Annotated in this window: 49 protein-coding genes, 3 tRNA genes and 2 pseudogenes (1 of these 54 running past the window's edge); 17 read left to right on the forward strand and 37 right to left on the reverse strand. The window is 56.8% G+C overall.

From position 1 onward, the window contains the following. The 10 genes and pseudogenes from ACM6IK_RS01770 to salA all read right to left on the reverse strand — a co-directional run. Positions 1 to 246, reverse strand: a pseudogene (locus ACM6IK_RS01770) (group II intron reverse transcriptase/maturase); the annotation flags it as partial. A 98-nt stretch (positions 247 to 344) separates the two neighbouring features. Beyond that, on the reverse strand, positions 345 to 1913 hold the full coding sequence (tnpC, locus tag ACM6IK_RS01775; RefSeq protein WP_414872891.1) for an IS66 family transposase: 1569 nt from the start codon (positions 1911 to 1913) through the stop codon (positions 345 to 347). Positions 1914 to 1974: 61 nt separating this feature from the next. Next, entirely contained in the window at positions 1975 to 2310 is a 336-nt protein-coding gene (tnpB, locus tag ACM6IK_RS01780; RefSeq protein ID WP_243352525.1) for an IS66 family insertion sequence element accessory protein TnpB, read from the reverse strand. Then, positions 2307 to 2624, reverse strand: coding sequence for an IS66-like element accessory protein TnpA (gene tnpA, locus ACM6IK_RS01785; RefSeq protein WP_213627872.1), 318 nt, complete (start codon positions 2622 to 2624; stop codon positions 2307 to 2309). Before tnpA ends, tnpB begins: the two co-directional genes overlap by 4 nt. A 307-nt stretch (positions 2625 to 2931) precedes the next feature. Then, positions 2932 to 3486, reverse strand: coding sequence for a cytochrome b (locus ACM6IK_RS01790; RefSeq protein ID WP_414872892.1), 555 nt, complete (start codon positions 3484 to 3486; stop codon positions 2932 to 2934). 166 nt (positions 3487 to 3652) lie between these two features. Next, positions 3653 to 4576, reverse strand: coding sequence for a transporter (locus ACM6IK_RS01795; RefSeq protein ID WP_414872893.1), 924 nt, complete (start codon positions 4574 to 4576; stop codon positions 3653 to 3655). Between the two features lie 121 nt (positions 4577 to 4697). Further along, complete coding sequence (locus tag ACM6IK_RS01800) at positions 4698 to 6149, reverse strand: aldehyde dehydrogenase (RefSeq protein WP_414872894.1); 1452 nt, start codon at positions 6147 to 6149, stop codon at positions 4698 to 4700. 28 nt (positions 6150 to 6177) lie between these two features. Then, a complete protein-coding gene (locus ACM6IK_RS01805) occupies positions 6178 to 7326 on the reverse strand; it encodes an NAD(P)-dependent alcohol dehydrogenase (RefSeq protein ID WP_414872895.1) in 1149 nt (382 codons plus the stop codon). 42 nt (positions 7327 to 7368) lie between these two features. Beyond that, positions 7369 to 8307 carry a catechol 1,2-dioxygenase gene (gene catA / locus ACM6IK_RS01810; RefSeq protein WP_115947939.1) on the reverse strand — a complete coding sequence of 313 codons (939 nt, stop codon included), beginning with the start codon at positions 8305 to 8307 and terminating at the stop codon, positions 7369 to 7371. Between the two features lie 72 nt (positions 8308 to 8379). Beyond that, positions 8380 to 9663 (reverse strand): salicylate 1-monooxygenase, encoded by a 1284-nt coding sequence (salA, locus tag ACM6IK_RS01815; protein ID WP_115947938.1) that lies wholly within the window; start codon positions 9661 to 9663, stop codon positions 8380 to 8382. 147 nt (positions 9664 to 9810) lie between these two features. Here salA and ACM6IK_RS01820 point away from each other — a divergent pair, with 147 nt between their 5' ends. Then, positions 9811 to 10710 carry a LysR family transcriptional regulator gene (locus ACM6IK_RS01820; protein ID WP_414872896.1) on the forward strand — a complete coding sequence of 300 codons (900 nt, stop codon included), beginning with the start codon at positions 9811 to 9813 and terminating at the stop codon, positions 10708 to 10710. A 53-nt stretch (positions 10711 to 10763) separates the two neighbouring features. Here ACM6IK_RS01820 and ACM6IK_RS01825 read toward each other — a convergent pair whose 3' ends face one another. The 14 genes from ACM6IK_RS01825 to ACM6IK_RS01890 all read right to left on the reverse strand — a co-directional run bounded on the left by ACM6IK_RS01825 (position 10764) and on the right by ACM6IK_RS01890 (position 26483). Continuing rightward, positions 10764 to 11093: a LysR substrate-binding domain-containing protein gene (locus tag ACM6IK_RS01825; RefSeq protein ID WP_414873007.1), complete on the reverse strand. Its 330-nt coding sequence runs from the start codon at positions 11091 to 11093 to the stop codon at positions 10764 to 10766. Positions 11094 to 11182: 89 nt separating this feature from the next. Further along, complete coding sequence (locus ACM6IK_RS01830; protein WP_414872897.1) at positions 11183 to 12559, reverse strand: L-serine ammonia-lyase; 1377 nt, start codon at positions 12557 to 12559, stop codon at positions 11183 to 11185. Positions 12560 to 12590: 31 nt separating this feature from the next. Then, positions 12591 to 13847, reverse strand: coding sequence for a serine hydroxymethyltransferase (gene glyA / locus ACM6IK_RS01835; protein ID WP_414872898.1), 1257 nt, complete (start codon positions 13845 to 13847; stop codon positions 12591 to 12593). A 117-nt stretch (positions 13848 to 13964) separates the two neighbouring features. Next, positions 13965 to 14366, reverse strand: a complete 402-nt coding sequence (locus ACM6IK_RS01840) for a GlcG/HbpS family heme-binding protein (protein ID WP_414872899.1) — start codon at positions 14364 to 14366, stop codon at positions 13965 to 13967. 92 nt (positions 14367 to 14458) lie between these two features. Continuing rightward, positions 14459 to 15220, reverse strand: a complete 762-nt coding sequence (folK, locus tag ACM6IK_RS01845; RefSeq protein WP_414872900.1) for a 2-amino-4-hydroxy-6-hydroxymethyldihydropteridine diphosphokinase — start codon at positions 15218 to 15220, stop codon at positions 14459 to 14461. Between the two features lie 37 nt (positions 15221 to 15257). Continuing rightward, positions 15258 to 16250: an ABC transporter substrate-binding protein gene (locus ACM6IK_RS01850; RefSeq protein ID WP_414872901.1), complete on the reverse strand. Its 993-nt coding sequence runs from the start codon at positions 16248 to 16250 to the stop codon at positions 15258 to 15260. 88 nt (positions 16251 to 16338) lie between these two features. Next, a complete protein-coding gene (locus ACM6IK_RS01855; protein ID WP_058420301.1) occupies positions 16339 to 17187 on the reverse strand; it encodes an ABC transporter permease in 849 nt (282 codons plus the stop codon). A gap of 3 nt (positions 17188 to 17190) precedes the next feature. Further along, on the reverse strand, positions 17191 to 18471 hold the full coding sequence (locus ACM6IK_RS01860) for an ABC transporter permease (RefSeq protein WP_414872902.1): 1281 nt from the start codon (positions 18469 to 18471) through the stop codon (positions 17191 to 17193). Between the two features lie 31 nt (positions 18472 to 18502). Continuing rightward, positions 18503 to 19597 carry an ABC transporter ATP-binding protein gene (locus ACM6IK_RS01865; RefSeq protein ID WP_414872903.1) on the reverse strand — a complete coding sequence of 365 codons (1095 nt, stop codon included), beginning with the start codon at positions 19595 to 19597 and terminating at the stop codon, positions 18503 to 18505. Between the two features lie 405 nt (positions 19598 to 20002). Further along, positions 20003 to 22453, reverse strand: a complete 2451-nt coding sequence (locus ACM6IK_RS01870; protein ID WP_414872904.1) for a GcvT family protein — start codon at positions 22451 to 22453, stop codon at positions 20003 to 20005. 59 nt (positions 22454 to 22512) lie between these two features. After that, positions 22513 to 23370, reverse strand: coding sequence for a formyltetrahydrofolate deformylase (purU, locus tag ACM6IK_RS01875; RefSeq protein ID WP_046035443.1), 858 nt, complete (start codon positions 23368 to 23370; stop codon positions 22513 to 22515). A gap of 10 nt (positions 23371 to 23380) precedes the next feature. Further along, entirely contained in the window at positions 23381 to 24319 is a 939-nt protein-coding gene (locus ACM6IK_RS01880; protein ID WP_414872905.1) for an electron transfer flavoprotein subunit alpha/FixB family protein, read from the reverse strand. After that, positions 24319 to 25068: an electron transfer flavoprotein subunit beta/FixA family protein gene (locus ACM6IK_RS01885; RefSeq protein ID WP_414872906.1), complete on the reverse strand. Its 750-nt coding sequence runs from the start codon at positions 25066 to 25068 to the stop codon at positions 24319 to 24321. The genes ACM6IK_RS01880 and ACM6IK_RS01885 overlap by 1 nt, the downstream gene beginning before the upstream one ends. Before the next feature lie 191 nt (positions 25069 to 25259). After that, positions 25260 to 26483 (reverse strand): LysR family transcriptional regulator, encoded by a 1224-nt coding sequence (locus ACM6IK_RS01890; protein ID WP_414872907.1) that lies wholly within the window; start codon positions 26481 to 26483, stop codon positions 25260 to 25262. Positions 26484 to 26636: 153 nt separating this feature from the next. Here ACM6IK_RS01890 and galB point away from each other — a divergent pair, with 153 nt between their 5' ends. The 8 genes from galB to ACM6IK_RS01930 all read left to right on the forward strand — a co-directional run bounded on the left by galB (position 26637) and on the right by ACM6IK_RS01930 (position 34675). Then, entirely contained in the window at positions 26637 to 27371 is a 735-nt protein-coding gene (gene galB, locus ACM6IK_RS01895; protein WP_414872908.1) for a 4-oxalmesaconate hydratase, read from the forward strand. Beyond that, complete coding sequence (locus tag ACM6IK_RS01900) at positions 27368 to 28084, forward strand: 4-carboxy-4-hydroxy-2-oxoadipate aldolase/oxaloacetate decarboxylase (RefSeq protein ID WP_414872909.1); 717 nt, start codon at positions 27368 to 27370, stop codon at positions 28082 to 28084. Before galB ends, ACM6IK_RS01900 begins: the two co-directional genes overlap by 4 nt. Positions 28085 to 28089: 5 nt before the next feature. Beyond that, a complete protein-coding gene (locus tag ACM6IK_RS01905; RefSeq protein WP_414873008.1) occupies positions 28090 to 29181 on the forward strand; it encodes a 4-oxalomesaconate tautomerase in 1092 nt (363 codons plus the stop codon). Then, the gene (locus ACM6IK_RS01910) at positions 29178 to 30104 is read left to right on the forward strand and encodes a DUF1932 domain-containing protein (protein WP_414872910.1); all 927 of its coding nucleotides are present in this window, start codon (positions 29178 to 29180) and stop codon (positions 30102 to 30104) included. Before ACM6IK_RS01905 ends, ACM6IK_RS01910 begins: the two co-directional genes overlap by 4 nt. Before the next feature lie 27 nt (positions 30105 to 30131). Further along, positions 30132 to 31016 carry a LysR family transcriptional regulator gene (locus ACM6IK_RS01915; protein WP_414872911.1) on the forward strand — a complete coding sequence of 295 codons (885 nt, stop codon included), beginning with the start codon at positions 30132 to 30134 and terminating at the stop codon, positions 31014 to 31016. 114 nt (positions 31017 to 31130) lie between these two features. Further along, complete coding sequence (locus ACM6IK_RS01920; RefSeq protein ID WP_223569638.1) at positions 31131 to 31994, forward strand: amidohydrolase family protein; 864 nt, start codon at positions 31131 to 31133, stop codon at positions 31992 to 31994. A gap of 53 nt (positions 31995 to 32047) precedes the next feature. Continuing rightward, positions 32048 to 33361, forward strand: a complete 1314-nt coding sequence (locus ACM6IK_RS01925; RefSeq protein ID WP_123722742.1) for a dicarboxylate/amino acid:cation symporter — start codon at positions 32048 to 32050, stop codon at positions 33359 to 33361. Between the two features lie 84 nt (positions 33362 to 33445). Continuing rightward, positions 33446 to 34675: an OprD family porin gene (locus tag ACM6IK_RS01930; RefSeq protein ID WP_414872912.1), complete on the forward strand. Its 1230-nt coding sequence runs from the start codon at positions 33446 to 33448 to the stop codon at positions 34673 to 34675. A gap of 159 nt (positions 34676 to 34834) precedes the next feature. On the opposite strand, the gene ACM6IK_RS01935 is transcribed toward ACM6IK_RS01930, so the two are convergent. From ACM6IK_RS01935 to ACM6IK_RS01945, 3 genes are all read right to left on the reverse strand, one after another. Continuing rightward, positions 34835 to 35890, reverse strand: coding sequence for an ABC transporter substrate-binding protein (locus tag ACM6IK_RS01935; protein ID WP_414872913.1), 1056 nt, complete (start codon positions 35888 to 35890; stop codon positions 34835 to 34837). 121 nt (positions 35891 to 36011) lie between these two features. Next, positions 36012 to 37664 carry an electron transfer flavoprotein-ubiquinone oxidoreductase gene (locus ACM6IK_RS01940; RefSeq protein WP_414872914.1) on the reverse strand — a complete coding sequence of 551 codons (1653 nt, stop codon included), beginning with the start codon at positions 37662 to 37664 and terminating at the stop codon, positions 36012 to 36014. Between the two features lie 140 nt (positions 37665 to 37804). Further along, complete coding sequence (locus ACM6IK_RS01945) at positions 37805 to 38725, reverse strand: LysR family transcriptional regulator (RefSeq protein WP_108215550.1); 921 nt, start codon at positions 38723 to 38725, stop codon at positions 37805 to 37807. A 160-nt stretch (positions 38726 to 38885) separates the two neighbouring features. On the opposite strand from ACM6IK_RS01945, the gene ACM6IK_RS01950 reads away from it, so the two are divergent. Further along, positions 38886 to 40232, forward strand: a complete 1347-nt coding sequence (locus ACM6IK_RS01950) for an aspartate aminotransferase family protein (protein WP_414872915.1) — start codon at positions 38886 to 38888, stop codon at positions 40230 to 40232. A gap of 86 nt (positions 40233 to 40318) precedes the next feature. After that, positions 40319 to 41815, forward strand: a complete 1497-nt coding sequence (locus tag ACM6IK_RS01955) for a CoA-acylating methylmalonate-semialdehyde dehydrogenase (protein WP_414873009.1) — start codon at positions 40319 to 40321, stop codon at positions 41813 to 41815. Positions 41816 to 41869: 54 nt separating this feature from the next. On the opposite strand, the gene ACM6IK_RS01960 is transcribed toward ACM6IK_RS01955, so the two are convergent. Next, positions 41870 to 42745: a LysR family transcriptional regulator gene (locus ACM6IK_RS01960; protein ID WP_108215547.1), complete on the reverse strand. Its 876-nt coding sequence runs from the start codon at positions 42743 to 42745 to the stop codon at positions 41870 to 41872. Between the two features lie 148 nt (positions 42746 to 42893). On the opposite strand from ACM6IK_RS01960, the gene ACM6IK_RS01965 reads away from it, so the two are divergent. Both ACM6IK_RS01965 and folD read left to right on the forward strand, forming a co-directional pair. Further along, positions 42894 to 45323, forward strand: coding sequence for an FAD-dependent oxidoreductase (locus ACM6IK_RS01965; protein WP_414872916.1), 2430 nt, complete (start codon positions 42894 to 42896; stop codon positions 45321 to 45323). 59 nt (positions 45324 to 45382) lie between these two features. Further along, complete coding sequence (gene folD / locus ACM6IK_RS01970) at positions 45383 to 46300, forward strand: bifunctional methylenetetrahydrofolate dehydrogenase/methenyltetrahydrofolate cyclohydrolase FolD (RefSeq protein ID WP_115947913.1); 918 nt, start codon at positions 45383 to 45385, stop codon at positions 46298 to 46300. Positions 46301 to 47280: 980 nt separating this feature from the next. Here the strand turns inward: folD and ACM6IK_RS01975 are convergent. The 8 genes and pseudogenes from ACM6IK_RS01975 to ACM6IK_RS02010 all read right to left on the reverse strand — a co-directional run. Beyond that, positions 47281 to 48603, reverse strand: a complete 1323-nt coding sequence (locus ACM6IK_RS01975) for a tyrosine-type recombinase/integrase (RefSeq protein ID WP_414872917.1) — start codon at positions 48601 to 48603, stop codon at positions 47281 to 47283. A 172-nt stretch (positions 48604 to 48775) separates the two neighbouring features. Next, positions 48776 to 48862 (reverse strand) — tRNA-Leu (locus ACM6IK_RS01980). 195 nt (positions 48863 to 49057) lie between these two features. Continuing rightward, positions 49058 to 49131: transfer RNA gene (locus tag ACM6IK_RS01985), tRNA-Cys, on the reverse strand. A 47-nt stretch (positions 49132 to 49178) separates the two neighbouring features. Continuing rightward, positions 49179 to 49254, reverse strand: a tRNA-Gly gene (locus ACM6IK_RS01990). A 63-nt stretch (positions 49255 to 49317) separates the two neighbouring features. After that, on the reverse strand, positions 49318 to 49878 hold the full coding sequence (gene pgsA, locus ACM6IK_RS01995; protein WP_414872918.1) for a CDP-diacylglycerol--glycerol-3-phosphate 3-phosphatidyltransferase: 561 nt from the start codon (positions 49876 to 49878) through the stop codon (positions 49318 to 49320). A gap of 32 nt (positions 49879 to 49910) precedes the next feature. Continuing rightward, positions 49911 to 51734 carry an excinuclease ABC subunit UvrC gene (uvrC, locus tag ACM6IK_RS02000; RefSeq protein WP_218430784.1) on the reverse strand — a complete coding sequence of 608 codons (1824 nt, stop codon included), beginning with the start codon at positions 51732 to 51734 and terminating at the stop codon, positions 49911 to 49913. A gap of 2 nt (positions 51735 to 51736) precedes the next feature. Continuing rightward, entirely contained in the window at positions 51737 to 52378 is a 642-nt protein-coding gene (gene uvrY, locus ACM6IK_RS02005; RefSeq protein WP_008015884.1) for a UvrY/SirA/GacA family response regulator transcription factor, read from the reverse strand. A gap of 97 nt (positions 52379 to 52475) precedes the next feature. Continuing rightward, positions 52476 to 52678 (reverse strand): annotated as a pseudogene (locus ACM6IK_RS02010) (GNAT family N-acetyltransferase); the annotation flags it as partial. Between the two features lie 607 nt (positions 52679 to 53285). Between ACM6IK_RS02010 and ACM6IK_RS02015 the strand changes: the two are divergent. Continuing rightward, entirely contained in the window at positions 53286 to 54365 is a 1080-nt protein-coding gene (locus ACM6IK_RS02015) for a 3-deoxy-7-phosphoheptulonate synthase (RefSeq protein WP_414872919.1), read from the forward strand. 57 nt (positions 54366 to 54422) lie between these two features. Here ACM6IK_RS02015 and ACM6IK_RS02020 read toward each other — a convergent pair whose 3' ends face one another. Next, positions 54423 to 55487, reverse strand: a complete 1065-nt coding sequence (locus tag ACM6IK_RS02020) for a hypothetical protein (RefSeq protein WP_414872920.1) — start codon at positions 55485 to 55487, stop codon at positions 54423 to 54425. A 338-nt stretch (positions 55488 to 55825) separates the two neighbouring features. On the opposite strand from ACM6IK_RS02020, the gene ACM6IK_RS02025 reads away from it, so the two are divergent. The 3 genes from ACM6IK_RS02025 to ACM6IK_RS02035 all read left to right on the forward strand — a co-directional run. Beyond that, positions 55826 to 56707, forward strand: a complete 882-nt coding sequence (locus ACM6IK_RS02025) for an esterase/lipase family protein (protein ID WP_414872921.1) — start codon at positions 55826 to 55828, stop codon at positions 56705 to 56707. 107 nt (positions 56708 to 56814) lie between these two features. Then, positions 56815 to 57096 carry a peptidylprolyl isomerase gene (locus ACM6IK_RS02030; protein WP_414872922.1) on the forward strand — a complete coding sequence of 94 codons (282 nt, stop codon included), beginning with the start codon at positions 56815 to 56817 and terminating at the stop codon, positions 57094 to 57096. 135 nt (positions 57097 to 57231) lie between these two features. Further along, a protein-coding gene (locus ACM6IK_RS02035; protein ID WP_414872923.1) for an extracellular solute-binding protein crosses the window boundary here: on the forward strand, positions 57232 to 57671 show its start. It continues 1429 nt past the right edge of the window; the window shows 440 of its 1869 coding nt (coding positions 1-440); its start codon is at positions 57232 to 57234; the stop codon falls past the right edge of the window.

A 57671-nucleotide genomic window follows, 5' to 3' on the forward strand; every position in this document is an offset into this window, starting at 1 on the left:
GGTTATGCGGCTAAGCCGGTTTATCGTATCCAGTATTGAGACCAGTCCAAGCTGATCCCAGAGTTTCTTCGGCAGTGCCTGATTCATATGTGGCGCTCCCGAGTTCCACCTTGGGCCCCGGCCATTGGACGCTGATGTACAGGCCCGCGCTTCGTTGAGTCCCAGACGCATCAGGTTGCGCGCCCTCGTAGAGGGCTGCTTCCATTGACGCCAGATAACGCAGCGAAGTTTGTGACGTACCCATCCAACGACGATCATCTTCCGCCTTAATCGTTAATACTTATGTGCGAAAGTGACCGACTGCTGCATTCAACGTATGCGTCCGGGCATCACGCCTTGCGTGATTAGACCGGCTGCCACTTATGCGGCAGCAACTGATCGATCTCACTCGCCCGCTGCGTCGGCAAACGCATGAGGATATCCTTCAAATAGGCATACGGATCATGGCCATTCAGCCGCGCAGACTGGATCAGACTCATGATCGCCGCCGCTCGTTTGCCGCTACGCAGCGATCCAGCGAAGAGCCAGTTTTTGCGTCCCGGCGCCCACGGACGGATCTGGTTCTCTGCCCAGTTATTGTCAATAGGTACCGCCCCATCACTGAGGTAGCGCGACAGCGCTGCCCAGCGTTTCAGGCTGTAATCCAGTGCTCTGCAAATAGCCGAACCTTCAGGCACGAGATCGCGCTGGGCGATCATCCAGGTATGCAGTCTATCCATCACCGGGACGGCTTTTTCTTGCCGTATTCGGCGCCGTAAATCCGGCTCCAGATCGCGGACTTCGCTCTCGATTTCGTACAGCAACTGGATGTAGCGCAGGGCCTGCTCGGCGAGCATGCTCTTGTTGGTGGCGTGCAATTCGAAGAACTTGCGCCGGGCATGGGCCATGCAGCCGATCTCGGTCACACCGAGTTCGAAACTGGCCTTGTAGCCGCCAAAGTCATCACACACCAGTTTGCCCTTCCAGTCTTGCAGGAAGTTGCGAGCATGTTCTCCGGCGCGGCTGGGGCTGAAGTCATAAACCACCGCTGCCACGTCCGAAAACTGGCTGGTGGCGTAGGCCCAAACATAGGAACGGTGCGTTTTCTTCGAGCCTGGCGCAAGCATCTGCACCGGTGTTTCATCAGCGTGGACGACCTGCTGCCCAAGCACCACATCGCGCAGCGCGTCAACCAAGGGCTGCAACTGCACGCCGGTAATGCCAACCCATTGAGCCAAAGTGGAACGTGGAATCGCCAGGCCCGCTCGACCGAAAATCGACTCTTGGCGGTAAAGCGGCAGGTGGTCGGCAAACTTGGCGATCATGACGTGGGCCAGCAGCCCGGCGGTCGGGATACCCTTGTCGATGACCTGTGCCGGAACGGGTGCCTGGATCAGCGTTTCGCACTCATCGCATACCCACTTGCCACGGACATGGCGTTCGACGGTGAACACGCCGGGCGTGTAGTCCAGCTTCTCGCTGACGTCCTCACCGATGCGCTTGAGGGCGCAGCCGCATGGGCAGTGGGTGTTGTCCGGTTCGTGATGGATCAGCGTGCGTGGAAACTCTGCCGGCAACGCGGTGCGCTTGGGCTTTTGCTTTTTCTCGGTCGCCGCTGGCGCGGTTTGCAAGGCTTGAAGCTCGGCCTCAATCGCCGCGATATCGGTATCGATCAGGTCATCGAGCAAGCTGGCCTGCTCAGGATTCATCTGCTCGCTGCGCTTGGCAAACTTCAAGCGCTTGAGCTGGGCGATTTCGTGGCTCAGCTTCTCGATAACCGTCTGGTCGCGGTTGATCTTCTTGCCCATGGTCTCGACCGTCTTGCCCATCGTCTCGACCTGCTGGTCGAGTGTCTCGACACGCTGTATCAACTGCGCCGCCAAAGCGCGCAGTTGTTCAGGGGTAAGGTGATCGAGATTGGGGAGCGAAGTCATGGTGCCGATTTTGCCAGACCAGACTATTCGCGGCGATAGACCGATAGGCTAATGGCAGCCGCTAAAGCAGTGTGATCGCGCCGCCGGAGCCCGCGCGTTGCCATGGCAGGCCCAGCACCAACGCCTGAAGTTGCTCGGTATCCAGTTCCATTTCAGAGCCATGACGAATGCCAGGCCAGTGAAATTTGCCTTGATTCAAGCGGCGAGCAGCCAGCCAGATACCGAAGCCGTCATGCACCAACACTTTCATCCGTGTGGCTCGGCGATTGGCGAACAGATAAGCACAGTGCGGCTTCGCCGCACCGAACACCGCGATCACTCTGGCCAATGCGGTTTCGGTGCCCGCTCGCATGTCCATCGGTTCAGTGGCGAGCCAGATGGAGTCGATGCGGATCATTGAGCGAGCCCACGGATGAATCGGGCGCATCCTTCGGGATCGGAAGTTGGCCACTTTACCGTGAGCGTTTGTTGGCCAAGTGGTAACTCGATGATCGCCAACGCTTCGGTTTTTCGCTGTGGTTCGACTTTCAAAGGAATGAAAGCTGGCAGCGCGATTGTCTGTTGATCACGATAAAGCGGTAGCCAACGGCGCACGACATTAGCATTGATACCGTGACTCATCGCAATAGCCGCCACGGAAACACCAGGCTGCTGGCACTCGTGGACGACCTGGGCTTTGAAGGATTTTGAATAGGACTTACGTTCACGCATGGCGATCCTGACATTAAGGGTAATTGCGTCCGCTTAAAATTACGCGGACACAATCACCCTTATTGGCCAAGGTCGGAAGGTGTGTTCGCCGGCCCCTTACCTTTTAGCCACTAATACAAATAGATGGAAATCATCAATGGCCACCAGCTCTGCGATCAAGAAGATCACAAGGGAACCCACATGACATCGCTTACCAAGGTAAAGGCCCCCAAGGGTTCACTTAACATTCCCAAAAGCACCTGCGCTAACCGACGGCAAATGTAAGCAGTGTCAGCAGCACTATTTCCGGCGAGTTCAAGTTCCCCACTCAATTCTTGGTATTGGGGAGCATGCCGGCCAAGATGCCATCCTTGTCGAGGAAGTGGTGCTTAAGAGCGACCAAAAAATGGCCGCCGACGAGCACGCCGCAGCACCATGCTGTCCAGGTGTGGATGTATTTAGCCAGGTCGTAAAGATCAGGATTAGGGTCGACCAGCGGAGGCAAAAGAAAAAGTCCAAGCACGAGAATGGGCTTATCTGCAATCGAACTCCAATACCAGCCAGAAAGGGGCAAGGCAATCAGAGCAACTGCGTAAAGCAAAATGTGACCGATCATTGCCCCCCGCTTCATCAGCGGACTCATGCTCTCGGGCAAGGCTGGTGGCTGGTTCATCAACCGCCAGGCAACTCTCACAACAAGGAGAAAAAGCAGGGTGCTAGCCGTAGCCTTGTGCAGAAAGGTCAGCTCATGATGTGGATTGAGTTCGTCACGCCAATGGGTGGCCAGAATGCCCACCCCCCAACTGCCGAGCCATATCAGGGCCATGCCCCAGTGCAACCACTTGGCAGCGCCGGTGTAGCCGTCGGTTTTTGATACCGTCATCGATTTATCCCTGCTTTCAAAGTACCTGATGCGTTTCGCCAGAGGCACGCGCAACGCGATCCTATAGGGCTTTCCAGCAGGGATAAACGCCGTAAAAATCGCCGCTGTGTAGAAAAAACCTCTACTGTTCAGCCCATAGCATCAGGGGCCTGCGCGCGATATCTGGCTAAAGGGGAATGGTCAGCTTGACCCAGTAAGCCTCCCCTTCCGGACGATTGCGTACCTCGCTCTCTTTCTGCCACTTTGCGGTCACGAACCAGCCGGAATCGCTGGCGTACTTGATCGAAGGGCCGATGGCAAACGCGCGCCCCTTGTTGTCCTCAACACGGTCACCATCTTGATGATCGTCAGTGGTCTGGCGGTAGACGTAACCGCCTACCCCAACTACCCAGCCATTGCCGAAGCCCCAACCCAGGGAGTAGTCGGCATGCAACTCCTGACCAGAGCGATAGTCAGTAGCGGCATTGCGCAGATTGAAGTCATACATCATCTTGATGTCGGCGTTCACCCCCGCAGGATCGACATACGAAAACGCCGCGATGGGTTCAAACGCCCAGTAGTTGCGGCCAATATTGGCCAGGTCACCGCGATCGTAACGCCCGGTTGGGGCGAAGACGTCAACTGCATAAATCGCGTGAAATTTTTCGCTGTAGTGATACCCCAGAGCCGGACCAAAGATGATGTCCCCAAGCCCCGTTTTGTTTTGATGCTGGCCGTTGACCTCCACCCTTAGATCAACCAATGGAACGTTGACGTGAAACGCCAACGCCCCGCCGAGTATTGTTTGCTCGGTCACCCAGATCAGCCTGGGGGCAATCACATCGGCGCTCAGGTGAAAGTCATCGACCGCCCGCTTGCCCTGATTGTCGAGAAGACGGTCGGCGCGATAGCTTTGCGCAAAGACTTGCACATAAAAGCCAGGCGGTGGCATGGCGCCGGTCATGAAGTTTTCCGCCCCCATGGGGTACGACGACCCGCCGCCCTCAGTGGCTTGGGCGGCGGGCAGAAAAAACGCCAGCGCGCAGCCAGCGGTCAAGCCGGGAATATTTCGCAGGACATTTACAGCGGCAAAGGTTTTTTTATTATTCATTGTGGCAACCATTGATGCGTTGAGAATTCGCAGGCAGCGCCGGGCGCGACACCCAGAGTGCCGTGATAAAACCAGTAATGTCGGTAACCGGCTCCGCAGAGCCGGTCTTGGTGTCCTGGCGTCAGAACGGGTAAGGCTGGTCGGAAGGCTCGACCGTGACCCACTTCACCTCGGTGAACTCATCGATAACGGCGCTGCCATCGAACCGGCCGTAGCCACTGTTTTTCATCCCGCCGTAAGGGGCCTGAGGCTCGTTTTGCACGGTGGCTCCGTTGATATGCACGCAACCGGCATCCAGGCGGTTGGCCAAGTCCAAGGCAAGGCTGACATTGCGACTGAAGATCGCCGAGGACAGGCCGAACGCCGTGTCGTTAGCCACTTCCAGCGCTTGCTCAGCGCCTTTGACCCGCACCACCGTGGTGACCGGACCGAAGGTTTCCTCATCGTAGATTTCCATCGCCGATGACACCCGGTCCACCAGCGTCGGCGCCATTTGCGCCTGCTCTGCCAGCCCGCCGGCCACAATAGTCGCGCCCTTGCCAATGGCATCGTCGAGCAACTGGTTGATGCGTTGCACCGAACCCTGGGAAATCATCGGGCCGACCACGCTGGCCGGGTTGGTCAGCGGGTTACCCTGCTCTAGGCCGCGGATACGCTCTGCGAACTTCGCAACGAATTCGTCCGCCACGGCGTCATCGACCACAAACCGCTCGGTCGACATGCAGATTTGCCCCTGGTACAGAAAAGCCCCGAACACTGCTGCATTGACCGCGCCATCCAGGTCAGCATCTTCGAGCACGATAAACGGTGCCTTACCGCCCAGTTCCAGCAGACAGCGCTTAAGGTACTTCGCACTGGTCTGGGCAATCATCCGGCCGACTTTGGTCGAGCCGGTGAAGTTCACCCGGCGTACGGTGTCGTGGGCAATCAGCGCTTCCGTCACGGCACCGGCATCTTCGGGGGCAGAGATGATGAAGTTCACCACGCCAGGCGGAAAGCCAGCCTCGTAAAAGGCCTGCGCGAGCAATTCGTGGGTACGCGGGCTGTTCTCCGAGCCTTTGAAAATCACGGTGTTGCCACACGCCAAGGGGTAGGCAATGGCCCGGGTGCCGAGGATCACCGGGCCATTCCACGGCGCGATGCTCAATACCGTACCAGCGGGCTGGCGCAGGGTGACCGATAAGGTGTCGGGCTTGTCGGTGGCCAGGGTCTCGCCCTTGATCTGTGTGGTGAGCGCCGCGGCTTCACGCAGCAGGTTGGCCGAAGCCCCCACATTGAACTGCGACCACAGCTGCGACGCGCCGATTTCTTCGGCCATGACACTGCACAACAGCTCCATTTTGCCTTCCAGTGCATCGGCGGCGGCCAGCAGCAGGCGGCGGCGTTCGGTCGGGCCGACCTTCGACCAGGTCTTGAACGCTTGCTGCGAAGAGGCCGCGACACGCAGGGCATCTTCGATGCTGCAAGCGGCGCCGGTGGTGACCACCTTGCCGCTGACCGGGTCGATACGCTGGTAGGTTTTACCGTCCGAAGCCGCTTGCGGGATATTGTCGATTACGAGCTGAACATTCATCTTGGGGTCCCTTAATGAGCCTGAAAAATCACGCTAGGTCGGCCGCGGCCGGCATGCGTAGAATCGGTTTGATCGTGATACCGCTTTCGCTGTCGGCCATCGCTTCATTGACCTGGTCAAACGCGTAGAACCGGCATAGCTTGTCAAACGGGAAGCGGCCTTGCAGGTGCAGGTCTACGAGGATGGGAATGAAGGCGTTAGCGACCACGTCACCCTGGACAATGCCCATGATTCGCTTACCGGGGATCATCACGTCGTTGATGTTGAACGCCACCTCCGTGCCTATCTTGGTTGCCCCGACAATCCCGCAGGTCCCCAGCGTCGTGAGCGCGTCGATGGCCTGACGCAACACTTCCGCACGCCCGGAGCATTCCAGGCTGTAGTTCACGCCACCGCCGGTGATCTCACGGATGCGCTGGACAGGGTCCTCTTCACGGCTGTTGATCACGTGGGTGGCGCCCACTTCAAGCGCCAAGCTCAGGCGGCTCGGCGTCACGTCGACAGCGATAATGGTGGTGGCGCCGGCCACCTTGGCCGCCATCACCGCCGCCAGGCCTACTGCGCCAGCACCGAAAGCCGCGAAACTGGCGCCCGCCTCCACTTGCAACGCCTTGAGTACCGAACCCGCGCCCGTCTGAATGCCGCACCCCAGCGGGCCGAGCAATTCGAGCGGGGCCTCTTTCGATACTTTCACCACGCTGCGCTCACTGGCGATGACATAGGTCGAAAAAGACGACTGGCCGAAGAAGTGGTCATGTATCGGCGCCGCGTTGTCGCAGCTGCAGGTCGAGGTGCTGCCATCGAGGCGCCCACCGCCGAAGTTCAGCGGGTGCATATGGGAGCAATGCGCGGGATGCCCGGTTTCACAAGGCAGGCACAAGCCGCAGGACATGTAGGTCATGACCACGTGATCGCCAGGGGCGATGGTGGTGACCGCAGCGCCCACCGACTCGACAACCCCGGCGCCTTCGTGACCCAGGACGATCGGCAGCGGCGTGGGAAACAGCTGGTCACGTACCACCATGTCGGTGTGGCAAACACCCGTCGCGACGATACGCACACGGACTTCATCTGCGCGCGGAACCGCCAGCTCTGCACGCTCGAGCTGGAGCCTGCCACCGGCTTCACGCAATACGGCAACGTTGACTTCGATAGGGGTAAGGGTGCTTTGGGACATGTCTTTATCCTCTAGAATAGTTTCAGGGGATGCTGCTTCGACTTACGCGGTTTGCAAGGCACGCGGGCGATTGCTGCGCTGTTGCGCTTCAGGGTTGGCTGCTGGACGCAGCTGGAAATCAAAGGTCATTTGCGCAAAACGTCCGGGCACGTGATGGGCAGCCGCCGAAGCCTGGTCATCGATGAACTGCACCTCGCCGATCAATCCATCTCGGGTGGCGTAGGCGAAGTCATCCCAGAGGTACTTGTCGTTGGACAGGTTGATCTGGGTGGTCAAATGTTCGTACCCCGGAGCGGACACGAAGAAGTGGATATGCGCCGGGCGCTGGCCATGTCGGCCCAGGTGATTGAGGCACTCCTGGGTCGGACCCTGGGGGTCACAGCCGTAGCCCGAGGGGACGATGCTCCTGACCCGGTAACGACCGTCGGCGTCGGTCACGATGCGCCGGCGCAGATTGAATTCGGATTGGCTTTTATCGAAGTGGGAGTAGTTGCCCTTGCTGTCCGCTTGCCACAGGTCCACCAGGGCCCCCGCAATCGGCTGGCCTTGCAGATTGAGGATCTGTCCTTCCACAAAAAATGCAGTGGCGACCTCGTCTTCGGCGCCATCATCCATCCGGGCGTAACCCTGGCTGAGGGGCGCACCGGCTACATACAAAGGCCCTTCAATCGTCCGCGGTGTGCCTCCGGTACTCCCTGCGTCGGCTTCCTTGGCATCGTTGAGCAGATCGAGAAAGTGCTCAACGCCCAGGCCTGCCGCCAGCAGCCCGGCCTCGTTGCTTTTGCCGAGACGGTTGATGTATTCGACACCGGCCCAGAACTCACCATCACTGATCTCCAGTTCTTCAATGAGCCTGGCGGTCTCTTGCAGAATACGTAACACGATTTGTTTATTGCGCGGGTTACCCGCCGCGTTCTTCAGCCCTGCTGCGTCCTGGAAAAACTCAAGCATTGGGGGGGTATGGGAAATGCTGACAGCCATAGAGGTTTCACCTATTTTTATTGTGGGTGTAGCGCGCCAGCCCCTGGGAACTGGCGCATTGCAGGAACGCAATCAGACGGCATCTGACCACCCGAGCCGGGTGCGAGCCTCTACCAGGTCCGATTGCATGTCGTGGCTCCACAGCCAGTCGAAACGACTGGCCAGAGTTGTCGACAGAAGAGGTTCTTGGTCTTCGACCTGACGGTCTCGAAACTCATAGAGTTCGCCAGCTTCCCAGGACGTTCGCTGCACGCGGCAGGCGCGAGGTCTGCGGATAGCGTCGTACACCTCAAGCACGCTTTGGGCGTCACTTTGAAGCACCCGAGGGTCTCCCAGCAGGCGTGCGAGCAGCCAGGCATCTTCCAGCCCTTGCCCCGCACCGGCACCTTGATGGGGGAGCATGGCGTGGGCAGCGTCACCGATCAGCCCTACGTGGCCATGGGTATAACCTGCAAGCTCTTCCAGTTCGTGAAGTGCCCAGAGGGTAGGTTCGGGAATGCACTCGAGCAGCACGCGAACGGCATCCCCCCACTCGGAGAACGCTTCCAGCATCTGGGCCTGGCTGGTGCTTTTGACCCAAGGTGTGTCTTGCGGCCATACCGGGTTGGGGTCGGTGCGATCAGAAACGAACGCAACCACGTTGATCAGTCGGCCCTGCTTGACCGGAAAAGTGAGGATGTGGGCGTCGAGTCCCAGGTACATTTGCGGGACGTTGATCAGGTGCTCATCAACACCCGCAGTGCGATAGGCGGCGCGCAGTTGCTCGCTGTCGATCATTCCGCGATAGGCACAGGTTCCGCTGAATCGGGGCGCGACCAAAGGCTGACCCAGTCCCTGGAGTACATAGTCGCGAATCGAGGATTTGATACCGTCGGCGGCGATCAAAAGGTCGCACTGATAGTCCGTGCCATCAGTGAACTGAACGCTAACCCTGTCCCCCGTCTCATGGACACCAACCGCACGCTTGTCGAAGCAGGCGATACCTTCTGGCAATTGCTTGGCCAAGGCGTCGAGGAAATCTGCGCGGTGAACGGAAGACTGACCGACGCCTTGGGCAACGCTGGCACCGAGATAACCGGCATCGACGCCTCGACGCCATTCAAACCAGATGTCTTGCCACGGTTGCGGGGTGCGGTCAGCGATGAGTTCGTAGGGTTTGCCAATACCCAGTCCTTCGATGGCGCGGACGGCGTTCGCACCAAAGGACACGCCTGCGCCGACCTCGCCAAAGGCGGGAGCAGCTTCAAATAATTTCACATCAAGATGTTGATGACGGCAAAGATCCAGTGCCAAGGCAACGCCAGCGATACCACCGCCAACAATGCCCACTTGCAAGACAGAATGAGGGCTACTCATGGGGGAAACCTTATGTGTTGTTTTTGGAATAGCCCGATCATAACTATTCACAAACCATTGATAAATGCCCTCAACCCCATACAAACTATCACCAACCTGAATACTAATTAACTTTCAAGAGCCGTCTCAAAGCCGAGAAAATTTGCAATGAACCTGCGTGAACTGGATCTAAATCTGCTAGTGATCTTTCACCAATTGCTGGTGGATCGAAGTGTTTCAGCTGCGGCCGAGAGCCTTGGGCTGACTCAACCCGCCGTCAGCAATGCGCTGAAGCGTTTGCGGAACACGTTCAACGACGAATTGTTTGTGCGCACCCATCAGGGGATGCAGCCGACGCCCTATGCCGCTCAATTGGCTGAACCAGTCTCCCAGGCAATCAACCTGCTGCACGGCGCGATCAATCGCCATGACGAGTTCGATCCGACGACCAGCCAAAAGCGCTTTGTCGTGGCAATGACCGACATCGGGGAGATTTACTTTGTGCCTCGGTTGATCGACGCCCTGCTCAAACAGGCCCCTGGGATATCGGTCAGCACATTGCGCAGCAATGCCGAACTTTCCGAGAGTCTGGCCAATGGCGAGGTGGATCTGGCCGTCGGATTGCTGCCGGATCTGCAAGCGGGCTTCTACCAGAGGCGCCTGTTCCACCATCGCTACGTGTGCTTATGCCGCAAGGACCACCCTCTCACTGAACAGCCCATGACACGGGAGCGCTTTTGCGAGTTCGGGCATGTCAGGATCATTGCCGCCAGCACGGGGCATGGAGAGATAGATACACATATGCAGCGGGCCGGTCTGCAACGAGACATTCGACTGGAGGTGCCACACTTCGTCGCTGTCGGTCATATCCTGCAGAACACCGACCTGATCGCCACGGTCCCTGAGCGTTTCGCCAACAGCTGCGCCCGCCCCTTCGGGCTGACGAGTTTGCCGTTGCCTTTGCCGCTTCCCGAGATCGCCATCAACTTGTTCTGGCACGGTAAATACAATCGAGACCCGGCGAACAAATGGTTCCGGCAGCTGATGTTTGATCTGTTCAGCGATTGAACGATGAAGGCTGATAGTGCGCAACGATGGAATTCACCTGGCATCAGCCCGCATCACTGCCAATGCTCACAAAGCTTGACCAGTTCATCCACCACGTACCTGACCTTCGGGCGCAGATGGGACACCTTTGGCCAGACGGCATGCACATCTACAGCTTCTGGTTCATACACTTGCAGAACCTCCACCAGCCTGCCCGCTTCGATATCGTCCTGGAACAGGCTGCGTGGCATCTGGCACAAGCCCGTGCCAGCGACTACGGCGAGAATCATGGCTTCCCCGTCGCCAATCTGTTGCGTCGACCGGTTGAATCCACAGCCAAAAAGCTGCCTTTCAAATTGTCTAATAGCCAATGGAGGAGCGGTGTGCGCTGCAAACGATTCCAGCGCAGTTAAGAGGTAATGAGATACCTTAGTTAAAACGACATGATCCTAATCATAGGGCAGATCACTCTGCCCCCCGAGTACCACCTAATTCAGCATTCGATAATGTTCACCGCAAGACCGCCTCGCGCGGTTTCCTTGTATTTGCTTTTCATGTCCGCTCCCGTTTGACGCATGGTGCGGATCACCTTGTCGAGCGAGACGAAATGTTGCCCATCACCACGCAAAGCAAGGCGCGCGGCGTTGATGGCCTTCACCGACCCCATGGCATTTCGCTCAATGCAGGGCACCTGAACGAGGCCACCGATGGGATCGCAGGTCAGGCCGAGGTTGTGCTCCATGCCAATTTCAGCCGCATTCTCTACCTGTTGCACCGTTCCGCCGAGGACCTCGCACAGCGCTCCAGCCGCCATCGAACAGGCCACCCCCACTTCACCTTGGCAACCGACTTCTGCGCCAGAGATCGACGCGTTTTCCTTGTAAAGAATTCCGATTGCAGCGGCGGTGAGCAGGAAACGTTGCACCCCTTCCTCATCCGCACCGGGTACAAACCTGCGGTAATAGTGAAGAACCGCCGGGACGATACCCGCAGCGCCGTTGGTGGGTGCCGTCACTACACGGCCCCCACTGGCGTTTTCTTCATTAACCGCCAGGGCGTAAAGGTTGACCCAATCGAGTACTGAAAGGCTGTCCCTTAAATTGGCCTCAGGACTGCCACTGAGCTGACGGTACAACGCCGCAGCACGACGTTTGACCTTCAGCCCACCTGGCATGATGCCTTCGGTACGGCAACCAGCCAGAACGCAGTCCTGCATCACTTGCCAGATATGCAGCAGACCTTCACGGGTTTGCTCCGGACTACGCCACGCCTTCTCGTTCTCGGCCATCAACTGGCTGACCGAGAGACCATTACGTGAGCACTGCTCAAGCAGCTCCCGCCCCGTCAAGAAAGGATAACGAAGTGGCGTTCGATCTTCGACAATACGATCAAGCCCAATCGCTTCTTCATCCACCACAAACCCGCCGCCCACCGAGTAATACTCACGGCTACAAATCTGTAAGCCAGCCCTGTCGAATGCACGCAGGATCATTCCGTTGGGATGATAGGGCAAAGGCTTACGGATCATCGCCAAGTGCTCTTTTTCGACAAAGCGAATGGGCTTCTCCCCCAAGAGCTTCAGGGTTCCAGAGCCGCGAATCACCGCCAACCTTGCCTCAACTGCCGTGGTATCGACCGTATCGGGATATTCCCCTTCCAGCCCCAGCAGTACTGCTTTGTCACTTCCGTGCCCTTTTCCCGTGGCGCCAAGAGAACCGTACAGCTCTGCCCGAACACTCTCCACTTGCTCCAGCAAGCCTTGGTCCCTCAGTCCCTCGGCAAAGCGCACGGCTGCGCGCATCGGCCCGACGGTGTGCGAACTGGATGGACCGATGCCCACCTTGAACAGATCAAAAACACTCAGCGACATACTCAACTCCGCAGCGAATGCAGGTGGATGATCAGGCTTTGTAGACAGGGAAGCGCTCACACAATTCTGAAACGCGACGGGCGATACGGGCCTCTACCTCGGCATCACCGAGTTTGTCGAGAATGTCGCAGATCCAGCTGGCAAGAACGCTACATTCTGGCTCCTGGAATCCACGTGTGGTCACCGCAGGAGTTCCGATGCGCAGGCCGGAGGTCACGAACGGCGACTGTGGGTCGTTCGGCACGGCATTTTTGTTCACGGTAATGTGAGCCCGACCCAAGGCGGCGTCAGCATCCTTGCCCGTCAGGCGTTGGCGGATCAGGCTGACAAGGAACAGATGATTGTCGGTCCCGCCCGAGACCACGTCATAACCGCGTTGGAGAAACACGCTCGCCATCGCCTTGGCGTTTTTGATCACTTGCTGTTGATACGCTTTGAATCCAGGCTCCAGCGCTTCCTTGAAGCACACAGCCTTTGCGGCGATCACATGCATCAATGGGCCGCCCTGCCCGCCTGGAAAGACTGCGGCGTTGAGTTTTCGCTCAAGGTCTTCATTACCTTTGGCTAGAATCAAGCCACCACGGGGACCGCGCAGCGTCTTGTGAGTGGTAGTCGTGACCACATGCGCGTAGGGAAGCGGATTCGGATACAGGCCTGCCGCTACCAATCCGGCCACGTGAGCCATATCGACAAACAGGTAGGCGCCGACCTTATCAGCGATGGCGCGAAAGCGCGGGAAATCCAGGGTTTTCGAGTAAGCGGAAAACCCGGCGATGATCATTTCGGGTTGATGCTCGACCGCCAGTCGCTCGACTTCGTCGTAATCAATCAACCCCGTGACGGTATCGATACCGTACTGCACCGAGTTGTAGAGCTTGCCGGAGAAACTGACCTTGGCACCATGAGTCAAATGCCCACCGTGGGCCAGACTCATCCCCAATACGGTGTCACCCGGCTGGAGGAGCGCCAGGTAAACAGCGGCATTAGCCTGACTACCGGAGTGCGGCTGAACGTTGGCGTAATCTGCACCAAACAGTTCCTTGGCTCTGTCAATCGCCAACTGCTCAACCTTATCGACGTGCTCGCAGCCGCCGTAGTAACGCTTGCCTGGGTAACCTTCAGCATACTTATTGGTCAACCCACTGCCCTGGGCTTCCATCACCCGCTGACTGGTGTAGTTTTCTGAAGCAATCAGCTCAATATGCTGTTCCTGGCGGCGCTCTTCTGCATCAATCGCACTCAGCAGTTCGTCATCGTAACCCTGGATTTGGTCTTGCTGGCTGAACATTGTTTATCACTCCTTCAACTTTTATTTTTGTTCGGATCAGGAAATCAAGCGCGCAGAAACGCTTCTAACAGCGAACGTGAACGCGCTAGATGAACGACTTTGGAGTTTTTGAGTTGATCAGCTGATATAGGCGGTAAAGGCATTGACGCCGGCTTGCGCCACAATCTCATCCTGATCGGGAGTACCTGAACTGCACCCTACCCCACCCACGATGAACTCTTGCATGAAGAGCGGCAGTCCACCGGCGACAATGGAAAAACGTCCCTGGTTGCTGGTGTTGATGCCGAAGGCCGGTTTGCCTGGCACGCTGATTTCGCCATAGGCGCGCGTCGATTTACGTGCGGCGGCAGCCGTGAAGGATTTGCTGATGGCAATGTCGATACTGGTGATTCGCGCATTGTCCATGCGCTGAAACATGATCAGATGACCGGCGTCATCGGTAATGGCGATGTCCATATCAACCGCCAGTTCCCTGGCTTTCGCAAGGCAAGCTTGCATGATGTGTTGAGCGTCAGCCATTGTCAGTCTGGGTACCATTTTCATTGTCTTCGACCTCAGATTTGATGAATTAAAACCACTACAACCCTATTTGTTCAGAACTCCAGAATTCTCTACCCGGGTTTTACTTCTGCACCTCCTCGCTCAATCTCTGCAAAGAACTCAGGCAGTGAAGTCGATAGCGCGGACAGGATCTTGCCCAACGTATTAACCCCGGGGCTCGCTTGATTCTTTTCTATGACCGATATGGAGCTATGGGTAACCCGTGCTTTTTCGGCGAGCTTGCGCTGTGTAAGGCCGTGGCGAAGACGCAGTGATTTAAGCGTCTGCGCCATCACAAGATCATCCGCCCCGGCGTTTTTTGCCCCCTTGTGCAGGCTCAGCCCGCCGCTGGCGACAGGGACAGGTTTATCCTCGGCTGGCATGTCCCGCTCAAACTCAAGCCAGGTCGTTTTCCAGGTTTTACCGGTGACGGGATGCACTCCCTCCGGGGCGAGCACGGCAAGCGGCATCATCACGTAAGGTCTGTCGATGAGATCCGACCTTGGCAGCACCCCATGCTCGTAAACACCGACAAAATCCCCATACAACAAAATATCGATATCCACCGGTAAGACGATTCGAGGAGCCAGCACGCGCGCGTATCTGGCCTCAAAACGCTTTAGAACATCACTCAACTGGCCCAGCAATAGATCAGTGCGTCCGGACAGAACAACATTAAAAAAATCGTCGCCCACGCAGCCGGCAGCCGCGGAGGAATAGACCGGGGAGCACTGAACATCCACTAGCAATGCGGCCAGGAACTCCAACGCCAGCCCCAAATGATGATCTCGGTCCTGGTTACTCCCGAGCCCGAGGTAAATCAAAGTCGACATGGCGCTGAACTCCTGAGAAGGCTGTAAGGGCAAAGTTTTACTTTGTCAGCCAGGCATTGAAGCGTTCATTGAGTTCGTCGGCATGGTCACCCCACCATTCGGCATTCATTTGCAATGCCGTCTTGAAGTTTTCCGGGGAGGTCGGCAGATGCGGCTTCATCTCTTCGCTGACCAGGGCTTGAGACGATTTACGCGTCGGGCCATAGGCGATGTATTTGCTTTGCTCCGCCAGCACCGGGGTGCTCGTGGCGAACTTGAGAAACTCCATGGCTCGCGCTTTGTTCTTGCTGCCGGCCGGCACAGCCCAAACATCCATGTCGTACAGTTGACCGTCCCAGATAATCTTGAACGGTTGTTTCTCTTGGGTCTGGGCTGTCCAGATACGTCCATTCCATGCCGAGGTCATTACGACCTGGCCGTCCGCAAGCAATTGCGGCGGCTGGGCACCCGCTTCCCACCAGATCACCTGACTCTTGATCGAGTCGAGTTTGGCGAAAGCCCTTTCGATACCCGCCTCAGTTTCCAGGGTGGAATACACTTCATTGCGAGGCACCCCATCGGCCAGCAGTGCCCACTCCAACGTGCCCTGAGGCGCCTTGCGCAAGCCGCGTTTGCCAGGGAATTTGTTCAGGTCAAAGAAATCCTTCAGCGTGGCGGGCTGTTCACCTTTGAACGCGTTGACGTTGTAAGCGACCGCCGTCGACCAAATGATGTTGGCCACCGCGCAGTCGGTGACGGCGCCGGAGATGAAGTCCACGTCAACCGGGGCGCCACCCGTACCAGCTTCCAGGTCCTTGCTTGGGTTGATACGTTCAAACAGCCCCGCATTGCACGCCCGAACGGCATCCGGTAATTCCATGTCGACGACGTCCCAGGTGACGTTTTTGGTATCGACTTGAGCCTTGAGCTGAGCGATGCCACCGGAGTAATCCTCCAGCGTGGTTTTCACCCCTGTTTTCTCGCTGAATGGCTTGATCGCTGCCTTGGTCTGGGCAGCCGCCAATGAGCCACCGTATGTGACAATCGTCAAATTCTCTTGCGCCATCGCAGACACACACGCGAGGCTTGTTACCGCGCATATCAACATCTTTTTCATAACGGCTTCCCTAGATCTCAGATCAATTAGTGATTCCACGAACGCGGAGCGAACGACGGCGCAGGACTTCGATAGACAGCAACAGCAGGACAGACAAAATGATCAGCAACGTGGCAGCAGCGAGAATCGTGGGACTGATCTGCTCACGCATTCCGGACCACATCTGACGAGGGATGGTGCGCTGCTCGACCCCGCCCAAAAACTGAACGATCACCGCCTCGTCGAACGAAGTGATGAATGCGAACAGCCCGCCTGAAATGATGCCGGGGCGAATGAGGGGAAACGTCACGTTGAAAAACGTGTAAGTCGCCGATGCGCCCATGCTGGCGGCGGCACGGGTCAGTGAATGATCGAACCCCACGAGCGTTGCGGTGACGGTCAGAATCACGAAAGGCGTACCCAGCACAGCATGCGACAGGATCAGCGCGAGCAGGCTCTGGCCAATCCCCAACTTGCTGTAAAAGAAATACATGCCGGCGGCGGAAATAATCACCGGGACGATCATCGGCGAAATCAGAATGCCGGTGAGCAGGCGTTTGTACGGCAGGTCAGCGCGGCTCAGCCCAATGGATGCGAGCGTACCGAGCGCGGTGGCAATCACGGTCGCACCACACGCCACCAGGAAGCTGTTCTTGATCGACAGCACCCAAAGTGGGTCGTTGATCAACTGGTGATACCAGCGCAGGGAAAATGCCTCCGGCTTCAAATGAAGCATGTCCGACGTGAAGCTGAAATACGGCTCGACGTTAAAGGACAGCGGAATGATCACCAGGATCGGCACCACCAGAAACAGCAACACGAGCAGGGCAAACCCGCGCACGGTGAAAAACCAGCAGCGCTCGAAAGGTCCGATGTAATTTGGAAGGCTCATGGCTCACCCCAACTTCATATTGGTAATGCCTACGAATCGGTCGTAGACCCAGTACATCAGCAGCACTACCACCAGAAGCAGGCTGGCAATTGCCGAGGCCAGACCCCAGTTCAAGGACGTCTGCATGTGATAAGCGATGAAGTTGCTGATCATCTGGCCGGTGCGGCCGCCCACGAGTGCAGGCGTGATGTAGTAGCCCACCGCCAGAATGAAGACCAGAATACCCCCGGCACTGACGCCCGGCAGGGACAGCGGAAAGTAGATCTTGAAAAAAGTGCGCATGGAGCTGGCGCCCATGGAGTGCGCGGCACGGATGTAGGTCTGGTCGACACCGCGCATGACGCTGTAAAGCGGCAGCACCATGAACGGCAGCAGGATATGCGTCATGGCGATGATCGTGCCGTACAGGTTGTACATCAGATCGAGCGGCTGATTGATGATGCCCAGACTGCGCAGGACATCATTAAAGACCCCATTGGATTGAAGAATCACAATCCAGGCACTGGTCCTGACCAGCAACGATGTCCAGAACGGCAATAGCACGAGGATCATCAGCAGGTTGCTGAAGCGGTCCGGCAAGCTGGCCAGGAAGTACGCCAGCGGATAGCCCAGCAGGAAGCAGATGAAAGTGATCGCGACACTGACCGCCAGCGTCTTCAGCAGGTTGTCGACATAAATTTGCCGGCTTTCCGGCTGCTGGACGATGTCGCCGTTATCGTCGTATTGACGATCCAGCGCCGCCAGGTAATGCACCGCGGAAATCGAGGGCGCCATCACCTTGAGCTGCGACCACGTTGCGGTTTCACCCCAGCGTTTGTCGATGCTGATCATCAGCGGCTTGAATTCGGTGATCCCTGCCTGACTCTGTTTTTCCAGACCTCTCGCCGTCTTGTTCAACAGCAGCTTCATGCCGCTTTGCACGCGGTTCAAGTCAGTCCCGACCCGGTCCAGATTCTGCGATTTCAGCAGGGCGAGAATATCGTTGCCGAGGACTGCAAACGTCTTCTCCTCAGGCAGCGCCTGCCGCTCCCAGTGCTTCAACTCGACTGCACTGTTGGGCATGTAGTCGGCGAGCGTGCCGTTTTGCACGCTGCGCATCAGCATGTCGCCAATCGGCATGAGAAAGAACACGGCGATAAACGCAAGCAGTGGCAAGACCAGGAGCACGGACTTGAACTTGTTCCGACGCTCGGCCTTGTCCAGGCTTTCCTTTATTGACTGGCCAACCTTCGGCTGCACAAACAGCCGATCCGCAGGCCCTTCAGACATTACAGGGCGATTCATGGAGTGATCTCCGTGTGAGCGGTGACGAAAGTTAGATAACGGTGTTGAGCGCTCGACAGTCGTCAGCACGCCACCCTACGGTCACCAGGGCGCCGGGAGTCGGCGTCGACTGGTTGACGCCGTTGACCACTTTGACGATGAAGTCATCCTGGTCCGCGACGCTCAACCGCAGACGCAGATGGTCCCCGTGATAGATCAGCTCTTGAATTTTGGCCGGAAGCCGGTTGTCGCATTGACCGTCGGTTGGATCGAGGTAGACGCGCTCCGGACGAATCGACAAGGTGGTTTTCGTGCCACGGGCGGTACTCGCTGATTTCGCCGCAACGGCCTTCACTCGAAGGTTGCCGACTTGCACTTGGCAGTAATCCCCGTCGCGCTCGATGACCTCCCCCGTCAGCCGGTTGTTTTCACCAATGAAGCTGGCAACGAAGGCGGTCTCGGGTTTCTCGTACAGGTCGGACGGATTGGCCAGTTGCTGAACCACACCATCGTTGAACACCGCAATGCGATCAGACATGGTCAGTGCTTCAGTCTGATCGTGGGTCACGTAAACAACGGTAATACCCAGCTGCTTGGAAAGGCGCTTGATCTCGTACTGCATTTGCTCGCGCAGTTGTTTGTCGAGCGCACCGAGCGGCTCGTCCATAAGCACCAGGCGAGGTTCGAAAATCAGCGCCCGAGCCAGGGCCACTCGTTGTTTCTGCCCACCGGACAGTTGTGCCGGCATGCGATTGCCCAGCGCGCCCATGGCGACCATGTCCAGGGACTTCTTGACTTTGTCCTGGATGTCGCTTGAAGACAAGCCGCGAACCTTGAGCGGAAAAGCCAGGTTCTCAGCAATGGTCATGTGCGGGAACAAGGCATAGTTTTGAAAGACCATGCCGATACCGCGCTTCTGTGGCGAGATATCGTTAACCGGCTGTCTGTCGATGGAGATTTCCCCGTGAGTGACGGTTTCAAAACCCGCCAACATCATCAGGCACGTTGTCTTTCCAGAGCCGGACGGCCCAAGCATGGTGATGAATTCGCCGCGCTGAATATCCAGATTGAAGTTTTTGACCACGAGGTTTTCGCCGTCGTAGCTCTTCTGCACATTGCGAAAACTCACAAAGGATTCTGTTTGCATGTGAACACCCTTCTGCAATTCTTTGATCAGCTAAGTGCGAAGCCGCCTTTAACGGCGCTCACACGGTTTCTCTTGTTCGCGTGGACTCAGGACTGCTATCGATCAGGCGTACGGACGCCCGTGTCTGATGGTCGACGCGGCAAACTCAAGAGGAATCTTTCGGCAGAAAAGGCTCAGGGCGAGCCCGGAATCGATAAGGTGTGATGGAGCGGCACGAAGCTGCGCACCCGACGGGGTTGGCGACGACTTGGACCTGGCGATGCATTTTGCATTCATGGTTGTCTCCGGCGATTTTTGCGCCTGGCCCGGAGTCGGACCTCCGGGCACTGCGCGATTCAATCGACTTGTTGTTATGACGTTTCTATACCGTGCCTGACCGCCGCTAATACGGTTGGCCCAGGGGAGTCAGCACTTGATTTTGTTCATCTCAGGGTCGTAGAACGCTCGAAGGCTGGCCTCCACCTCATAGCGCTTGGTGGCCACCTCGATCTCGTACTTGCCTTCTTTCACCCAGTCAGCCGTTGCACCTTCGGCGTTGCAGACATAGCCCATGGCGACGTTGCCGCCGATGAAGTGGCCGTACATGCCAGAGGTGGTGCGGCCGACGATTTCTCCGTTCCGATAGATCGGTTCTTCGTGGTAGTTGGTAGCTTCTGGATCGAGGAACTTGAACAGGACCATGCGTTTCTTCACGCCTTCGGCTTTCTGCTTGAGCAAGGCTTCTTTGCCAATGAAACCGCCGGCCTTGTTGAAGTCCGAGGCAAACGAAAGCCCGGCTTCCAGTGGGGTGTCCTCCTCCACCACGTCGTGGCCGAAGTGGCGATAGCCCTTCTCGATACGCAGGGAGTTCAGGGCGTGATAACCACACAACTTCAAGCCGTGTGGCTCACCCGCCGCGACGATTCGGTCGAATACATCCGGGGCGAATTCAGTCGGGATGTACAGCTCCCAGCCCAACTCGCCCACGTAGGTAATCCGTGACGCTCGTACGCGGGCATAGCCGAGTTCGATCTCCCTGGAGGTGGCAAACGGGAAGCCCTCGTTGGAGAGGTCGTCGGTGGTCAGCGGTTGCAGCAAATTACGGGCGTTAGGGCCCATCACGCTGATCACGGCCATCGAAGAGGTGACATCGGTGTAGACAACATTCGCCTCGTCCGGCGTGTTGCGGCGCAGCCAGTTCAGCTCGCGAGTCTGCGTCCATGGACCGGTGACGATGAGGAACGACTCCTTCTCAAGTCGTGTCACGGTCAGGTCGGCCTCGATACCTCCGCGTTCATTCAGCCACTGGGTGTAGACGATCTTTCCCGGCTCGACATCGATGTTGTTGCTGCAAATCCGGTTGAGCACCGACATTGCGTCGCGACCCTGGACCAGTATCTTGGCGAAGGAGCTTTGATCAAACAGGCCGACGGTTTTGCGCACCGCGTTGTGTTCGGCTGCTGACCACTCGAACCAGTTTTGCTTGCCCCAGCTATACCCGTATTCCGGCTTCTCACCCACCGGTGCGAAGAAGTTCGCTCGCTCCCAGCCGACCACTTCGCCGTAGCAGGCATTGGCGGCCACCAAACGGTCATGGAGGATACTTTTGCGTGCGTTGCGGGCGGACTCGAACTGACGGAACGGCCAGTGCATGGCATACAGCAGTCCCAGGCCTTCCGTGGTGCGGTCATACAGGTATTGAGAGTTACCCTGGAACGGCAAATTACGCTTGATGTCGACGTCCCACAGATCCATTGGGGCGTGACCTTTGGCGATCCACTCGGCCAGCACCTTGCCGGCGCCGCCCGCTGACTGGATGCCCACCGAGTTGAAGCCCGCGGCGACAAAATAGTTACGCAACTCAGGTGCTTCACCCAAGTGGTAGCGGTCATCGGGGGTAAAGCTTTCAGGACCGTTGAAGAACACTTGCAGCCCGGTCTTTTCCAGCGCTGGGATTCGGCGAATGGCCGCTTCCAGGTAGGGTTCCAAGTGATCGAAATCAGGTGGCAATTCATCAAAACTGAAGCTATCAGGAATGCCTTCATGCCCCCAAGGTTTGGCGTTGGGCTCAAAGGTGCCGATCAACAGTTTGCCGGCGTCGGTCTTGAAGTAGTTGTAGTAGTCCAGGTCACGCAGTGTCGGCAGCATGATGCCGTTGATTTCCGGCATCGGCTCCGTGACCACGTAGTAGTGTTCTGCGGCGTGGAGGGGAATGTTGACCCCGGCTTTCTTGCCGAAATTACGCGCCCACATACCGGCGCAATTCACCACGAACTCAGCGTCGATATCGCCCTGAGCCGTGACGACGCCAGCGGCCTTGCCATCCTTGATCTTGATGTCCAGGACCTGGGTGTTTTCAATGATTTTAGCGCCGCCCATTCGAGCACCCTTGGCGAGTGCCTGGGTGACGTCAACCGGGTTGACCACACCGTCCAACGGCAAATACACGCCGCCGACGATGTCTTCGATGTTCAGCAGCGGCCACAGGTCAAGCGCTTGCTCAGGGTTGACCACTTCACAGGGAAAGCCACAGAGCTTGGCCATCGACGCGCCGCGCTTGAGTTCGGTGAAACGTTCCTGGTGAGTCGCGACGCTCAAGGAACCGTTACGCACGAAGCCAGTGGCCTGACCGGTTTCTGCTTCAAGGCCCTCGTACAAACCAGCGCTGTACTTCGCCAGCATGCTCATGTTGTAGGTCGCGCGCAGGGTCGGCACCAGGCCGGCAGCATGCCAGGTCGTGCCGCAGGTCAGCGTCTTGCGCTCCAGCAGCACGACATCCTTGATGCCCAGTTTGGTCAGGTGGTATGCAACGCTGCACCCGATAACCCCACCACCGACGATGACGACACGAGCCGAACTCGGAACGGTATTGCTCATTTTAAAACTCCAGGGCCAGCACCCCAGGCAGGGCAACTGGCTCGACGATTGGGGGGTGCTTAGAACACGATGGTTTTATTGCCGTACACGAGCACGCGATCTTCGAGATGGTTTCGAAGCCCACGGGCCAATACGGTTTTTTCGACGTCTTTGCCTAACCGCACAAGATCATCAACAGACTGTTCGTGGCTGACGCGCGCGACGTCCTGCTCAATGATCGGCCCCTCGTCGAGGTCTTCCGTCACGTAGTGACAGGTCGCGCCGATCAGCTTTACTCCACGACGGGACGCCTGGTGATACGGCTTTGCACCGATGAACGAGGGCAGGAAGCTGTGATGAATGTTGATCACTTTATGGCGGTATTTTTCACACAGGTTCTGCGGAAGAATCTGCATGTAACGAGCGAGAACGATGCAGTCCGCGCGGTACTCATCGATCAGTTGTTCGGTTTTGGCAAACCCTGCAGCCTTATTATCTTTGTCGACCGGTACGTATTCGAATGGAATGCCGTACCACTCAACCAGGCTGCGCAAATCCTCATGGTTGGAAATAACGCAGGCGATGTCACAGACCAGGTCACCGGTTTTCCAGCGATCCAGCAAATCGGTCATGCAGTGCGAGCCTTTGCTGCACATCAGCACCACGCGCTTGCGCTGGTCGCTGTCGACCAGACGCCAGTTCATCGACATCTCTTGTGCGAGCGGTTCGACTTTGCGTTTCAACACTTCGATGTCAAACGGCAGGGTCTCCGCGCGAACAACCATGCGACTGAAGAAACGATTGCTCTCTTCGTCAGAGAACTGCGAGGCTTCCTCAACCCAACCGCCATGGCTGGCGAAAAGACCTGCCGTGCGAGTGATGATTCCCACCCGGTCTGGACAATCGAAAGCGAATGTATAGGTACGCTTGGCGCTCATTTCAGACTCCTTAGGACAGGGCAGCTTCAAGAGCTGGAACGGCTTCGAACAAATCGGCAACCAGGCCGTAGTCAGCAACGCGGAAAATCGGCGCCTCCTCGTCCTTGTTGATCGCGACGATGATTTTGGAATCTTTCATGCCGGCCAAATGTTGAATGGCACCCGAGATGCCAACAGCGATGTACAAGTCAGGCGCCACGATCTTGCCTGTCTGGCCAACCTGCATATCGTTGGAGACGAAACCTGCATCGACGGCTGCGCGAGAGGCACCCACCGCGGCACCCAGCTTGTCGGCGACTTTTTCCAGCAGGGCGAAATTTTCGCCACTGCCCATGCCGCGACCGCCGGAAATGACGATTTTGGCCGAGGTCAATTCGATGCGGTCAGAGACGCTGAAATCGGCACTCAGGAATTTGGAAAGACCGGTGTCGTGAGAGACGGAAATGGACTTGATAGGCGCCAATGCCCCTGTCGGTTCGGCAGCTGCAAACGCCGTGGTGCGAACGGTCAGTACCTTGACTGAGTCAGCGCTTTCAACGGTCGCCAGGGCATTACCGGCGTAGTACGGCCGAACGAATGTGTTCGAGGAAACGATTTCCACAACGTCACTGACCTGGGCGACATCCAGCAATGCAGCCACACGAGGAAGCAGATTTTTGCCAAACGCCGTAGAGGCGGCAAAGACATGACCATAGGTCGAGGCCTTCACCAGCTCGGTCACCAGGGCGGCCACATTCTCCACACCTTGATCTGCATACTCGGGCGCATCTGAAATCAGTACGCAACTCACACCCGCGAATGATGCCAACTCCTCAGCGACACTGCCCGCCTGATGACCCGCCACCAAAACGTCGACGTCTGCCCCAAGGCTCGCCGCCGCTGAAAGCGCGTTCAAGGTGCCCGATTTAAGAGCCCCTTCGTGGTGCTCAGCAATCAATAACACAGCCATCAGATCACCCCCGCTTCGTTCTTCAGCTTCTCGACCAGTTCTTGAACGCTACTCACACGAATACCTGCCTTGCGCTCAGGCGGCGCCGAGACCTTGATGACTTTCAAACGAGGAGCGATATCGACACCGAGGTCGCAGGCATCAATGACCTCCAGTGGTTTTTTCTTCGCTTTCATGATGTTGGGAAGTGAGGCGTAGCGTGGCTCATTCAGGCGCAGGTCAGCGGTGATCACTGCGGGCAACCGCAAGCTTCTGGTTTCCAGTCCGCCGTCGACCTCGCGAATGACATTGACCCACTCACCGACGACGTTGATTTGCGAAGCGAAGGTGCCTTGAGCGCTGCCCATTAAGGCGGAAAGCATTTGACCGGTCTGGTTGTTATCACCATCGATGGATTGCTTACCCAGGAGAACAATGCCGGGTTCTTCACGCTGGGTGACCGTGTAGAGAAGTTTGGCAATCGCAAGGGGCTCCAGATCGCTACTCGTCTTGATCAGCACGGCTCTGTCTGCGCCCATCGCCAGGGCGGTTCGCAACTGCTCCTGACAAGCGTCAGGGCCCACCGATACGGCGATGATTTCGCTGGCCTGCCCACTTTCCTTCAACTGAAGTGCGGCCTCCACAGCGATCTCGCAGAAGGGGTTTATCGACATTTTTACGTTGCTTAACTCAACGTCAGATTCATCCGCTTTGACACGGACTTTGACGTTGGCGTCTACGACACGCTTCACCGCCACCAGCACCTTCATAGCAACCTCCGAATAAGTCCAAACCTCTGGAATCCGATGCTATAAGTCCCTATAGATGCTTACAAACGATCTATATGGAACTCATGGATAAGCAGGACTTATCCATTGGTGAGCGGTGTACATAGAAGGCGGCGTCAGCAAAATCGAATCCAATGGCCGCTCCGGGCAGTGTTGCGAGGACTGCTTCGGTTTCAAATCGAAGCGCTGATTCTCATCGCCGTCTCATTCACGACCTGCCGAATCTTGTCCATCAATGCCTGCGCCGCTGGCGATTGAAGTGCCCCGGCCCTGGAGATCAGACCGATCGGGCGCGTAGTGTGGCTAAGGGCAAGCGGCAGGCGCACCAGATCCCCGCTGGCCATTTCGTGTTCCAACTGATGAGCCGAAACCGCGGCGAGCATGTCTGAGCGCAACAACACACCCCGCAGGATTGCCAGGTCGGCCGTTTCGATCACAGGGCTGGGCGCGGCGATACCGATGTGGGCGAAAAATGCGTCCAGAAGCTGTCGTGCCGGAGAGCCGGCACGAGGCAGAACCCAGCGGGCGGCACTCAAGTCGTCATATACCAGAGAACGTTTCAGCCACGGATGGTCACGGCGCACCAGGATTACCATCTCCTCCTGCAACAAGGCCTCGCTATGCAAATCACTGGCGTAGGCCGATGGGCGTAGAGCGCCGAGGATGAAATCCACATCCCCTGCGCGCAGTTCACTGGCCAACAAATCAAACGGACTTTCATTGGTCACGATCCGTACATGGGGGTTCTCCGAGGTCAGACGCACCATAGCCTCGGGCAATATTCCGGTACGACCGAGAGGCAAAGCCCCTACATGCACGGCGCCTTGAAGGGAGCCACCCAGCGCGGCGATGTCCGCGTCGATATGACGAAGTTCATTCAGCGCTCGACGCACCCTCAGCAACATCGCCAGGCACGGGCGCGTCGGCAGCAAGCCATGGGGTGTGCGTTCAAACAGGCTGCAACCGCTACCTTGCTCAAGGACTTTGATGGCGGCACTGATTGCCGGCTGCGATACCCCAAGAATACTCGCGGCAGTTTGCATATGGTGCGTTTGGCAGAGTGTCGCGAAGACCTCCAGACGGCGCGTCTGGAGCAGATAAAGCGGTTCGGCGGTATTCCCCGGCGCATGACCCAGCAAAGGCACAACGGCCTGCAACTCCTCCAGGGTACGACGAGCACGGGGAAGCACGCCTTCACCATAATCGGTCAGACGCATACCGTTGACGTTACGCTCGAACAGCAAGACGCCGAGGCGTTTCTCCAAGGCCAGGATGGCGCGCGTCACCACGGGTTGAGCACGAAAAAGCACGGTAGAGGCCTTGGATACACTGCCGTAGTCGACGACATGAAGGAACGCCCGAACCTGCATGAGATTGGGCAGATCAAGACTGTTCATGGACACCTATCGGGCTTCAGGGAAGCGGTTTCACAGCATGCATAACTTGCCCCGATAAGTAAAATGCATACCTCTTGCAGCCGAACGCATTATTCATCACCGCAACCAAGTGCGAATGTGGCCCTACCAAATAGCCGCAAGAAGAGCCCTTCAATGACTAATACAAAAAAAACCGCACTGGTCGTCAGCGCCCATTCCGCCGATTTCGTTTGGCGTGCCGGTGGCGCCATCGCACTGCATGCACAACAGGGTTATGCCGTTCACATCGTATGCCTGTCCTATGGAGAAAGAGGCGAATCAGCCAAGCTTTGGCGCAAAGGCGAGATGTCCGAAGACAAGGTCAAAACCGCACGTCGCAGCGAGGCCGAAGCAGCGGCGCAGATCCTGGGCGCCACTGTAGAATTCTTCGACATCGGCGATTACCCGATGCGGGCAGATAAAGAGACTTTGTTCCGTCTGGCCGACGTGTTCCGCCGAGTACAACCAGAGTTTGTCCTCAGCCATTCAATCAAAGACCCTTACAACTACGACCACCCGCTGGCCATGAACCTGACACAGGAGGCGCGCATCATCGCGCAGGCTGAAGGGTACAAGCCGGGCGAGAAAATCATCGGAGCCCCACCGGTATACAGCTTCGAACCCCATCAACCGGAGCAGTGCGAATGGCGCCCGGATGTCCTGCTGGATATCACTGAGGTCTGGGACAAGAAATATGCCGCCATCCAGTGCATGGCCGGTCAAGAGCATCTCTGGGAGTACTACACCCGTGTCGCCCTGCAACGAGGCGTACAGGCCAAGCGCAACGTCGGTATCGCCTCCACCCGCAACATCGTGTACGCCGAGGGCTACCAGAGTCTCTTCCCACGAGTGACGGAGAATCTGGCATGAGCACGCTGATCGGAAAAACCGGCATCGTCGTTCGCAACATTCCCCGAGCCGACACCGCATTGATCGATGAACTGGATCGCTTCGGTGTTGCCACCGTGCATGAAGCCCAGGGCCGCAAAGGTCTGTTGGACTCAGCCATTCGCCCCATCCAGCAGAACCAGAGCATCAGCGGAACAGCCGTCACCGTACTGGTCGCGCCGGGCGACAACTGGATGTTCCATGTCGCGGTCGAACAGTGCCAACCCGACGATATTCTGGTGGTCGCGACATCGTCGCCCTGCACCGACGGCTACTTCGGCGACTTGCTCGCCACCTCGTTGATGGCCCGTGGGGTACGAGCGCTAATCATCGATGCCGGGGTGCGCGATACTCGAACCCTGAGGGACATGGGCTTCAAGGTATGGTCGCGGGCGGTTCATGCCCAAGGCACGGTCAAGGAAACGCTGGGCTCGGTCAACGTACCGATCATCTGCGCCGGCCAGTGGGTCGAGCCCGGTGATATCGTGGTTGCGGACGATGACGGCGTGGTGATTGTCCGCCGCGAAGAGTTGCCAACGGTCGTTGAAACCAGTCGCAAACGCGCCAGACTGGAGGAGCAGAAACGTGTGCGCCTGGCAGCCGGCGAATTGGGCCTGGATATCTACGAGATGCGTCAGAAGCTCGCCGACCGGGGCCTGACCTATTACGACAGCCTCAACGACCTGCAAGGATGACCCGCATGAGCCAGACTCGTATTCCTTGTTTGATGATGCGCGGCGGCACATCCAAAGGCGCGTACTTTCTTGCACACGACCTGCCCGCCGAAGGGTTGCTGCGTGACGAAGTGTTGTTGGCTGTAATGGGATCGCCCGATGCACGGCAGATCGACGGTATCGGCGGCGCGAATTCGTTGACCAGCAAGGTCGCAATCATCCGCCTCTCAAAGCGTCCTGACGCCGACGTCGATTACCTGTTCGCCCAGGTACTGGTCGAACAGGCCCAGGTCGATTATGGCCAGAATTGCGGAAATATCCTGGCTGGGGTCGGACCGTTCGCCATCGAACGTGACCTCGTGAGCGCTCAGGGACCCGTTACGTCGGTGCGGATTTTCATGGAGAACACCGGTCAGATTGCCATTGCCCATGTACCCACCCCGAACGGTTCGGTCAGTTACGCAGGAGATGCTCGCATCGATGGCGTTCCCGGCACCGGCGCCCCACTGATTATCGAATTTGAGGACATTGCCGGCTCCAGCTGCGGCGCATTGCTGCCAACTGGCAACCCCACAGATCGCTTCGACGGCATTGACGCGACCTGCATTGATAACGGCATGCCGGTTATTTTGATTCGAGCCACCGATGTCGGCCGTAGCGGCTACGAAAGTCCCGAACAATTGGACGCCGACAGCGAACTCAAAGCCTTGCTCGAATCCATCCGCTTGCAAGCGGGTCCATTGATGAATCTGGGGGATGTCAGTCAGCGCAGCGTACCGAAAGTATCCTTGATTGCCGCCCCTCGTGATGGCGGCGAGATTTGCAGTCGCACCTTCATCCCGCATCGTTGCCACGCCACGATCGGGGTGTTTGGCGCAGTGAGCGTTGCCTCCGCGTGTCAGGTTCCGGGCTCGGTCGCCAGCGGACTGGCCCTGGCAGCGCAGACCGGTGAACGCGTACAGGTATCGGTAGAACATCCGACGGGAGAGTTCACTGTGGAACTGCGCATGCAAAATGGTCAACTGGCGGGCTGTGGACTGCTGCGTACGGCCCGGTTGCTGTTCGACGGCGATGTATTTATTGCGCAGAGCGTCTGGAAAAACGAGGTGAAACCATGAAGCCGACCACCATCACGCTGATCGGCTTCGGCGAGGCTGGTAGTATTTTTGGCCAGGATCTCGTGGCTACGGGCGTGACCGTATTCGCCTATGATCGCCTGCAGGAAAATCCTCGCACTCGCGCCGCTCTCTACGACAAGGCTCGGTGCAGCGGCGTCCGTCTATGCGACAGTTTCGCCGAAGCCATTGCACTCGCAAACTGGGTCATCTCAGCGGTCACCGCCGATGCGGCGCTGGATGTTGCTCGGGTAGCAGCAGCGCTGATGAGGCCCGACCAGCTGTTCATCGATATCAATTCCGTTGCTCCGTCCACCAAACGGGCTGCATTCACAGCCATGCAGCAGCGCGGCGTCGGTTACATCGATGCTGCCGTTATGGCACCGGTCCCGCCTCAACGCTTGAAAACCCCCATTTTGGTAGGCGGATCAGCCGCCCGGCTGGTCGCTGACCGGCTCGGTGAACTAGGCATGAACGTTCGCCCGGTGTCCGAAGAAGTCGGTGTCGCGTCTGCGATCAAGATGTGTCGCAGCATCATGATCAAGGGACTGGAAGCGTTGACGACCGAATGCTTGAGCACCGCACGACAGTATCAGGCTGAACACGAGGTGTTGGCCTCATTGCATCAGAGTTTCCCGCATATGGGCTGGGACGGCGCGCTGCCGCACTACTTGATCAGCCGCGTGGCCGAACATGGTCTGCGCCGATCCGAAGAAATGAAAGAAGTGGCAAAAACCTCGAACGACATGGGTGTTGTACCGAACATGAGCCAGGCCATCGTCAATGCCCAACGGGGCCTTGTGGACGCCATGCTTGATGCCGACCTTGATTACCCAAGTCTTGAACCGTTCGACTGGCTACGCCTGATCGATACGCTCTACGGCAGCCCCGTCTCCCGAGAAAGCTTGTTGGAGGAAAAGCGTTAACATGAGCTTTTCCCCCGAGAACGGCTCATGGACTTAAAACAACTCGAATGTTTCGTACGAGTCGCCGAATTCGGAAGCTTTACCAAAGCGGCCGCGGTATTGAACATCTCCCAGTCGGTGGTCAGCCGACAGGTTCGACAACTGGAAGTCGAATTACAGGAGCATCTGCTGCTGCGCCACGGCCGTGGCGTGTTGCTGACTGCTTCTGGCCAGCGGCTGTTCGATCACGGCAAAGGCATCTTGCGACAGGTGCAAGTGGCTCGCGAAGAGTTGCGCGAGCAACGCGACACCTTGTCCGGCAAAGTGGTGATCGGGCTTCCGCCGAGCATTTCCCGACGCCATACCGTGGCCCTGGTATCGGCCTTTCGTGAGCGTTTTCCTGGTTGCTCGTTAGGTATCAAGGAGGGTTTGAGTCATTCGATGCGGGAGTGGCTATTGCTCGGCCGCCTGGATTTCGCCCTCCTGTTCAACCCCGCCCACAGTGCGCAGCTGCACTACGAACACATCCACTCCGAGCCATTGATGTTGATCGGCGCCTCCAGTTCGGAGCTGCCAGACACGGTCGCCATGAAGGATCTGGGGCGCTATCCACTGATCATTCCCAGCGAACCTCATTCGCTACGTCGGCTGGTCGAAACCCAGGCATCCCGCCATGACATCACACTGGACGTGTGCCTGGAAATCGACAGCATTCCCTCGCTCCTGGAGCTGATCAAGCTGGGCATGGGCTACGGTGTGTTGTTCCGTTCCGCCCTCGCCGGGAGCAACAGTCTGCCGGATGGATTAAGAGCGGCGCAGATTGTCGAACCCTCCATTCCTACCCATCTGTTTATTGCGACATCGGAGCAGCGACCGCTGACGCGTCTGGCTGAAAAGACATTGGCCATGGTCCGTGAAATCTGCATACCGTGAAGACATACATGCAAAAACCGCATAGCTGCTAGAACCTGGACTCTGTTGTTCGAGGCGCTCGCAAAGACGACCATCAGGTATCGCTTACAAACACCGATGAATGAAGGACACCTGATGAAAAGTTGCCTGGCTCCGGATTCCAATCCCACCCAACCTGCGCATGCCCTGCCAGCAGGTGCCTGGGACGCACACTGCCATGTGTTCGGCCCTGCCGCTCAGTTCCCTTATACCGCCGACCGCAGCTACACCCCACCCGACGCTCCTTTTGAAACCCTGCGCGCGTTGCACGATCATCTGGGATTCAGCCGTGGCGTGATCGTCCAGGCCAGCTGTCACGGCAGTGATAACCGAGCGATGCTCGATGCCATTGCCCGCAGTGAAGGACGTTATCGCGGCGTGGCTATCGTCGACGGCAGCGAAACCGACGCCCAACTCGCCGAGATGGATGCCGGGGGCGTGCGCGGGGTTCGTTTCAATTTTGTTGCACACCTGGGTGGCGCACCCGATCTGGATGTTTTTGATCGCACCATCGAACGGCTCGCGCCGCTGGGCTGGCATGTGGTGTTGCATCTCGATGCTCAGGACATCCTGACTTACGTCGACCGCCTGGAACGTATTCCCGTGCCATTCATCATCGATCACATGGGTCGGGTCAATGCTCAGGACGGTATCGAACAATCATCTTTCCTGGCCCTGCTCGACCTTATGGAAAATCCCTTGGCCTGGGTCAAAGTCTGCGGGGCCGAGCGCGTGTCGATCGGTCGTCGGCCATTCGATGACGCAATTCCCTTCGCCGAACGACTGATCCAAGTAGCACCGGATCGCGTGCTTTGGGGCACCGATTGGCCACATCCCAATATCAGCAAAGACATGCCCAACGACGGTGGTCTGGTGGATCTGATGTTCCGCTTCTGCACCGACCCGGTATTGCGCCAAAAGCTATTGATTGATAACCCGCTGAAATTGTACGGACGCTGACAGCAGGACCCTTTGCCACACCTCCAACAATAAGATGGCAGCGAGTAAACCTTATGAACCCTATCCATGTGCCCGCTCAGGTCGAGACACCGACCAGCGCTAATGTAAAAACCAAACAACCCTTTTACCGTGCGATGTATTTTCAGGTCCTGCTGGGAATCATCGTCGGTGTACTGGTCGGTCACTTCTGGCCTGACTTCGCCGCGGACCTCAAACCCTTGGGCGATGCGTTCATCAAACTGATCAAGATGATCATCGGTCCCGTGGTTTTCTGTACGGTAGTGACCGGCATCGCCGGCATGCGGGATTTGAAGAAGGTCGGCCGTGTCGGTGGCAAAGCATTGTTGTATTTCGAAGTCATTTCGACAGTCTCGCTACTGATCGGGTTGATCGGCGGCCATCTGTTCAATCCCGGCGGTGGCTTCAACGTTGACGTCAACACGCTCGATGCCAAGGCAGTGACGGGCTTTGCGGAAAAAGCCCAGCACCTGCACATGGTCGATTTCCTCATGGGCATCATCCCCACCACCTTCACCCAGGCGTTCACCGAGGGCAACGTACTGTGCATCTTGCTGGTATCGGTGCTGTTCGGTTGCGCGCTGTCAGCCATGGGGGAGAAAGGCAAGCCGGTGTACGACATCGTCGAGGGCCTGTCGGGTGTTTTTTTCCGCATTGTGCACATCATCGCCAAACTGTCGGCCATTGGCGCCTTCGGTGCCATAGCGTTCACCGTTGGCACTTACGGGGTCGAGTCGCTGCTGCCGCTGCTTAAATTGATAGGCAGCTTCTACTTGCTGTGCATCTTCTTCGTGGTTGTCATCCTCGGCGGGGTCGCACGGGTTTGCGGCTTCAGCATTCTGCGCTTCCTCGCCTATATCAAAGAGGAACTGCTAGTGGTGCTGGGCACCAGTTCCTCAGAAGTGGTGCTGCCACAAATCATGGACAAAATGGAACGCCTGGGCTGTTCCAAACCCGTCGTGGGCCTGGTGATCCCGACCGGTTATTCCTTCAACCTGGACGGCACCAACATCTACCTGACGATGGCGGTTTTGTTCATTGCCCAGGCGTTGAATATCGACTTGACCCTGTCACAGCAATTGACCCTGGTGATCGTGGCGATGCTGACGTCCAAGGGTGCCAGCGGAGTGTCCGGCGCAGCGTTCGTGATGTTGACCAGCACCTTGATGGTGATACCGATCGTCCCCGTCGCCGGCATGGTGTTGATTCTCGGCATCCACCGCTTCATGGGCACAGGGCTGGCCATGACCAACCTGGTGGGCAACGGTGTAGCGACCTTGGTGGTTTCCGCCTGGGAAAAAGAACTGGACCGCAAAAAACTGGCTCAAGAGCTGGGCTGCAAGGCTTAACACTCTCTCCCTAACAACTTCCAATCGAGTGCCTGTTCGGTCCAGTACCGAACAGCGACTCGTCGTGTCAGGAAAATAATAAAAATGAACCGTACTCTGTCTATCGCATTGTTCGTACCTGGTGTCTGCTGGAGCATTTCCTCGATGGCCGCAGGCTTTATTGAGGACAGTAAGGCAAGCATTGAAGCTCGTAACTTTTACTACAACGGCGACTTCCGAGATGGCGTTGGTGTATCCAAACGAGATGAATGGGCCCAAGGCTTTTTGCTCAACTATGAGTCAGGGTTCACCCAAGGCACGATTGGGTTGGGTGTCGACGCACTCGGATACGCCGGCTATCAATTAGACTCCAGCCCCGACCGTACTGGCAGCGGTCTATTGCCCCGTCGCGCCTCCGGTGAAGCAGCTGACGAGTATTCCAAGGGAGGACTGGCGGCAAAAGCCAGAATCTCGAAAACCACCCTAAACTACGGCATTGCACTGCCGAAGGTACCGGTGCTGCAATTCAATGGCAGTCGACTTTTTCCCCAGACATTCCAGGGCACGCAGGTCAGCTCCAGCGAAATCGAACATCTGACGGTGAACTTCGCTCAATTTGATAAAACTGTCACACCGGACTCTACCGATAAACGGGACATCGGCATCGCGGCCAAGGAAGGACGTTATCGGGCCACCGGCGTCGGTGACCACTTCCGTTATGGTGGCGGCAGCTATCAAATCACTCCGACACTGACCGGTAGCTATTACTACGGAGCACTGGATGATGTGTATCGCCAGCAGTTCCTCGGCCTGATTCACACCACACGCGTCGGTAAAGGCAAACTGACCACCGATCTACGCGCCTTCTCCAGTCGCGATATCGGCGCCGCAAAAGCAGGCGAGGTCGATAACCGGGCCTATTCTGCGGCTGTGGGCTACAACTTCGATAGCGGCCACAGCGTGCTGACCACTTATCAAGTGATGAAGGGTGCAACCGGCTTCCCCTACATCAACAACCCCTACCTGCCCAATTATGTGCAATACCATGACTTTGGCAGCGCTGGCGAACGCAGCTGGCAATTACGCTACGGTTACAACTTTGCGCCGATGGGCATTCCTGGCCTGACCTTTTTCACTGCCTACATACGCGGAACGGGGCTGGACAAACCGGGCGCAGAAAAGGAATGGGAACGCGACATCGATGTGACCTACGCTTTTCAGGACTTCCTGAAAGGCGTCTCTGTCCGCTGGCGCAACGCAACCTACCGCAGCGATGATGGCCGCGACATTGATGAAAACCGGTTGATCGCCAGTTACTCGTTTTCTTTGTTTTAAATAACGCTCAAAAAAAAGCCCGACGCAAGCGTCGGGCAAAAGTGCACCAAGCAGAGAGCAATTCCTTTGATCAGCTCGGCTAATAGCCGCTATCCCTCACCGAATCTGGTACTTCGATGGCAAGCCGACCCACACAGCTTAACGGCTAAATTCAGAGGATCATTTTGCAAGCCAGGCGTTGAAGCGTTCGTTCAGCTCGTCAGCATGATCACCCCACCACTCCGAATTCACCTGCAATGCCGTCGCAAAGTTGGCCGGGTCAGTTGGCATACTCGACTTCATATCGGCGTGAACCAGTGGCTGGGACGACTTGCGTGTAGGCCCATAAGCGATGTACTGACTCTGGTCAGCCATAATCTGAGTCGATGTTGCAAAACGCAGGAAGTCCATGGCCTTGGCTTTGTTGGGTGCACCCACCGGCACGGCCCACACATCGATGTCGTACATCTGGCCGTCCCAGATGATTTTGAATGGCTGTTTTTCTTTCGCCTGTGCGGCCCAGATCCGACCATTCCAGGCGGAAGTCATCGTGACCTGACCATCTGCCAGCAACTGCGGAGGTTGCGCGCCAGCTTCCCACCAGATGACCTGGCTCTTGATCGAGTCGAGCTTTTTGAAAGCACGCTGAAGCCCCTCATCGGTCTCAAGAGTGGCGTACACCTGATCACGTGGAACACCATCCGCTAACAGAGCCCATTCGAGGTTCGCCTGGGGCGCTTTGCGCAAGCCGCGCTTGCCGGGATATTTTTTGAGGTCGAAAAAGTCAGTCAGTGTAGTGGGTGCCTGCCCTTTGAAGGCATTGGTGTTGTAGGCCACCGCCGTGCTCCAGATGTAGGCACCGACCCCACAATCGTTCAGCGAACCTGGCAGGAAATCCGTCGCAGTGGAGCCATCGGGCGCGGCGGCAAGATCTTTCGCCGGGTTGATGCGCTCCAACAGGCCGGCATTACAGGCCCGCACAGCATCTGGCATTTCCATATCGATCACATCCCAGGCGACTTTTTTCGACTCAACCTGAGCTTTGAGCTGGGCAATACCTCCCGAGTAATCTTCGGTACGAATCTTGACGCCTGTTTTATCGGCATAGGGTTTGATCGAGGACTGTTGCTGAGCCGCTGCGACACTCCCGCCATATGTGACAACCGTGAGGTTTTCTTGCGCCATCACGGCGAAGGAGGTCAAGCCAGAGACGAGAACTAACGCTAATTTTTTCATGATGCTCCCGATAGATTTCTAGTAAGGAAGGCAGTGTGTTCATTGAGTTCGTTATTGTTCTGTTCCACGCATCGCACTAGCCACGCTTCGGTCGCTCAATCGCGTAGCGACTCTTTCTCCTCTACATGCTGGTGTAGTTGGGTCCCCCGCCTCCCTCGGGTGCACGCCAAACGATGTTCTGACTCGGGTCCTTGATGTCACAGGTTTTGCAGTGCAGACAGTTCTGCGCATTGATCTGAAATCGGCTCGCTGACGCATCCTCCACAACCTCGTACACACCGGCGGGACAGTACCGTTGCGCCGGCTCGGCATAGGTGGGCAGGTTGAACGCGATGGGTATCGAGGAGTCCCTGAGCGTCAAGTGGCAGGGCTGATCTTCTTCATGGTTCGTGTTCGACAAATAGACCGAGGAGGTCTTATCGAAACTCAGGACGTTGTCGGGTTTCGGGTAGTGAATGACCGAAGCACTATCGGCAGGATCCATGGTCGAGTAGTCGGGGCGTTTGTCGTGGAAAGTCCAAGGCAATTTCCCTTTCAACAGGTTCAGATCAACCCAGGCGTAGCCGGCCCCGACCAGATTGCCGAACCGGTGCATGGCGGGACCGAAATTACGCTGCTGGTAAAGCTCGTCGTAAATAGACGATGCCCTGAATTTTCCCTCATACGCCGACAAATCCTGGCCAGCCGCCTCATTGACGGCAAACGCCTCAAAAATGGTTTCAGCCGCCAGCATTCCGGACTTCATAGCCGTGTGGGAGCCTTTGATCTTGGCAAAATTCAAGGTGCCGGCATCACACCCAATCAGCAGGCCACCTGGGAAGTGCATCTTCGGCAAAGACTGAAGCCCGCCTTTCGCAATGGCACGCGCGCCGTAGCTGATGCGCGAGCCACCGCGCAGATACTGCTCGTAAAGCGGGTGATGCTTGAGTTGTTGAAGCTCATCAAACGGCGACAGGTAAGGATTGCGATAGTTGAGATCCACGACCTGCCCAATCACCACCGTACCGTCCTCCAGGTGATACATGAAGGCGCCGCCCTGCGTGCCACTCTGGGTCAATGGCCATCCAGTGCTATGAATCACAAGCCCGGGAACATGCTGCTCAGCGGGGATTTCCCAGACTTCCTTGATGCCCAACCCGTAGTGTTGAGGATCGGAGTCTGCATCGAGCTGATACTTGCTGATCAGCTGTTTGCCCAAGTGCCCGCGACAGCCTTCAGCGAAGACCGTTTGCTTGCCGATCAGCTCGATACCGGGTGTAAAGCCGCCTTTCTGCTCTCCGGTTCGGCCGACGCCCATGTCGGCGGTCAAGACACCCCGGACCCTGCCCTCCTCGTCGTACAGAACGTCGGACGCAGGAAAGCCTGGAAACACATCGACCCCCAGGGCTTCCGCTTGCTGGCCCAACCAACGACATACATTGCCTAGGCTGACGATGAAGTTGCCTTCGTTGTCCATCGTGCTGGGCGCGAAGAGCCCGGGAACCCGGATCGAAAGGCGTGAAGACGACAGGTAGAAAATTTCGTCCGACTGCACCGGGGTGTTCAGTGGCGCACCCATGTTTCGCCAGTCGGGAAACAATTCATTCAGTGCGGTAGGTTCGAACACAGCACCGGACATGATGTGCGCACCGACCTCTGCGCCTTTTTCGACCAGACATACTGACAACTCCCGCCCTTCTACCATTGCCAATTGACGCAGGCGAATGGCAGCAGATAGGCCGGCAGGCCCTCCTCCTACTACGACGACATCGAATTCCATAGCCTCGCGTTGCATCAAAACCTCCACAGGCATCGAACATAGCCTCTGGAGTGAATCGTACGAGTGGTTTTATGCCTACAACAAACGATGTATCAGGTGCTTATTAATAAGCTGTACTGATTCGTCGATGACCACTTTGAAGGCGCGACAATTCGTCAGCCGCTCATCGCGAGGGATTCGAGAAAGGTCTCCAATACCAAATGGGGACGGCGACCTTTTCGGGTGACGGAAGCCAGCGTCAGGTCGTAAAAACAGGAATAGGGCTTCAACGCCCTGAGCCTTCCTTCTGCAACCCAGCTACGCGCGTAGTGATCAGGCAGGTACCCTATGTACTGGCCCGTAAGAATCAGGAATGCCATTCCCTCTCTGTCCGATGCGCTGGCCGTGCAGTTCAGCGCTTGATAATGCTCCTGGATGGTTGCCGGTAAGCGGAATGTCGGGGCTATGGCGTCCTGCTCCTGGATACGCTGCTCATTTAAATCCAGATCCTTGACGAAAAACAAAGGATGGCCAACACCGCAATAGAGCTGAGAACGCTCGCTATACAGCGGCTGATATTCAAGGCCTGAAAGCGCACCGACCTGAGGGATTACGCCTACGTGCAGACGACCGTCCAGCACGCCTTGCTCCACCTCACCTGGTGTACTCATTCGAATCTGGATCTGAACGTCAGGTCCTTTTTTCTTTAGAGAAGCCAATGCATCCGTGACGCGCATGTGGGGCATCGTTACCAGGTTATCCGTCAAGCCTATGATCAACTCGCCCCGGAGATGACTGTGCATCCCGTTGACCTCGCTTCGAAATCCCTCCATCGCCGACAACAAGCGTAAACACGCCTCATACACCTGCTGCCCATCCTCCGTCAGGGAGAACCCGGCACGTCCCCTCTGACATAACCGTAAACCTAATCGCTGCTCCAGCTCTGTCATTTGCTGACTGATTGCTGACCGGCCAACACCGAGAACGCTCTCTGCAACGGAGAATCCACCGCACTCCACGACACTGCGAAATATCTTGAGCATCCGAATATCAAAATCAGTGACTTGAGCAACTGGATTGGCACGGCGCGCTTTCATAGTTTAGGTGACCTGAAACTAAGGGTATCGAAAGGTGTGTTTTATCGAATCTAAGCGCGTGTCAGTTTCTAGGCAAGCCTTGAATTCCATTTCAGGACGCTCAACAAGGCCAACTCTCCGATTGACCACGACGAGTATCTCTCCACGAGGACCACTGCTCATGAACACACAACAGGCTCACGAACGTTCCTTGACCAGCCAGCTGAAGCTGGATTCACACTGGATGCCGTTCTCCTCGAATCGCAACTTCCAGCGTGATCCACGGTTCATCGTCTCAGCACAAGGCAGCTGGCTGACCGACTCCGACGGCAGAAAGGTTTACGACAGCCTTTCTGGCTTGTGGACCTGCGGTGCAGGCCATTCGCGCAAGGAAATCCAGGAAGCCGTAGCCCTTCAGTTGGGCACGCTCGATTACTCGCCCGCCTTTCAATATGGCCACCCGTTATCGTTCATGTTGTCCGAGCGCGTCGCTGACCTCATGCCCGGCGACCTCAACCATGTGTTCTATACCAACTCGGGCTCCGAGTGCGCGGACACCGCGGTCAAAATGGCCCGGGCGTACTGGCGCCTCAAGGGTCAGTCGACCAAGACCAAAATGATCGGCCGAGCACGCGGCTATCACGGCGTGAACATCGCGGGCACCAGCCTGGGTGGCATCGGGGGCAACCGCAAGATGTTCGGTCAACTGATGGATGTCGACCACCTGCCCCACACGTTGCAGCCGGGATTGGCCTTCACCAAAGGAATGGCGGAAACCGGTGGTGTGGAACTGGCAAACGAGCTGCTCAAACTCATTGAACTGCATGACGCGACGAACATCGCAGCCGTTATTGTTGAGCCGATGTCGGGGTCGGCAGGCGCCATCGTTCCTCCCAAAGGCTACTTGCAGCGCCTACGTGAGATCTGCACTCAACACAACATCCTGTTGATCTTTGACGAAGTGATCACCGGGTTCGGGCGGATGGGTACCTGGAGCGGCGCGGAGTACTTCGGCGTGAAGCCGGACATCATGAACGTGGCCAAACAGATCACCAACGGCGCCATTCCAATGGGCGCTGTGATCGCTTCCAGCGAGATCTATCAAACCTTCATGAATCAGACGAGCCCGGAATACGCGGTCGAATTTGGCCATGGCTACACCTACTCGGCGCACCCGGTTGCCTGCGCTGCGGCCCTCGCAACACTGGATCTGCTGGAGAAGGAAAACCTCATCCAGCAATCAGCTGACCTGGCGCCGCATTTCGAACGCACATTGCACGGCGTCAAGGGCGCAAAACACATTGTGGACATCAGGAACTGCGGCCTCGCAGGCGCTATTCAAATTGCACCCCGTGAAGGTGATGCGATTGTTCGGCCGTTCGAGGCGGGCATGGCGCTTTGGAAAGCGGGTTTCTACGTGCGCTTCGGTGGCGACACCCTTCAGTTCGGACCGACCTTCAACGCTAAACCTGAAGATCTTGACCGGATGTTTGACGCCGTCGGGGAAGCCTTGAACCACATCGATTAACGCAACAACGTGCAGGCAAACCACCTGTGCTGGCGGGGCAACTCCGCCAGCATCACTTCAATTTTCAATCTTGCAGGTCTTCATCCATGAGCATCATTCAACACCTGATCAACGGCGAGCATATCGCCACCGCCGGCCGCACCGCGGACGTGTTCAACCCTTCCACGGGCGAGGTCATCCATCAGGTTTCACTCGCGGATCGCGCCACCGTTCAACACGCCATTGACTCCGCGACAGCCGCCTTTCCCGCATGGCGCAAGACGCCGGCCGCCAAGCGTGCTCAGGTCATGTTTCGCTTCAAGCAATTGTTGGAACAGAACGAAGCCAAAATCGCCCGGATGATCAGCGAAGAGCACGGCAAAACCATTGAAGACGCCACTGGAGAGCTCAAACGCGGTATCGAGAACGTCGAGTTTGCGTGCGCGGCCCCTGAAATCCTGAAGGGTGAGTTCAGCCGCAACGCTGGCCCGAACATCGATGCCTGGAGCGACTTCCAACCCGTCGGCGTTGTGGCTGGTATTACACCGTTCAACTTTCCGGCGATGGTTCCACTCTGGATGTATCCGTTGGCCATCGTGTGCGGCAACTGCTTCATCCTCAAGCCTTCGGAGCGCGACCCAAGCTCTACCCTGTACATTGCTGAGTTACTGATAGAAGCGGGTTTGCCTAAAGGGGTGATGAGCGTAGTTCACGGTGACAAAGAAGCTGTCGATGCGTTAATCGAGGCGCCGGAAGTGAAAGCATTGAGCTTCGTTGGGTCGACGCCTATCGCTGAATACATCTACGCCGAAGGCACCAAACGCGGTAAGCGTGTCCAGGCCTTGGGCGGCGCTAAAAACCATGCCGTGCTGATGCCGGACGCTGACCTGAACAATGCCGTTAGCGCCCTGATGGGGGCGGCTTACGGCTCCTGTGGCGAACGCTGCATGGCAATTTCCGTCGCCGTTTGTGTGGGCGACCAAATCGCCGATGCGCTGATCGATAAGCTGGTACCGCAGATCCAGGCGCTGAAAATTGGCGCCGGCACATCCTGTGGCCTCGACATGGGACCACTGATCACTGGCGCCCACCGCGACAAAGTGAAGGGCTACGTGGACGAAGGTGTTGAATCCGGGGCCGAGTTGGTCGTCGATGGTCGTGGGCTTCAGGTAACCAACAACGAAAATGGCTTCTTCCTGGGTGGATGCCTGTTCGACCGCGTGACACCTGAAATGCGCATCTACAAGGAAGAGATTTTCGGTCCCGTGCTGTGCATCGTGCGCGTAGCGAGCCTTGAACAGGCCATGCAACTCATCAACGATCACGAGTACGGCAATGGTACTTGCATCTTCACCCGCGACGGAGAAGCTGCCCGCCTGTTCTGTGACGAGATTGAAGTGGGCATGGTGGGGGTGAACGTTCCGCTACCGGTTCCGGTGGCGTACCACAGCTTTGGCGGCTGGAAGCGCTCGCTGTTTGGCGATCTTCATGCGTATGGTCCGGATGGTGTTCGTTTCTACACGCGTCGCAAGGCGGTCACACAGCGCTGGCCACAACGTGCCAGCCATGAGGCTGCGCAGTTCGCGTTTCCAAGTAACAGTTAAGGGAAAGGAGCCCGCCTATGGCGGGCTCCTGACTCCTCACCCAGTCCGCAGAGATTAACGAAGCTCCGACTCCAGCCAAGTGCAAAAGGCTTGTGCAGCCCCTGATAGCGGCTTGTTGTGCGGCTTCAACAAGTAGAACCCGGCAAGACACTCAATGCTCTGATCGAGCGGCGACACGAGCTGTCCACGCAGCCTGGATTTCTCCACGAGTTCCTCGTTAAGCAGACACACGCCTGCGTTTTCAATGGCCATGCTCGCCGCGATTGCGTAACTGTCGACGTAGAAACGCTGATAGTTTTCTGCCTCGCCTTGCGGGTAAGTAGCCAGCCAGTCACTCCAGCCATTGGGTGTACCCAACACATCGATCAAGGGCAGGCTCAGCAATCCCCCGGCACTTCGAAGTTTGGCAGCAACGTCCAGTGAGCAGTACGGTTTCAGCTCAGTCGAGAGCAGTTGTTGGATGTCGTACTGTTGCCAGTTACCTGCACCGTAGCGAATCTCCAGCTCTGCGCTGGAAGGTGGAGCATCCGCCTCCCAGTTAACGCCGTACATGCGAAGAGAAATTTGCGGATACAGCTCAGCAAACCGTTCCATGCGGGGGGCGAGCCACAACTGCGCAAATGAGTTGTTTACGCTTAATTCAAGTACGCCTTGGGCAACCGAGCTGAAGATGTTGTTCATACCTTGGTGCATATGCCAAAGGCCTTCCCGGACCACTGCCAAATACGCCCGCCCCGATACGGTCAGCTGGATCGAACGTGTTTGCCTCAGGAACAGCGCCTTGCCCAGTTTGTGTTCGAGCAATTTTATCTGCTGGCTCACCGCCGACTGGCTCATGTTCAGTTCAATCGCCGCTGCGGAAAAGCTCAAATGCCGCCCTACTGATTCAAACGTTCGAAGCCAGTTGAGCTGAAGATTGGTCAACGACATCGTGGCACCCCGGCATAAGCCCTACTTATAAATGACACTGGTATACATCGTTTGTAGTGCCATCTCAAGCACCTTAGCATCGAATCCAGACGCCCGGAGCCCCGGCGAATCACGTCTCCAATTGACCCGTCAAAGGATCCCCCCCGAGATGAAATCGGAAGCCAAAGTTTTAGTGATTGGTGGTGGTATTACTGGTGTGAGCACGCTTTACCATCTGGCCAAATCCGGCTGGACGGATGTCATGCTGGTGGAGAAACTTGAACTGACATCTGGATCAACCTGGCACGCCGCGGGCAACCTTCCTTCGTTCAGCACCAGTCTGAACATCATGAAGCTTCAGAAAAACAGCATCGAGCTGTATCAACAACTCGCGGAACAGACCGGTCAATCGGTCGGTCACCATCAAACAGGTTCGATCCGGCTTGCGCACACCAAGGAACGTCTGGATGAGTTCAAACGGGTCGCAGGCCTGGCCACGCTTGCCGGTTTGAATGGCGTCGAAGTGGTCGACAATGAGCGCCTGAAGGAACTGCATCCCTTCCTGGACACCACCGGTTTGCTGGGTGGGCTTTGGGACCCGTATGACGGTCATATCGATCCTACCAGTGTGACCAATGCCATGGCTCAATTGGCACGTGGTTACGGCGCTACCATTGTTCGGCACAATCCGGTCACCGCGATTACCCAACTCGCCGATAAAAAATGGGAAGTAACGACCGAACAAGGCATCATTCACGCAGACATTATCGTGAACGCCGCAGGTTTCAGGGCTAATGAAGTGGCTGCGATGATCGGCCATCAGTTCCCTATCTGTTCCCTGGAACATCAGTATCTGGTCACCGACAATATTCCAGCCTTGGTGGACAGACCCCACCACCTTCCCCTGCTTCGCGATCCCGACATCTCCTACTACCTTCGCCAGGAAGGGAAAGGACTGATACTCGGCCCCTACGAGCGCGAGCCGGTGGCCTGGGCAGTCGACGGCGTTCCAGCGACGTTCGGTCAGGAACTGCTGCAACCGGAACTGAACCGTCTCGAAGAAATCATCGGTGCAGCGATGGAACAGGTTGGGATAATCGGTGACGGCGGGATCAAGACCGTGGTCAATGGCCCAATCGTGTACACCCCAGACGGCCTTCCCCTGCTCGGCCCGGTGCACGGTTACGACAACTACTTCGCATGCGCAGGGTTCAGTTTCGGGATCACTCAGGGTGGCGGCGCGGGCCGATACCTTGCTCAGTGGATCATCGACGGCCACCCTGAGGTTGAACTTTGGGAGCTGGATTCCCGACGCTTTGGTAGCTACGCGAACCTTTCCTACACCGTCACCAAATCGCTTGAGCTGTACGCCAACGAATACCAACTAAGCTGCCCGAACGAATACGCGATGCGCCCGGCGTGTCGCGAAGTGAAGACCACGCCGATTTACGAAATACTCAAACACAAGAATGCCGTGTTCGTCGCTTATTACGGTTGGGAGCGTGCCAGCTGGTTTGCACAATCTGCCAATGTCCCAGTCGAGAACTTCAGCTACAGCCGGGGCAATTGGGATGCAGCAGTCCGGTCGGAATGTGAAGCTGTGCAAAATCGCGTGGGTATCCTCGATCTGAGTGCCTTCACAAAATTCGAGATCTCTGGAAAGGATGCTCGTTCATTTCTGGATCGGATCAGCCCCAACCAGGTTCCTGCAAAATGCGGGGATGTAGCTCTCGCCCATGTACTCACCCCATCAGGAAGCGTGGCGTGGGAATTTTCCATGACGCTCCTGGAAAGCGGTGCGTTTTACCTGATGTGCCCGGCGGCCTGTGAGTTGTTGATTGACGATTGGTTGCGGCAACGGGCAACGAAATACGTGGACATCTCCATCGCGAACATCACCAGGGATTGGGGCACGCTGATCCTGGCAGGCCCGAGAGCACGAGAAGTACTGGCAAAACTCACCGACGCCAATCTGAGCAATGAAGCATTTCCCTGGTTTACCGGCCAGGAGATCCAGGTGGTTGGGGCTCCCGTACGCGCGTTGCGAATGAACTTTGTCGGGGAATTGGGATGGGAACTCCACCATCCACTCCAACACCAGCAGGCACTTTACGAAGCCCTCGTGTGGGCGGGAGAAGTACATGGGATCGTCGACTTTGGGTTGCGGGCCATGGACTCGATGCGCATCGAAAAGGGTTACCAGATTTGGGGCCGCGAGCTGACAACCGAGTACTCGGCACTAGCTGCCAACATGGGCTACTTCATCAAGACCGATAAAGGTGATTTTGAAGGGCGTGCGGCAGTGCTGGCAGAAAAAGAGATGCCGAGTACCCACCGTCTCGTACTGATGGAAGTGCAAGCGGGCCTTGCTGACGCATTGGGTAGCGAGCCAATTTTCCATCAAGGAAAATTGGTTGGGCTTACTACATCAGGAGCCTATGGTTATCGCGTTAATAAGAGTTTGGCCATGGGCTTTATCAAACGCGAACTTGCGACCCTGGACACTGAACTCACCATCAAAATTCTGGGCGAAGAGTGCCCTGCGAAAGTCATTCGTGGGTGCCTTTACGATCCTAAAGGCGAACGCCTGAAATCTTGATCATGCAACTGCCTCCATGGAAGTGGAGGCAGCTTCTGAACGCTAATGGGTAGGACGAAATGACCACTACACAACCTTTGGAAAAAGCGCCCAGTGCAGAGGCCTCCATAATCGATGGGAAGGCGTTTGCCGAAATCTTGCGCAAGAATGTTGCCGTCGGTGCAAGGGCCTTCAGGGAGAAGCGCGGCAGAGCACCCGGGCTGGCTGTCGTACTAGTCGGGAGCGATCCTGCCAGCCAGGTTTATGTGAAAACCAAAATGAAGAAGGCGCTTGAGTCTGGGATTGACTCTTTCCCTCATCTGCTCGAAAGCGATACGTCCGAAGCAGACTTGCTGAGCTTAATCGACAAGCTGAACAGTGACCGCTATGTGCATGGAATCTTGGTGCAACTTCCGCTGCCCGCCCACATCGATGAATCGAAGGTTATTGCGGCCATAAATCCCGCCAAGGATGTCGACGGTTTCCACCCGATCAATGTGGGTCTGCTGGGCCAGGGGAAAGCCAAACTGATTCCTTGCACCCCTCTGGGATGCTTGATGATGCTGAGGGATCAGATCGGCGACCTCAGCGGAAAAAAAGCGGTAATTGTCGGCCGGTCCAACATCGTCGGCAAGCCCATGGCGAATTTGCTTATGCAGGAAAACTGCACCGTCACAATTGTGCACTCGCGCACGCGAGACCTGATCGCCGAATGTCGTCAGGCCGACATTCTGGTAGTTGCGATTGGCCGGGCCGAATTTATAGATGCTAGAGCGATCAAGCCAGGTGCAGTGGTCATTGACGTTGGTATCAACAGAGTCGAAAAAAACGGTATATCGGTTCTGGTGGGTGATGTCGATTTCGACGCCGCCAAGGATATCGCATCGGCCATCACTCCAGTTCCGGGCGGTGTTGGTCCTATGACCGTTGCTTGTTTGATGAAAAATACGCTGGCAGCGGCAGAGGCGATTGAAAGTAATACTGCGGCTCGCTACTAACTAATAGTGCAAAATGCTCAGACTTGATCTGACAGTTACCAGGTCGCCAGTCGTGCCTGTCAGGTCGAGTTTTGCTAATCAATTCTGTGTGCCAGATTCGCCCTTCATCAAAAAAGAAAGCCTTATATGGTGGCACAGGCAGCAATCGGTCGATACCGAGCACGGCGTCATCGTGGATGTGGAACCCGACCGACACCAATTCACTGCCCTACCGCATCCGACTTACTTTGAAAATGCCACGGTATTGCTCTGAACCCTGATCGGCGTCCTCCAAAGAGGCGTAAAATGAAAGCCAAAGATGTGCAGAAACATCCAATCTGATGAAGATGAAACAATTTCTAGCCCTTCTTACAAAATACGTACCGCTATCACCGGTGAAAAAATCCGTGAAATCAGCAAGAAATCCCGGATCGCGATTTCCCATCCATCACCCGTGACAGGGGGCAACACTGGGGGCAAATTTACGACCCTACTGGCTGCAAAGCCCGGATAGAGCCTTGGTAAAATGTTTTTTGGAGAGCAAGAGTTTGACTGTAAATAACAGACTCTAGACCCGCAGCGCTTTGTACGCGGAGCAAGAGCCATAGCTGGACTTACAGAGACAATCGGCAGTACCGGCGGCAGGGCTGGATGGTGGCGCATTCAACTCAAGCGCGTAATTTTTCCCTCGTAGTTGAGATGTCTTGCCAAATGGTGTTCTCCTGCGCAATAAAAAATCCGACTCAAGGGCAGCGTATCGCGATCATTAGCCCGTAGAAATCAGATGTAGACCGTCATTTTTCGAGTGTCTTCCTGTGCCTCATATGGCGCGAGAACTCCTGCCCTCCAGCGGCAACTCGAAAAACAACGAACTCCCATCAGAAGCACTCAAGTGTAGCGGTAACATCCATCGTCACCGCTCGAAGTTAACGCCTCAGTTTGAGCCCAGGGCACTACACACGATCCGCTTGGTCACGTCGAAATTATCCGAAGTGAGGGCATCAATTGGCGAACGATCTTTTTGTCGCCAATCGAGTGACATTCTCGCCGGCCAGATTCGCAAACTCATGAGGCGTGACATGCTCCTGAAGATTCGCCGTAAGGTACCGGCTCCACCAGTTCATGATCAACCGACGCTCCTCAATGAACTCTGCCTTGTGGATGTAGGCAGCTCGAACGCTGTTGCGCTCTCTATGACTCATTTGCCTTTCGATGGCCGTCTCAGACCACAGACCTGACTCGATCAGTGCACTACAGGCCATTGAGCGGAATCCGTGACCACAAATCTCTGTCTTCGTGTCGTACCCCATGGTGCGCAACGCTTTGTTCACGGTGTTTTCTGACATCGGCTTCCAGGCCCTAGCATCACCGGCAAATACCAGGTCGAATGTCCCAGTGAGGGTGTGGATCTGTTCAAGCACGGCCACAACTTGCGGCGATAAAGGCACAAGATGGACATCACCCGCCATTTTCGTCCCCCGCGTTGAATGGCGTACGTCCTCCAGCTCCGGCCGAGTATCCGGGATCTCCCATACGCCACGCTTGAGGTCGAACTCGCACCAGCGAGCGAAACGTAATTCACTCGAGCGAACAAACACGTGCAGCGACAGCATGAGCGTTAGCCGGGTCAGCTCTCGGCCCTTGTAGGCATTGATTCGTGCCATCAATTCAGGCAGGCGTGATAGGGGCAATGCAGGCCGATGGGAGACTCGCGGCGCTTTGATCAAGCCCTGAAGATCGTACGCAGGGTTTATCGGAATAAGGCGAAGGCGTTTTGCCTCACGCATAATACTTTGCAGGTATCTTTGTACCCTTAAGGCGACGTCAATCGTTCCTCGTTTTCTGATCGCCTCCAAAGATTGCATCAGATCATAAGTATCGAGATCAGCAATCGCGCGAGCACCGATAAACGGGAAAACATAGTTATTCAGACGGTTAAACACATTCTTGGAATGGTCCGGTGTCCATCTGGCCGACATGTTCTTGTGCCAGTCCAACGCCACGCTTTCAAAGGTACGGCCGTTGACAGCATCTCCAGTTTTGGCTTTACGCTTGTTCTCAACGGGATCAATGCCGTCTGCGAGCATCCGCTTCGCATCTAAACGCTTCTGCCGCGCATCGGCAAGGCCAATCACAGGATAGCTGCCGAGGGAGGTCAACCCCTCCCGGCCGTCAGGCTTTACGTACCTGAGACGCCAGCCTTTACGGCCATTGGGTTGGATTAGGAGATAGAGACCGTCGCCGTCGAAAAGCTTGTAGGGACGGTCTGTTGGCTTGGCTAAACGGCAAGCAGCGTCGGTAAGCGGAGCAGTTGTGCGCGACATAAGGGTACTATCCTTAATCGAACCAAAGACTACCCCTAACTTTACCCTCTAAATGACTGGATACCAGAAGAATGGACAAGAATCCGACGGAATGCTAAAACGAAAAAACCCGCCAGAAGGCAGGTTTTTCAAGGCTTCCAAAGAACTCAAAAGCGCTCAGTGGCATGCAAGATGGTGCCCGAAGCCGGAATCGAACCGGCACGCCCTTACGAGCGGGGGATTTTAAGTCCCATGCGTCTACCAGTTTCGCCATTCGGGCGGTAGCGCGGTGAAGCGTCCAGGTTCTGTCAAATAACGATCTGGCAGTTTTGACGCTTGTGCAGCAGAGGTGGAAATATATACATCCCGCCCCGGTGAAGCAAGTTCGCAAATACCCTTTTCAAGACTAAATCTTGCAGGCTACTGCAAATAAAAAAGCTCCGTAAATCATAGATCTACGGAGCTCGTTTATTAGTGGAGGCCGAGGTCGGAATCGAACCGGCGTAGGCGGATTTGCAATCCGCTGCATAACCATTTTGCTACTCGGCCTCAAAACATTTGGTGTCTAGTAGCACAACATCAAATGCGTACAAACTTGGAGCGGGAAACGAGACTCGAACTCGCGACCCCGACCTTGGCAAGGTCGTGCTCTACCAACTGAGCTATTCCCGCGTCTTGGTGTGGCGCATTCTATAGATTCCAGAAGCCCCGTCAACCCCTTGATTCAAAAAAGTTTTATTTCTTTTCAACGTCGGTCTTCAGATGTGGCCAGGCAGCCCGCAAGTACTGGACCATCGACCACAAAGTCAGGCCAGCCGATACCATCAGCAGCGTATAACCCAGCAAGACCCAGAAATTGAAATCCTTGGAATTGGCCAGCAGGATCACCAGCGCCAGCATTTGCGCAGCGGTTTTCCATTTGCCCAGGTTCGACACGGCGACGTGGGCACGAGCACCCAGTTCGGCCATCCATTCGCGCAGCGCCGAGACGACAATCTCGCGACCGATGATCACGGCAGCAGGCAGCGTGAGCCACAGGTTTCCGTGTTCCTGCACCAACAGTACCAGTGCAACCGCAACCATCAGCTTGTCGGCAACCGGATCGAGGAAAGCCCCGAACGGTGTGCTTTGCTCCAGACGGCGGGCCAGATACCCGTCCAGCCAGTCGGTGGCGGCAGCGAATGCGAAGACCGAGGCCGAGGCCAGGTAGCTCCACTGGTAAGGCAGGTAGAACAGCAAAATGAAGATCGGTATGAGTAGAACGCGTAGAACGGTAATCAGATTAGGGATATTCATCGGCACAACTGGCTACGAGGTGAGGGGGCATTCTACTCGCTGTGCAGATTTGCATAAATCAACTCTGCGAGCTTTTTACTGATCCCGGGGGCTTTGGCAATTTCTTCGATGCTTGCACGAGACAGCTCCTGCAATCCACCAAAATGTTTCAACAAATCCCGCCGACGTGTGGGTCCGACGCCGGCGACGCCTTCCAGTGTAGACGTCCGACGGGTTTTTCCACGCCGGGCGCGGTGCCCGGTAATGGCAAACCGGTGGGCTTCGTCGCGAATCTGCTGGATCAGGTGCAACGCGGGAGAATCGCCGCGCAACGTGAACTCATGTGCAGCGTCGTTCAGGTACAGGGTTTCGAAACCGGCCTTGCGCGTCGCGCCTTTTGCGACGCCGAGCAGAATCAAATCAGGCACGGCCAATTCATCGAGCACGTCGCGGGCCATGGACAACTGACCTTTCCCGCCATCTACCAACAGGATATCCGGCAGCTTGCCCTCCCCGTCCTTCAGCTTGCTGAAGCGTCGGGTCAACGCCTGATGCATCGCTGCGTAGTCATCGCCGGCCGTAACGCCCTCGATGTTATACCGGCGGTAATCGGATTTGATCGGGCCTTCGGGGCCGAAGACCACGCAGGACGCCACCGTCGCCTCGCCACTGGAATGACTGATGTCGTAGCACTCAAGTCGTTGAGGAGGCTCATCCAGCTTCAGGACCTCGGCCAGTGCATCGAAGCGCGCCGTAATGTGCTGACGATTCGCCAGCCGCGCACTCAGTGCCTGCTCGGCATTGGTCACCGCCAATTGTTGCCAGCGCGCCCGCGTACCCCGCACGCGATGGCTGATGGTCAGTTCGCGACCGCGCAACTCGTCAATGGCGGCAATCAGTGTTGGAAAGTCGTCGTGGACCACATTGACGATCAGCTCACTTGGCAAGTCGCGCTCAGGACTGCTGATAAAGTACTGGCCGAGAAATGCAGCCATGACTTCGCTAACGTCTTCTTCAATACCCACCTGAGGGAAGAAGTTCTTGCTTCCCAGTACCCGCCCGCCCCGCACGCTGATCAAGTGAACACAGGCACCGCCCGGGTTGACGAAGGCGGCAATCACATCGACGTCCCCGGTCCCGCCTTCCATGCTCTGCTGATCCTGAACCCGGCGCAGTAACGCAATCTGGTCCCGCAATTCGGCTGCTCGTTCGAACTCGAGATTGATCGCCGCCTCTTCCATGCCGGCGGACAACTCGTCTGTCAGAGCATTGCTGCGCCCCTCAAGAAACATCACCGAGTGGCGCACATCTTCGGCGTACACCTGGGGCTCCACCAGCCCGACGCAGGGTGCCTTGCAGCGCTTGATCTGGTATTGCAGACAAGGACGGGTGCGGTTCTTGTAAAAACTGTCTTCGCACTGCCGAACGAAAAACGTCTTTTGCAGCAGGCTCAGGCTTTCGCGAATCGCGCCAGCGCTCGGGTAAGGACCGAAATATTTACCCTTGGCCTTTTTCGCGCCGCGATGAATGCTCAGTCGCGGAAACTCTCCGTCGGAGAGAAAGACGTAGGGGTAGGATTTATCGTCGCGCAGCAGGATGTTGTAGGGCGGACGCCATTCCTTGATCAGCGTCTGCTCAAGCAGCAAGGCTTCGGTTTCGTTGGCCGTGATCGTCGTTTCGATCTGGGCGATACGCGCTACCAGTGCGGCGGTCTTGGGGGCAAGCCCGGTCTTGCGAAAGTAACTCGACAGGCGATTCTTGAGGTTCTTCGCCTTGCCGACGTAGAGCAACCGCGCTTCGCTGTCGAACATGCGGTACACGCCGGGTCGCCCGCTAACGGTGGACAGAAAGGCGCTCGGATCAAAGGTGTCGTTCATTTTCAGAGGCTGGCGTCGACCATGCCATGACGAACCGCCAATAGCGTCAATTCGACATCACTGCTGATCGAAAGCTTTTCGAAGATGCGGTAACGGTAGGTGTTCACGGTTTTCGGGGACAGGCACAACTTATCGGAAATGATCTGTACTTTCTGGCAGCCGACGATCATCAGCGCGATCTGGATTTCCCGCTCCGACAAGGCATCGAAAGGCGAATCGTTGGTGGGCTGGAAGGACTTGATCGCCAGCTGCTGGGCAATTTGCGGGCTGATGTAGCGTTGCCCGGCGAATACCAGGCGGATGGCCTGGACCATTTCCGGCAAACCGGCCCCCTTGGTCAGGTACCCTGCCGCACCGGCCTGCAACAGCCGCGTAGGAAACGGGTCCTCTTCACACACGGTCACCGCGACGACTTTGATATCCGGATGACTGCGCAATAATTTGCGAGTGGCTTCAAGACCGCCGATACCCGGCATCTTGACGTCCATCAGCACCACATCGGGTTTCAGCTCACGCGCCTTGAGCAGGGATTCCTCTCCCGACTCGGCCTGGCCGACTACTTGCAGGCCATCGATGTCAGCCAGCATTCGTGTAATGCCTGTACGAACGAGATCATGGTCATCGACTACTAGCACCCTAATCAAGCAGACACCTCGCAATATGGTCTTATTGGAATGCCAGACACCTTAGCAAAAAGCATCTGGCAGACCTAGCGGAAAGCGTCAGATTAAAAGTTTCAATTCATCTTGAAAGGCTTGTTGCAAGCGTGTTGCAGCAATCCCGACCGGAGATATCCAGCTGTATCCTCAGGAAACACTCGTCCTTGCCCCCCCCCTCAATCCCTTGCGCTCGTACAACGCTTGCGCCGGGTTGTTTTCGAAAACCGTCAGGCGCAACGCCGGACGCCGCTCCTGACGGGCCAGAACCAGTACCTGATCGATCGCCTTGTGACGATGTGTTTGTCGTTGAGACGCACTGTGTGTTCGCTCAAGCGATAGAAAGTGACGTCGTTGGCCGATAGCATTTTCTGATTGAATCTGCGTACCGGCCTCTAGTAAGCTCGACCCATCCATCGGAGACATACCATGTTCAACACCCTCTTGCAGCTTCGTACCGCCAGCGCCCCGCGCTCGGTTGCGGCTGCCCGGGTGAATGACGGTTGTGCTCCGGTCAGCTTTTATTTTGGGTATTGGTTTAGCCACTGGCGCGCCTGATACCCACACGGCGCCCACTTTAAACGGGTCGCCACCAGAGAATTCTCAACCCCCGGTCGGCCTCCCGACCGGGGGTTTTGTTTTTTCAGTCCCGACACTTTTAGCGACACACCAGACATTTAGAGGATTCAGCACATGAACTACGCCACTTATTACCGTCAAGACAGTTTTACCGCCTGGCGATTTACCACCCTCCGCTCGGGACAGCCTGCCGCCTCCGATCGGTCACCCACAGGTGGCAAGCACACACACGCAGCCAATCCGGCCAATTGTCGAACACCCCAGTAGGGCCGAGCGCGCGGGCACGAACCCGCGACCAGCCCAGGAAGCCTTGAATATGAACTCGTCCGTCTCCGCACTGCCGCTGTCCACCATGAGCCCTGCCAATGAAGCGCTGACCCTGCGTCTGCCCAGCTCATTGCAACTCAAACAGCAATTGCCCCTCAGCAATGCCCTGTCCCGGCAAGTCACCGCCCACCGCCAGGCGGTTCGCGCGATCCTCAACGGTGAAGACTCCCGCTTGCTGGTCATCGTCGGCCCCTGCTCGATACACGACCCGAAGTCAGCCCTCGAATACGCCGGCAAACTTGCCCGACTCGCCGCCGAAGTCAGCGACGAAATGCTGCTGGTGATGCGCGCCTACGTCGAAAAACCCCGCACCACGGTTGGCTGGAAAGGCCTGGCCTACGACCCGCACCTCGATGGCAGCGATGACATGGCCGCCGGCCTGACGCTGTCCCGCGAGCTGATGCGCGAGATGCTCCGCCTGGGCTTGCCCGTGGCCACCGAACTGCTGCAACCGATGGCCGCCGGTTACTTCGACGACCTGCTGAGTTGGGTGGCAATAGGCGCACGCACGACGGAGTCGCAGATCCATCGGGAAATGGCCAGCGGCCTGGGCATGCCTGTTGGGTTCAAGAACGGGACTGACGGTGGTGTCGGTGTCGCCAGCGACGCCATGCGCTCCGCGGCTCATCCCCATCGCCATTTCGGTGTCGATAGCCAGGGACATCCGGCGATCATTCAAACTCCGGGCAATGCGGACACTCACCTGGTATTGCGCGGCGGCCATCGCGGGCCGAACTACGACAGCGCCAGCATTGCCCAAGTGAACAGCGACCTGACCAGACTCAGGATTCCGGCTCGGATCATGGTCGATTGCAGTCACGCCAATAGCGGCAAAAACCCGTTAAACCAACCAGCCGTGTTCAAGGATGTACTTGAACAACGCCTGCAAGGTGATCGTTCGCTGATCGGCATGATGATCGAGAGCCATTTGTTCGAGGGCTGCCAGCCGTTGAGTTCGTCATTGCAATACGGTGTGTCAGTGACTGATGGCTGCCTCGGCTGGGCCGGGACAGAACAACTGTTGCTTGAAGCAGCAGATCGGCTGTGGGCATCAAACAACGCCCGATAATCAGCATCATCCATGTGCCCTCCGGCCTTCATGCGAACACTGGAGGGCAAATGGCAGTCAATGCCCCATCAGGGACTGCACTTGAACCAGTGTCACTCCGGATTGCTGGCGGGTGCCGTCAAGGCGCTCGACTGAATAGGAAACACGGATCGCGGAGTCTCGATGCTCCCTCCAGAACCGGTAGGGAACGATGAACACCAGTGGCTCGCCCGCAGTGTCTCTGGTTATTTCGCGCTCGTTACAGTGATTGAACTTCTCCCCGTCGCATCTCAGGTAAATCAGTTCACCTCTATCAGCCCTGGCGTTTTCGATGACGACGGTCACGCCATCCTGTGCATCATGCAGATCCACCCAACCTTCGTCGGCCTCCAGCACAATGGGCCCTGGCAGTGGTCGCTGTTCCAGGATGTCGACCATCAGTGCCGTGACTTCAGAGTAACGAGGCCCCTGACCTGCTTGCTTGACGCAATAATCGATGGAAACGGAGGAGCCCAGATTCGGCGCAATGCACTCTGGACTGACCCAAAACGACAGTTCCTCCCCCACCGCAAAGGACTCGACCTTGAGTGCATCACTAAAACTTCCTTCGACCGAGACGCCAGCCCAGGTCAGCAATACCCAGTCGCCCGCCGCCATGCGTGCATAGGGTTTGATCGTAACGATCGCCCCTTCTTTCACCCGATCCGGATCAAGCGTTCTACCCACCGCGTCGTTCACTGTCGCAGGCAACAGGTCGGATTGCACATCACCCACACTCAGTTGCAAACGGTGGGAGTGCACGGGCTCGGCAAAACGGGTGCTCGTGAGTGAGTAACTGATTTCGAGTGAACCACCGTCAAGCGTCGCAATATGTGCGCTAACCACGGCAAAGATCATATCCTCGCCGACCCGGTCCTCAGTGACAAAGCGCGCGACCTGATGGTTGCAGGCGACACCATCAGCATCCAGACCCGCCCAACTCAATAGCAATTTGTCGCCGCAGGTCATGCCCGGATAAGGCTGGACCCTGATGACGGCTTTTCTGTCAGAGGGGTTTAGAACGCCGTTTTCCGCCTGTTCAAGTATTGGAGCTGGTAATGGTTGCTGCGCGAGATTCAAGGTATCGGGTTCGTAAACAGTCATTCATTCGCTCCAGTCCTTGGAATAAACACCGAACAGGTGGCCGGCTTTGGATGACGACTATTTAACCTCACGGCAAACAGCCGTGATGTCGGCCTCTCACCCCGGCTCGCTCGGAAAATCGATACATACGAAGTAGGTTTTTGATCAGCAGCAACCTGATTGCCGTGAAAAGTCATCAATTTATTCCGACTAAGGCCTCAGCCGCACTTGAACATTCGCACTTGTTCTATTCCGCATTCCGCAAGTTTCGGCGGACTTTTCATACATCGCGCCAACCTCGAGTGTTTTAGAGTGAAACGCCATGCAGTCCCAACGAACTTCTGTGCAAAGGAATGAACATGCAAAGGAATGCAAGCACTTGTTATCCAATACTGCTGGTCCACGGCCTTTTCGGCTTCGAAAGAATCGGCAAATTCGAACTCTTTCACGACATCAGGCAGGCGTTGAGGAACGCCGGAGCAAGGGTGTTCGTCCCCTACATGTCGGCCACCCATGACACCGAGGTACGCGGTGACCAATTGCTCACGCAGATCGAGCGGGTACTGGAAGGAACCGGTTCACGCAAAGTCAACCTCATAGGTCATAGCCAGGGCGCACTGACCGCACGTTATGCCGCAGCGATAGCGCCACACAGCGTGGCGTCGGTGACTTCCGTCAGCGGGCCGAACCATGGCTCGGAACTGGCCGATTTCCTGCGCAAGGCATTGGCACCGGGCTGCCTTCCGGAACAGGTGGCCGAGACGGTGGTGACCCTGTTCGCCGACTTCCTCGCAACATTGAGCGACAACCAGTACCAACCGCAGAACGCCATTGCGGCCCTCAATGCGCTGACCACCGAAGGCGTAGGCGCATTCAACGACAAATACCCGCAAGGGCTGCCCACCCTCTGGGGTGGCAAGGGGCGTGAACGGGTCAACGGTGTGCGTTACTACTCGTGGAGCGGCGTGCTGCAGTCGAATGTTCTCGAGGCCGGGCTCAATGCGTTCGATCCGCTCAACGCGTTCTGCCGGGCCCTTTCCGGTTATTTCGTCACGGAAAGCGAGCAGAACGACGGGTTGGTCGGTCGCTTCAGTTCCCATCTGGGTACGGTTATCCGCTCCGACTATGCGCTGGATCATCTGGACACCATTGGTCAACCGACCGGCCAGTTGCGCACAGGTGTCGACCCGATCGAACTGTATGTCCAGCATGCCGAACGCTTGAGAGACGCAGGCCTTTGAGGTGCCACCTGCCATGGGTCCCGCGTGGAACGGAACTTTGAGGAGAAATAGCTCACTGAATCCGGTAGGCTCAGCACTTTATCGAGTATTGAAAGGAGTATTTTTCCATGGCTAAAGCCACTGCCCGTCACATCCTTGTTGCCTCCGAAGCCAAGTGCAACGAACTCAAGACCCAAATCGAGACTGGCGCCGATTTCGCCGAAGTTGCCAAGGCAAACTCCACCTGCCCTTCCAGCCGCCAGGGCGGTGACCTGGGTTCGTTCGGTCCAGGCCAGATGGTCAAGGAATTCGACACCGTGGTTTTCAGCGCACCCATCAATGTGGTGCAGGGCCCGGTCAAGACCCAGTTCGGTTACCACCTGCTGGAAGTGACCAGCCGTCAGGACTGATCGACGCTTGAACTACTCTCACAACGGCCCGCCTTTTGGTGGGCCGTTGTGTTTCAGGTGCGTAATTCGGCTGGCGAGGGACGCGCCGCTAGCGTACAAATTGTCGTTAACGACCACCCGGCTCTAAGGCTGACAATGCGACTGGCTTTCCCTACCTTGTTGTTCACGGCCGTGACCCTGCTGTCGGGTGCCGCGGGTGTGAATGCGACACCACAAGCGGCAATGACCGTATACGGCGAACCGGCCAAATACCCTGCCGGTTTCAGCCATTTCGCCTACACCAATCCGCTGGCCCCCAAGGGCGGCACGATGCGGCGCTCGGCGATCGAAATCGGTCAATTCGACCATGTCTTGCCTTACATCGACAAAGGCATCGGCGTCACGCAGATCGATGGCCTGCTCTATTCGCCTCTGGCACAGCGCTCGCTGGACGAACCGTACACCGTGTACGGCCTGGTGGCAGAAAAGATGGAGCGCGCCGAAGACGGCCAGTCCCTGCGCTTTTACCTCAACCCCAAGGCGCGTTTTGCCGATGGCAAACCGATTACCGCCGAAGACGTGCGTTACTCCTTCGA

The sequence above is a fragment of the Pseudomonas sp. IT-196MI5 genome (assembly GCF_949767415.1).
Classification (GTDB): domain Bacteria; phylum Pseudomonadota; class Gammaproteobacteria; order Pseudomonadales; family Pseudomonadaceae; genus Aquipseudomonas.

Excerpts from the sequence above, each read along its gene's own strand:
- tnpC (WP_414872891.1), bottom strand. The coding sequence starts at position 1,913 with ATGACTTCGCTCCCCAATCTCGATCACCTTACCCCTGAACAACTGCGC.
- tnpB (WP_243352525.1), bottom strand. The coding sequence starts at position 2,310 with ATGATCCGCATCGACTCCATCTGGCTCGCCACTGAACCGATGGACATG.
- tnpA (WP_213627872.1), bottom strand. The coding sequence starts at position 2,624 with ATGCGTGAACGTAAGTCCTATTCAAAATCCTTCAAAGCCCAGGTCGTC.
- ACM6IK_RS01790 (WP_414872892.1), bottom strand. The coding sequence starts at position 3,486 with ATGACGGTATCAAAAACCGACGGCTACACCGGCGCTGCCAAGTGGTTG.
- ACM6IK_RS01795 (WP_414872893.1), bottom strand. The coding sequence starts at position 4,576 with ATGAATAATAAAAAAACCTTTGCCGCTGTAAATGTCCTGCGAAATATT.
- ACM6IK_RS01800 (WP_414872894.1), bottom strand. The coding sequence starts at position 6,149 with ATGAATGTTCAGCTCGTAATCGACAATATCCCGCAAGCGGCTTCGGAC.
- ACM6IK_RS01805 (WP_414872895.1), bottom strand. The coding sequence starts at position 7,326 with ATGTCCCAAAGCACCCTTACCCCTATCGAAGTCAACGTTGCCGTATTG.
- catA (WP_115947939.1), bottom strand. The coding sequence starts at position 8,307 with ATGGCTGTCAGCATTTCCCATACCCCCCCAATGCTTGAGTTTTTCCAG.
- salA (WP_115947938.1), bottom strand. The coding sequence starts at position 9,663 with ATGAGTAGCCCTCATTCTGTCTTGCAAGTGGGCATTGTTGGCGGTGGT.
- ACM6IK_RS01820 (WP_414872896.1), top strand. The coding sequence starts at position 9,811 with ATGAACCTGCGTGAACTGGATCTAAATCTGCTAGTGATCTTTCACCAA.
- ACM6IK_RS01830 (WP_414872897.1), bottom strand. The coding sequence starts at position 12,559 with ATGTCGCTGAGTGTTTTTGATCTGTTCAAGGTGGGCATCGGTCCATCC.
- glyA (WP_414872898.1), bottom strand. The coding sequence starts at position 13,847 with ATGTTCAGCCAGCAAGACCAAATCCAGGGTTACGATGACGAACTGCTG.
- ACM6IK_RS01840 (WP_414872899.1), bottom strand. The coding sequence starts at position 14,366 with ATGGCTGACGCTCAACACATCATGCAAGCTTGCCTTGCGAAAGCCAGG.
- folK (WP_414872900.1), bottom strand. The coding sequence starts at position 15,220 with ATGTCGACTTTGATTTACCTCGGGCTCGGGAGTAACCAGGACCGAGAT.
- ACM6IK_RS01855 (WP_058420301.1), bottom strand. The coding sequence starts at position 17,187 with ATGAGCCTTCCAAATTACATCGGACCTTTCGAGCGCTGCTGGTTTTTC.
- ACM6IK_RS01860 (WP_414872902.1), bottom strand. The coding sequence starts at position 18,471 with ATGAATCGCCCTGTAATGTCTGAAGGGCCTGCGGATCGGCTGTTTGTG.
- ACM6IK_RS01865 (WP_414872903.1), bottom strand. The coding sequence starts at position 19,597 with ATGCAAACAGAATCCTTTGTGAGTTTTCGCAATGTGCAGAAGAGCTAC.
- ACM6IK_RS01870 (WP_414872904.1), bottom strand. The coding sequence starts at position 22,453 with ATGAGCAATACCGTTCCGAGTTCGGCTCGTGTCGTCATCGTCGGTGGT.
- purU (WP_046035443.1), bottom strand. The coding sequence starts at position 23,370 with ATGAGCGCCAAGCGTACCTATACATTCGCTTTCGATTGTCCAGACCGG.
- ACM6IK_RS01880 (WP_414872905.1), bottom strand. The coding sequence starts at position 24,319 with ATGGCTGTGTTATTGATTGCTGAGCACCACGAAGGGGCTCTTAAATCG.
- ACM6IK_RS01885 (WP_414872906.1), bottom strand. The coding sequence starts at position 25,068 with ATGAAGGTGCTGGTGGCGGTGAAGCGTGTCGTAGACGCCAACGTCAAA.
- ACM6IK_RS01890 (WP_414872907.1), bottom strand. The coding sequence starts at position 26,483 with ATGAACAGTCTTGATCTGCCCAATCTCATGCAGGTTCGGGCGTTCCTT.
- galB (WP_414872908.1), top strand. The coding sequence starts at position 26,637 with ATGACTAATACAAAAAAAACCGCACTGGTCGTCAGCGCCCATTCCGCC.
- ACM6IK_RS01900 (WP_414872909.1), top strand. The coding sequence starts at position 27,368 with ATGAGCACGCTGATCGGAAAAACCGGCATCGTCGTTCGCAACATTCCC.
- ACM6IK_RS01905 (WP_414873008.1), top strand. The coding sequence starts at position 28,090 with ATGAGCCAGACTCGTATTCCTTGTTTGATGATGCGCGGCGGCACATCC.
- ACM6IK_RS01910 (WP_414872910.1), top strand. The coding sequence starts at position 29,178 with ATGAAGCCGACCACCATCACGCTGATCGGCTTCGGCGAGGCTGGTAGT.
- ACM6IK_RS01915 (WP_414872911.1), top strand. The coding sequence starts at position 30,132 with ATGGACTTAAAACAACTCGAATGTTTCGTACGAGTCGCCGAATTCGGA.
- ACM6IK_RS01920 (WP_223569638.1), top strand. The coding sequence starts at position 31,131 with ATGAAAAGTTGCCTGGCTCCGGATTCCAATCCCACCCAACCTGCGCAT.
- ACM6IK_RS01925 (WP_123722742.1), top strand. The coding sequence starts at position 32,048 with ATGAACCCTATCCATGTGCCCGCTCAGGTCGAGACACCGACCAGCGCT.
- ACM6IK_RS01930 (WP_414872912.1), top strand. The coding sequence starts at position 33,446 with ATGAACCGTACTCTGTCTATCGCATTGTTCGTACCTGGTGTCTGCTGG.
- ACM6IK_RS01935 (WP_414872913.1), bottom strand. The coding sequence starts at position 35,890 with ATGAAAAAATTAGCGTTAGTTCTCGTCTCTGGCTTGACCTCCTTCGCC.
- ACM6IK_RS01940 (WP_414872914.1), bottom strand. The coding sequence starts at position 37,664 with ATGCAACGCGAGGCTATGGAATTCGATGTCGTCGTAGTAGGAGGAGGG.
- ACM6IK_RS01945 (WP_108215550.1), bottom strand. The coding sequence starts at position 38,725 with ATGAAAGCGCGCCGTGCCAATCCAGTTGCTCAAGTCACTGATTTTGAT.
- ACM6IK_RS01950 (WP_414872915.1), top strand. The coding sequence starts at position 38,886 with ATGAACACACAACAGGCTCACGAACGTTCCTTGACCAGCCAGCTGAAG.
- ACM6IK_RS01955 (WP_414873009.1), top strand. The coding sequence starts at position 40,319 with ATGAGCATCATTCAACACCTGATCAACGGCGAGCATATCGCCACCGCC.
- ACM6IK_RS01960 (WP_108215547.1), bottom strand. The coding sequence starts at position 42,745 with ATGTCGTTGACCAATCTTCAGCTCAACTGGCTTCGAACGTTTGAATCA.
- ACM6IK_RS01965 (WP_414872916.1), top strand. The coding sequence starts at position 42,894 with ATGAAATCGGAAGCCAAAGTTTTAGTGATTGGTGGTGGTATTACTGGT.
- folD (WP_115947913.1), top strand. The coding sequence starts at position 45,383 with ATGACCACTACACAACCTTTGGAAAAAGCGCCCAGTGCAGAGGCCTCC.
- ACM6IK_RS01975 (WP_414872917.1), bottom strand. The coding sequence starts at position 48,603 with ATGTCGCGCACAACTGCTCCGCTTACCGACGCTGCTTGCCGTTTAGCC.
- pgsA (WP_414872918.1), bottom strand. The coding sequence starts at position 49,878 with ATGAATATCCCTAATCTGATTACCGTTCTACGCGTTCTACTCATACCG.
- uvrC (WP_218430784.1), bottom strand. The coding sequence starts at position 51,734 with ATGAACGACACCTTTGATCCGAGCGCCTTTCTGTCCACCGTTAGCGGG.
- ACM6IK_RS02015 (WP_414872919.1), top strand. The coding sequence starts at position 53,286 with ATGAACTCGTCCGTCTCCGCACTGCCGCTGTCCACCATGAGCCCTGCC.
- ACM6IK_RS02020 (WP_414872920.1), bottom strand. The coding sequence starts at position 55,487 with ATGACTGTTTACGAACCCGATACCTTGAATCTCGCGCAGCAACCATTA.
- ACM6IK_RS02025 (WP_414872921.1), top strand. The coding sequence starts at position 55,826 with ATGCAAAGGAATGCAAGCACTTGTTATCCAATACTGCTGGTCCACGGC.
- ACM6IK_RS02030 (WP_414872922.1), top strand. The coding sequence starts at position 56,815 with ATGGCTAAAGCCACTGCCCGTCACATCCTTGTTGCCTCCGAAGCCAAG.